Below are 55,392 nucleotides of genomic sequence, written 5' to 3'. Positions count from 1 at the left end.
TGACGGCCTGGGCGGCGGCGTCCAGCCAAGCGTGAACGGCCTGTGGGCCGTCCAGGCGATAGGTCGCGGCGGTGGGGCGCTCGGGGCCGACCAGCACGCCGAAGCCGCCCAGGCGGGCGGCGGCGGCGAAGCCGTCCTCGTCGGTCAGGTCGTCGCCGACGAAGATCGGCGCCGCGCCATGGAAGGCCGGTTCGCGCAGCAGGGCGGCGACCGACGAGCCCTTGTCCTGGCCGGGCGTGCGCAGTTCGGCGACCATGTCGCCCAGTTGCAGCACGAGGCCGGTCTGGCGCGCCAGACGTTCGGCGGCCTCGACAACGGCGTCGGCGGCCGAGGGGGTGTTGCGGTAGTGCAAGGCGAGGCTCAGGTGCTTGTCCTCGAGCAGCAGGCCGCGATCGCAGCGGGCAAGGTCGCCCAGCACGTCGCGGGCTTCGGCCAGGCCCTCGTGGGGCTGCGAGCGCCAGGCGCCGGCGGGGGTACGGCGCTCCAGGCCGTGCACGGCGGCCAGATAGGCCACGCCGTCCTGACCGAGGATGCGCGAAAGATCGTCGAGCGAGCGGCCGCTGACCACGGCCACGCGGTCGTTCAGGGCGGCCCGCAGGCGCGCCAGCAGGGCCGCGCGCGCGGGGTCGGGGCCGACGTCGTCCGGACGCGGCATGATGGGCGCGAGTGTTCCGTCCAGATCGAGGAACAGCGCGGAATTGGCGGGAATATTGATCGGCGGCGTCGGAAGATCCGACGTCGCAAGCCTAGCGGCAGACCCGTACGCGGTCATGCAGTTTGGCCCCTTTCACTATGGAACTAAGCGCCAACAACGCATGCCGTAACGATTTCGATCCCCCGCACGGTCCAGCTGTGCGTCACGTTTCGCTCACCAAAACGTGCAGGGGTTAGGCTTGACCGGTATCAGCGCACCGAAGTCCAGGGCCTGCTCAAGAGCGCCGCGCAGTTGATCAGCCCCACCAGGGAATAGGTCTGCGGGTAGTTGCCCCACAGCTCGCCGTCCTCGAAGCCGATGTCCTCCGACAGCAGGCCGGCGGCCGTGCGGCGGCCCAGCATTTCCTCGAACAGATCCCGCGCCTCCTCGATCCGGCCTTCCAGATAGAGCGCCTCGATCAGCCAGAAGGTGCAGATGTTGAAGGCCGTCTGCGGCGTGCCGAAGTCGTCGGGCAGGGCGTAGCGCAGCAGGTAGGAACCCTTGCGCAGGCCCGCCTCGATGGCCGCCACCGTGGCCTTGTTGCGCGGATCGTCGGCGGCGATGTAGCGCAGGTCCACCAATTGCAGCAGGCTGGCGTCCAGTTCCTCGCCGCCGAAGGTGGCCGCGAACCGGCCCAGGGTCTCGTTCCAGGCCTGGCTGTCGATGGCGCCCCGCACCTTGGCCGCGCGCTCGTTCCAGAAGACGGCGCGGTCGGGCAGGCCCAGCTTCTCAGCGACATTGCCCAGGCGGTCGCAGGCGGCCCAGCACATCACCGACGAATAGGTGTGCACATTGGCCCGGCCGCGGAACTCCCACAGGCTGGCGTCGGGCTGGTCGTGCAGCTGGAAGGCCCGCTCGCCCACCGGCTCCAGGGCCTTGAAGTCGTCGATCGTGGCCGGCCGCAGCAGGCGCTCGTCGAAGAAGGCCTGGGTCGAGGACAGCACGATCTGGCCATAGACGTCGTGCTGCTGGTGCTCGAAGGCCTGGTTGCCGATCCGCACCGGCCCCATGCCGCGATAGCCGGCCAGATCCGGGGCGAAGCGCTCGATCAGCGCCGGCTCGTAGCCCACCCCGAACAGCGGCTGGATATGGCCGCCGGCCGCCCGGTCGACGATGTTGCGCAGATAGGAGAGGTAGTTCTCCAGGATGTCGACCGCGCCCAGCCGGTTCAGGGCCTGGACCACGTAATAGGCGTCGCGCAGCCAGCAGTAGCGATAGTCCCAGTTGCGGCCGCTGTTGGCGTGCTCGGGCACCGAGGTTGTCATGGCCGCGACGATCGCGCCGGTCTCCTCGTGGGTGCAGAGCTTCAGGGTGATGGCCGCGCGGATCACCGCCGACTGCCAGTCCAGCGGCACGGCGAGACCCCGCACCCAGTTCAGCCAATAGTCCTCGGTCTGCTGCAGCATCCGCGCGCAGGTGGCCCCGACGTCGGCGTCGAAGCCCTCGTCGGCGCCCAGGAACATGGCGATCGGCCGCTCGATGCGGAACGTCCGCTCTTCCAGGATGTGCGAGACCGGGCAATCCGTCGTCAGCCGGATCGTCATGTCCGAGCACAGGTAGCGGATGTGGTTGGAGCCGTTGGTGTGCTCGGCCAGGCGCGCGCCCCAGCTGGCGGTCGGGCGCAGGCGGATGGTGGCGCGGCACACCCCGCTCAGCGGCCGCACCAGGCGGATGAAGGCAGTGGGGCGGTAGATGCGGCTGAACTGCTGGAAGCGCGGCGCGAAGTCGATGATCTCCAGGCTCGCCCCATCGGCGTCGGTGATCACCGTGCGCAGGATCGGGGTGTTGCGCAGATAGGCCTGCTCGACGCTCGTCGCGCCGTCCACGACCACGTCCCACAGCCCCTTGCCGCCCTCGAACGGCGGCTCCAGGCCGCTGAGCAGGGTCGAGAACACCGGATCGGAATCCACGCGGGGCATGCAGCCCCAGACGAACCGGCCGTCGCGGTCGATCAGGGCGTTCACGGCGCAGTTGCCGATCGGGAAGAGGTCGAGGTTCTGGGGCATTGGACTTTTCTCTTCTTGTTCTTGGGTAAGCTTGAGGAACTAGCAGCGGGTCAGGATTGGCACCGTCGAGCGCCGGCCGGCCTGCACCGTGACATGGCGGCCGACGTGTTCGAAGGAAAGGTCGGTCAGCTTGTCGCCGACGCCGAGGTTCTCGATCGACAGGCTGTCAATGCCGATCGGCAGGCGCGGTTCGGTGACGCGGATCTCGCCGGCCCAGCCATCGACGGTGATGCCCAGACAGGCTTGCAGCATCATGAAGGCCGAGCCGGCGGCCCAGGCCTGGGGCAGGCAGGCCACGGGATAGGCCACCGGCGGCTCGCCCGGCTGGCGGGGGAAGCCGCAGAACAGCTCCGGCAGCCGCATCTCGTAGTGGGCGGCGGTCTCGAACAGGCCCGAGGTCATCCGCACCACGCCGTCCCTGTGGCCGTAGCGGGCCAGGCCCATGGCGCAGATGGCGGTGTCGTGCGGCCAGACCGAGCCGTTGTGATAGCTCATCGGATTGAAGCGCGGCTCGCCCTCGGCGAGGGTCCGCACCCCGAAGCCGTTGTGGAACACGTTGGACAGCAGGGTCTGCGCCACCTTGGCCGCCCGTTCGGGCGAGGGCAGGCCGCAGAACAGCAGGTGCCCGGGATTGGAGCCGCGCACCCGGCAGGGCTGGCCGTGGCCGTCGATGGCCATGGCGTAGAAGCCCTTGTCCTCCATCCAGAACCGCTCCTCGACCGTCTTGCGCAGATGCTCGGCCTTGGCGGCCCAGCGCTCGGCGTTGTCGGTTTCGCCGCGACGGCGGGCCAGATCGGCCATGCCCCTGAAGGCGGCGAAGGCGTAGCCCTGCACCTCGACCACGGCGATCGGACCGTCGGGGAACTTGCCGTCGGCATGGAACACGCTGTCCTCGCTGTCCTTCCAGTTCTGGTTGGAAAGGCCCGTGTCGGCGCCGCGGGCGTAGTCGATCAACCCGTCGCCGTCGCTGTCGCCGAAGTGCTCGATCCAGGCCACGGCGGCTTGCAAGGCCTCCCACAGCTCGTCGATGAAGGTCAGGTCGCCGGTCCGCTCGGCATAGGCGCAGGCCAAGGCCACGAACAGCGGCGTGGTGTCGACCCCGCCGTAGTAGCGGCCGAAGGGCAGTTCGCCGAGGGCGGTCATCTCGCCCTTGCGGGTCTCGTGCATGATCTTGCCCGGCGCGCTGTCGCGGAAGGCGCTGACCTCCTCGGCCTGGTGCTCGGCCAGATAGGCCAGCACGCCCTTGGCCAGGCGCGGCTCGATCCACAGCACCTGCCAGGCGGTGATGATGGCGTCGCGGCCGAACGGGGTCGAGAACCAGGGGATGCCGGCATAAGGGTAGGGGCCGGTGGCGAACTCGGTGGTCAGCAAGGCCAGGTCCGCCCGCGACTTCTCCAGCCAGTCGTTGAACAGCCGTCCCGAGCTCTTCAGCCGCGCCCCGCGCCGGCGGCGGCCGCGCATGTCCAGCCGCGCCCGGGCGGCGGCGGCGCGCCAGCGCTCGCGGGTCGGCGGATGGTCCGGAACCGGCCCGACCTCGAGATAGAGGTCGAAATGGGTGTCCGGCGTCAGCATGAACATGAACTCGGCCCGCTGCGGCGTCAGCCGTCCGGGTGGTTCGGAGAAGGCGATTACGCTGTCGCGCCGCAGCTCGTCCAGGCCCTGGTAGGCGAAGTGCACCGAGCGGCCGTTCAGTTCGGCCGGCAGCACCCGGCCGCGCGCCTTACGCTTGGAGCCGCGCACCTCGAACATGTCGTGGAAGTCGGCGTCGTACTCCAGGATCACCGGCAGGATGACCATGTCGCGGCTGTAGTTGACGAAGCGCAGCCGCTCATAGAGCCGCTCGGACCACAGGAAGCGCTTGCGCTCGATATGGATCGCGCCGTGCGGCGCCGAGGACCCGCCCAGCGACTGGACGGTCTGGTTGGTGGAGTGCGAGGTGAAGAAGACGTTGTCCTGCGAGACGCTGGCGCTCAGCAGGGCGGGCGGCTTGCCGCCGATCAGCAGCCGCAGGCGCGACAGCAGCCGGGTGTCGTCGTGGAACAGGCCGTCCGCCGCGCCCAGCACGTCGCCGAAGGCGTCGGCCACCAGGAAGGTGTCGCGGTCCTTCAGGGCGAACAGCCGGTAGGGCACGCGAGGTTCGCCGGTTTCGCCCTGCTCGCCGGCGGTCAACGGGGTCGGTGCGAGGTCGTCCATTCGATGCCCCTTAATCCGGAACGCTGGGTCTTAAACGCGATCAGCGGCCGCGCCGGTGAGGGCGCGGTCGCTGAAACTTGAAAACACAATGCGGCCTCAGGCCGGCAGCTTGGCCGTTTGGACTGGGCCGCCGACGGGTCAGGCGCTCTGGGCCAGCGTCAGGCGCGGCGGCTGGGCCGCCTCGTCCAGGCGGCCGTAGAGGTCTTCGTACCGACGGGCCATGGCGTGGGCCGAGAACCGGGTCTCGAACCGCGCGCGCACCGTCTGGCGCGACAGGTCGGGCAGGCGGCGCAGGGCGGCGACGGCCTCGTCCTCGTCGTCGACGATGAAGCCCGTGACGCCTTCCTCGATCACCTCGGGCACCGAGCCCCACTGGTAGGCGATCACCGGCGTGCCGCAGGCCATGGCCTCGATCATCACCAGGCCGAAGGGCTCGGGCCAGGCGATGGGGAAGAGCAGGGCGTCAGCGCCGCCCAGGAAGGCCGACTTCTCGGCGTCGCCGATCTCGCCGACGAACTCGATCAGCGGATGGTCGAGCAGCGGCTCGACGACGGCGTGGAAGTACTCGCGATCGGCGGCGTCCACCTTGGCGGCGATCTTGAGCCGGCGGCCGACCCTTTTGGCGATGGCGATCGCCCGCTCAGGACCCTTCTCCGGCGAGATCCGCCCGAGGAAGGCGAGGTAACCCTCGGATTTCGGGTGATATTCGTAGATCTCGGCGCACATGCCGTGCAGCACCGTGCCGGCCCAGTTGGCGAAGGGCAGGGGCGCGCGCTGGCTGTCTGAGATCGAGACCAGCGGGAATTGCGGCCAGCGGCGATAGACGCCCGGCAGGTCCTTCAGATCGAGCCGCCCGTGCAGGGTGGTCAGGGTCCGCTCCGCCATGCCCTCGAACAGCGGGAAGTGGATCATGTCGGTGTGGAAGTGGATGACGTCGAAGTCGTCGGCCCGGCGGCGCACCTCGGCCAGCATGGCGATGTGGGCGGCGAGGTCGGACTTCAGCGGGGCGGGATCCAGGCGGATCGCCTGGTCGCGGACGACCACCAGGTCGGCCTTGGTGCGGGCTTCGGCGGACGCGAACAGGGTGACCTCGTGGCCCAGGTCGACCAGGGCGTCGGTCAGATGCGCGACCACCCGTTCCGTGCCCCCGTAAAACCGCGGCGGAACGGCTTCGTACAGGGGCGGAACCTGGGCGATTCTCATGTCGGGTAATCCTGGCAAGGACGAATGTGGCGCAAAGGCGCCGACGTCGAAGTGCAAACCGCAAGTGTGGCGTTAAGGTTCCGCAACGTGAGAAAGAACCAAATGGCGACCTTGGCCGTTGCAGTTTCACGATCCTCGCGTTGACGAAGCCGACGCGGAATTGCCATTTGTGAAGCGCGCGGAGGGGCCGCGCGCAATGTGCGTGCGAGACCCGTCACCGGTGAGACAGAGCCTGAAAGTATCGACCGCCCTGCTGGGGGCGGCCCTGTGGATGTCGGCGGCTCCGGCCGTTCATGCTCAAGCTCAAGTCCGGCCTGTCCGGGCGCCGCAACAGGCGCCCACGCCCGTGCCCGCGCCGCCGGCGCTGCGCGCCGACCAGATCGACCTGCTGGCCAAGGCGCTGACCAATGCGCCCTCGCACGGCTTCGAGCCCGGCGCCTTCGCGCCCGACCGCGCCCTGGCCCAGCTGGACTCTCGCAACGGCGCCGATCGCCAGGCGGGTCTGAACCAGCTGATCGCCCTTACCCTGCGCTACGCCAAGGCCGTGCACAGCGGCCGCCTGGCCCCCGCCGACTTTGACAACAACTGGGGCCTGCGCCCGGCCGCCTACGATCCCGCGCCGGGCTTCGCCGCCGCCGTGCAGAACGACCAGCTGGCTAGCTGGCTGGAAGAGCTGTCGCCGCCCTATACCGGCTACCAGACCTTGCAGAAGGGCCTGGTCACCTATCGCGACATCGCCGCCAAGGGCGGCTGGGCGATCATCCCCGAAGGGACGCCGCTGAAACTGGGCGACAAGGCCGATCCGCGCATCGTCCAGCTGGAGGCCCGGCTGGCGGTCGAGGACCCGACCATCGCCGTCGACGGCGTGGCGGTGTTCGACGAAGCCTTGCAGCAGGCCCTGATGCGCGCCCAGAAGCGCTTTGGCCTCAATCCCGACGGCGTGCTGGGCAAGGGCACGCTGGCGGCGCTGAACGTGCCGGTTCAACTGCGCATCGACCAGATCGTCGCCAACATGGAGCGCTGGCGCTGGCTGCCGCAGGAGCTGCCGGCCGACCGCATCCAGGTCAACATCGCCGCCGCCGTCATGAGCGTCTTCCACCACGACGCCCCGACCCTGACCATGCGCGCGGTCACGGGCCGTCCGGGCGACGAGACGCCGATGCTGCAGTCGGCGATCCACTCGATCGTGCTCAATCCGCCCTGGAACGTGCCGTCCTCGATCGCCACCAAGGAGCTGTGGCCCAAGGAGCGGGCCAATCCGGGCTATCTGGCGCGCAACGACTTCATCGTCATCCCGACCGGCGACGGCGGCTCGCGCCTGCAGCAGAAGGCCGGCGACAAGGCCGCCCTGGGTCTGGTGAAGTTCGACTTCAACAACCCCTACGGCGTCTACCTGCACGACACCCCGTCGCGGGCCAAGTTCGCCAGCTACAGTCGCCTGGCCAGCCACGGCTGCGTGCGCCTGGAAAAGCCGATCCCGCTGGCCAAGCAGTTGCTGGCCAGCAATCCGGAATGGCAGGCCGAAGCGGTCGACACGACCATCGCCTCGGGCAAGACCGTCCGCGCCCAGCTGGGCCAGCCGATGGCCGTGTTCCTGCTCTACTGGACCGCCTATGTGACTCCGGACGGACAGGTGAACTTCCGCGACGACCCCTATGGCTGGGATCGCGCGCTGGTGCAGCGTATCGCCGCAGCGAAAGCCGTCTGAGCGTCTCGCCGGGGCGCCCAAGCGAATGTCTTTAAAGCACTTGAAGCGTGGCCGGCGTCAAAGCCGCTCACGCTTTCGGCTGTCATGCCCGTCCCGGCTCCGCTTGACCCGAGCGCCCTCGTCAGGCCTCTTTTGGTGCGTAAGCCTTTCCGATCCGGAAAGTTTATCGTGTTCCAAGTGAGCTTAGGCGGCCTTCGGGCGGCCTGACGCAGTCAGTCGGGAAAGCGTATCCATGATCGAACGACGCAAGCTTCTGGGGCTTGGCCTCGGTGTGCTGGGCGCCAGCGCGGTCGGGCCCATGGCGGCCTTCGCACAGTCCAAGTTCGGCCCCGGGGCCGATCCCATCGCCGACCTGCTGATGAAGCAGGACCTCGGCAATGCGGCCGAAGGCATGTCGGATAACGACCTGCCGCAAGCTTCGGTTCCCGCGCCCCGGCCGACGATCCAGCGTGTCTCGTCCGAACCCCGCTGGGTGAAGCTGCACAACGTGCACACCCAGGAAAAGGTCGAGGCGGTCTATTTCGAGAAGGGCGAATACGTGCCCGACGCCGTCCAGGCCCTCGACAAGGTGCTGCGCGACTATCGGACGGGGGACGTCGCCCCGATGAATCCAGAGCTTTTCGACATCATGGCCGGTCTCGCGGCGCGCACCGAGACCAAGTCCCACTTCCAGATCATTTCCGGCTACCGGTCGCCCAAGACCAACGCGATGTTGCACGCGCGCAGCGGTGAGGTCGCCAAACGCAGCCTGCACATGGACGGCAAGGCGATCGATCTCTATCTGGAGGACGTCTCGCTGGATCGTCTCCGGACCGCGGCCCTCGACTTGAAGCAGGGCGGCGTCGGCTACTACCCGGTGAGCAATTTCGTCCACGTCGACGTCGGCCCTGTCCGGCGTTGGGTCGGCTCCTAGGATCGGAGCCGTCCCTTTAGGGAGCTCCAGATGGCCAAGGCCGAACGTCGCGGCAATCCGTTGGGATGGATCGTCCTGGGTTTCGTCGTTGGCGCCGTCGCGGCCCTCGGCGTGATCCTGGTGGTCAGCGCCGGGGTCGGTTTCGACAACGGCGGCTATCAGGAAGGTCCCGAGGTGCGCACCGCGGCCGATGACGCCGCCAGCGCCGCCGTTACCCGCACGCCCGCCGCCCAAGCCGCGCCGGCGGCCACGCCCGAACCCGAAAAGCCGCCGGTGGTCGAAGCGCCCGCCGCAACGCCCAAGCCCGCCCCCGAAGTCGACCCGCAGATGGCCGACGACGCGGCGGCGGCCGGCATGACCTCGCGGACGCGCCAGTAGAGCCTGGGCTGGCCATGAGGACCGAGCCGCTCAATCTCCCAATTCAACCGGACAAGGTCGAAGGGGTGCGTGCGCTGCTCGTCGAATGCGGCGTGTCGAAGTGGCGGGAGACCGAGATGGGGCCTGCCCGCATCGACCTCGCCATGAAGGTGACGCTCGAACAGCAGCAAAAGATCTTCGAGCGAATATCTGTCGACGCGTTCGCCCTGATCGGGCTCGCGCTCTAGCCAGCCTCGTATCGGACCTCTAGAGCCCGATCCGTCGCGATCCCTCGGCCACCGTCACCACGTCGAAGCCGGCGTTGACCGCGCCGTCGACCAGCCGTTCCAGCGCCTCCACCGTGCAGCCCCAGGCCGACGGCTTTTCCGCCACGTCGTGGGTGTAGAGGATCAGCCACGCCTTGCGGCGGTGGGCGGCGTCCAGCCAGCGCAGGGCGACAGCCTCGCCGTCCTCGCCCTCGATGCCGACGGCCGGGGCCTGGTTGAGGTCGGCCCCGTTGGCGATCAGGCCGTGATGCAAGGCCCGCAGCGTCTTGAAGCGTCCCGCCAGGGCGGTCTTGGCTGGCGCGGCGACATCGCCATAGGGATAGGCGAAGCTGACCGCGCTTCCCACGCCCCAGGCGGCCAGGGCGTCGGTGTTCTGGGCCACGTCGGCCAGGGCGACCTGGGTCGAGGCCTGGCCGCAGTCGAGGTGGCTGAAGGTGTGGCAGCCGATCTCGTGACCGGCGGCGTGCAGGCGGAAGGCGTCCTCGCCCGTGGCGTAGCGGCCCATCGGCCCGTCGCGACCCGTCAGCCCGGCGGCGAAATAGTAGGTGCCGCGAAAGCCCCGGGCCTCCAGCACCCGCGCCCCGGCCTCGCAGGCGGTGGCCGGCGCGTCGTCGAAGCTGAACGACACCATCGGCCGGGTGAGCTTTACCCGCGCCGGGCGGCGGTGCTGCAGGCGGATCAGCCGGCGGCGGACCTTGCCCTTCAGCGAGCGGTCCGGCTCGTAGGCGTCCACCTTCTCGAAGGTTTGTTCGACTGCGGTCATCACACGGCGTCCGAATAGAGGGCGGCCCGGTAGAGCCGCATGGAGAATGCACGAAGAGGCGTCGGCAGCGATTCCGAAAGCGCGATCGCCTTCAGCCACGGCCGCCAGGTCGCGCGCAGGGGAACGCCCTTCAGGGCCTTGGCGACCTTGTAGCTGGGATAGGCGCTGACCACGTCGCGGTGGGCGGCGACCACGCGGGCGAAGTTGGCGGCCGACTGCTCGTACTTGGCGGCCATCACCGGCGCGGGATCGAGGCCCAGATGCGTGGCGGTGTTGTCGATGTGCAGGATCGGGTGGGCGCGGGCCACCCGCATGGCCCATTCGACGTCCTCCCAACCCCAGCCGGCGAAGCCCTCGTCGAAGGCGATGGTCTCGAAGACGTCGCGGCGGACCAGCAGGTTGGAGGTGAAGACGTGCTTTTCGGGCTCGCGCGCCCGTTCGGGGGCGGGCGTGCAGTCGCTCTTCAGCGCCATGGCCCGGTGCAGGGCGTGCTCGGGCCGGATCGGCGTCTGGTCCAGCGTGAAGCCGCCGAAGGCCACGGGGGCGTCGTCGCCCGCCACCGCCAGCCAGCGCGACAGGAAATCGCGCGGGTCAGGCAGCATGTCGCTGTCGAGGAACAGCAGGTGCCGGCCCCGGGCATGGGCGGCCAGGCGGTTGCGGCCCTGGGCGCGGCCGGCGTTGGCCGACAGCCGCACGAAGCGGGCGGGGCGCTTCAGGCCCGCGATGATCTTGCCGATGCGGGCGGCCAGGGCCTCGTCGCCGCCGCCGTCGTCCAGCACCACGATCTCGACCGCGTCATCCCCAATGGCCTTCTTCGAGCCATCCAGGGCGCGGAGCAGGGCGGTCGGGTCGTCGCGGAAGGTCGGGATCAGCACCGACAGGCGTGGTGCGGCGGAGGCCCACGCGGCGTTGTCGGTGACGGTTTCGGTGATCGGGGCGGTCATGCGGGGCGGAACCTGCGGGTGATGACGGCCAGGCGGCCGCGAGCGCCCCCAGCGTCGAGCAGCAGGGCCGCGCCGGCGAAGGTCGCCGCGCCGAGGCCCGCCTTGAGGATCAGTTCGAAGAGGCCGCCGAAGTCGGGCAGGGCCAGGACCAGGGCCGCCATCAGGGCGCTGGACAGGCCGACCTTCGCCAGCGCCTCCCACGGGATGGGCAAGGCGCAGGCCCGGCGGCCCAGCACGCCGGCCGCGATCGCGCCCAGGCCATAGCTGGCGGTGGTGGCCCACAGCGCGCCTTGCAGGCCAAAGCGCGGGATCAGGATCAGGTTCAGCGCCAGGTTGGCGCCGGCAGGGATGGCCATGCAGACGCTCAGCATCGTCGTGCGCCGTCCAAGCGTGAAGGCCTGCAGCAGGTAATAGGTGGTCACGCCCGACAGCCAGCCGCTGGCGGCGATCCACGGCGTCACGCCCGCCGCGCCGTCGCGCAGGGCCGGGCCGATCATCACCTCGGTCAGGGGGCGGGCGACCAGGGCCAGGCCGACGGCGGCCGGCAGGGTCAGCAGCACCATGAAGTCGGCCTGCTCGCGGGCGCTTTCCTCCAGCGCCGGCTGGCCGCCGCGCTCCAGCGCCGCGACCATGGCCGGGCCGCCGGCCATGCCCAGCCAGATGAAGACGACGTCCAGGGTGCGCGAGCCCAGCGAATAGCCGGCGTGGTAGACGCCGACCGCGCTCTCGTCGAGGAAGGCGGCCAGCAGGAAGCGGTCGGTGGTCGACAGCACCAGGGCCAGGATCAGCGAGAAGGCCACCGGCAGGCCGTAGGCGGCGTAGGACTTGGCCAAGGCCTTGTCGAAACGGCCGCCCTTCAGCCGTCCAAGGTCGGCGGGCAGCACGAACACCAGGCACAGCAGCGAGATCGCGCCCATGCCCAGGATCGGGGCTGCGCCGCCCAGGCCTACCAGGGCCAGGATCAGGCCCAGGGCGAAACCGCCCACCGTCTGGATAACGTCGAGCAGGGCCGCGCCCGACACCTCGCCGGCGGCGCGGCGGCGTTCCTGAGACAGCTTGGCGAGACTCTTCACCGCCGCGGCGGCGAAGGCGGCGGCGACGGCGACCTTCAGCGCAGGCGCCATCGGCCAGAAGCGCAGGATCACGGCGGCGGCGACCGGTATTGCCAGGGCCATCAGGATCCAAAGGCGATAGAGGGTGGCGAAGTGGTCGGGCAGGCGGCCGTCTTCCTGCGCCCTCGCATGGAAGCGGGCCATGGCCGCCTCGGTCCAGGTCAGCAGGGCCGTCTGGGTCAGGCTCAGCGCCGAAAAGGCCAGCGCATAGGTCCCGTACTCGGCCGGGGTCAGCACCTGGGTGAACAGCACGATCGTCAGGAGGCCGACGACCCCCTGGGCGATGTTGACCGGCAGGTAGCCGAGGACGCCGCGCCAGAACATGGTCAGCGCACGGCGGTCTTGTCGCCCAGCAGGCAGGGCACGGTCATCAGGATCACGTAGAGGTCCAGCCAGAACGACTGCCGCTCGATGTATTCCACGTCGTAGGCGACGCGCTGGCGCACCAGCTCGGGGGTGTCGACGGCGCCGCGCGAGCCCTTGATCGCCGCCCAGCCGGTGACGCCGGGCTTCATGCGGTGGCGGTGGGCGTAGGTGGCGACCAGCTTGGCGGACTCCACGTCGCCGGTCATCATGCCGATGGCGTGCGGGCGCGGGCCGACGATCGACATCTCACCGGTCAGCACGTTGAACAGCTGCGGCAGCTCGTCGAGGCTGGTCTTGCGGATGAACTTGCCGACCCGGGTGACGCGGTCGTCGTTGGCGCTGATCTGGCGCGCGGCCTTGGCGTCGGCCGCCTCGTGCCGCATCGAGCGGAACTTCCAGATCAGGATCGCCTCGTTGTTGAAGCCGTGGCGGCGCTGGCGGAAGAAGATCGGGCCGGGGCTGTCGAGTTTCACGGCGATCGCCACGATCAACATCACCGGCGCGGCGACGATCAGGCCAAGGCCGGTGACGACCAGATCCTGGGCGCGCTTGACCATGGCCCGGCGGGCGTCGGTGGGCGCGCCCGACAGGTCGGCCAGGCGTCCCATGGCCGCGTCGCGGTCGGCGTCGCCGCCGATGTCGACGATCATGCTGACCGGATTGGGCAGCTCCGACAGCCGCTCGACCAGCTGGCCGACGCGGGCCTGGGCGGTGGACTCGACGGCGATCACCACGCGGTCGACGAAGGGCATGATGCGGTGGTCGACCAGGGCCTTGGTGTCGCCCAGCACCGGCACGCCCATGACGGCCTCCGGGGCGCGGGCGGCGCGGTCGTCGAACACGCCCAGCACATTGACCTCGCCGGTGCGCAGGGCCGCGGCGATCAGTCGTTCGGCGTTGGTCGTGGCGCCGACCAGCACGATGTTGGGGGTCAGGGTGCCGATGCGGCGGCCATGGCGCACCAGCGCCCACCAGCCGGCGTGCACAGCCAGGAACACGGGCAGCGTCAGGGTCAGCCAGCCGCCGACCGGATGCGGGCCGACACTCAGAGGCGTCAGGGCCAGCACCTGGACGGCGAGCGTCGCGGCGCCGACGGCGGCGGCCGTGCGCAGCAGGTGGCGGGTCAGGGGCTCGCGATGGGCGAAGACATAGGCTTCCAGGCCGTGGAGGGCGGCCAGCAGCACGCCGGCCCCGACCAGGGGCGCGGCGAGGGCGCCGTCGCGCGCCAGCCAGAGGGCCAGGCCAAGAGCGAGAATCGAATCGGCGGCGCGAAACCAGCGGGTCAGGTTCCGGATCTGCACCCGGGCGCGGGCCGGGGTGAGACGTTCGGGCCGAAAGGGGCCGCGCCGGCTACGAACATCGTCGGACGCATGACTTGCGTCCGCGGGGCGGGCGAGGGCGGAACTCATGATCGCTCTTGGGCTTCTGCACACGGGAGAACGGGGTTCAACCTAGCGTGGCCGTCTGAGCGTCGCGTTAACGCGATTTTCCTTCGCCACTCGATTGTCATTCGGCGGCGAACAGGCTATCTGACCGCTCCCTCTCAGGAGGAGACGTGGCCGAGAGGCTGAAGGCACCGCTTTGCTAAAGCGGCATACCTCAAAAGGGTATCGAGGGTTCGAATCCCTCCGTCTCCGCCATCCCCCGCAAACTCACTGAAAACACCGCCTTTGGCGGGCCACGCGCGCTTAATCGCGCCGTTTGTCGCCGGTTTCGGTCCAGAACCGGCGCATGCGTGCGACGACCGCTTCGGGCGGCGGGGACTTCCAGCCGGCGGCGCGGGCTTCCGGCGGGGGCCAGGCGCCGGTCAGGGTGAGTCGGCGGGTCTCGCGGGCGTCGGGCGCGCTAGGCAGGCGCCAGCCGTTTTTCTTCAGGGTCTCGATCACGCGCGGACGGGCGGCCTGCTCCTCCGACTCGCCGGGACGCATGGGGCCGGCCAGCACGGTCGCGACCGTCTCGCCGTTGCCGCCGACCGCCCAGGGATCGGCGCCCTCGTCGAGCAGCAGCTGGGCGATGCGGAAGTTCTGCTGCTCGATGGCGATGCGCAGCGGCGTCGCGCCGGTGGGGTCATGGTCGTTCACCCGCGCCCCGTGCTGGAGCAGCAGGCGCACGGCGCCCAGCGAATTGAGCCCGATGGCGGCCTTCAGCGGCCAGTAGGCGTCACGCCGCTGCGGACTGGCGCCGGCGGCCAGCAACTGCGTGGCGAAGACGGGATCCCTGGCGCGTAGGGCCAGGCTTAGCGGGATGGCGTCGGCTTCCCCGTCTGACGGGACGCCCAGGTCCAGCAGCGTCGCGACCATCGGCTTGTCGCAGCGGGCGATGGCCAGGCTGAGGAGGTCGCCGTTGCGGCCGCCGCGCGTCGTCTTCAGGGCCGGATCGGCGCGCAGGCGGCGGGCGGTCTCATCGACATCGCCCTTGATCACCGCCGCCATCAGGTCGCGACCGGCCTGGCCGTGGTCGGCCGCCGCCAGGGCCGCGCGGGCGTCGGGCAGGGCGGTGCCGCCGACGAAGCAGGCAGCAAGAGCAGCGTCCGTCATCATCACCATCGAGGCCGCCAGGGCGGCGATCCGGGTCGAACGGGTCACGGACCTCAGTTGGCCGCCGCGCGATAGGCCGCGTCAAGGCTGGAGGTCAGCCAGGCCTGGCCGTGCAGGTCGAGCAGCGAGGCGTCGTCGGCCGATTGCCCCTCGGGTCCGACCGCCGTCAGGGCGTGGCGCTCGCCATACGCCGGCGGGGCGTCGAGGAACAGGCCGCCCAGGATCGCGCCGGGGATCCCGCCCACCAGGCCGCCCAGGCCCGCGCCCAGCCAGCGGTCGCCGCCGTCCTGCACCCGGCTCAGCGGATCGCCGTCGATATAGTAGGCGTCGACCTGGGGCGCGGACGCGCCGCCGGCCTGGGCCGCCTCCAGGGTGTCCTCGTGCAGGCCCGCGGCGTTGAAGGTGTCGGCCGGCAGGCCCGAGGCCACGGCCGCGGCCGAGGCCAGGCCTCCGCCCAGCGAGTGGCCGGTCAGGGTGACGTCCTCGTCCGCCGTGCGCAGCCGCTCGCCGATCAGCAGGGCCTTGTCGTAGTGGCCGGAGTCCAGTCCCAGCCCCTGCTGCAGGTTGGCCTTCCAGTCGGCGGCGCTCTGGGTGCCCCTGAACGCCACGACGTAGTCGCCGGCCGTATCGACATAGACCCGGGCGCGGAAGTCGGAGCCGGCTTCCTCCAGGTCGGTGGGATCCAGGCCCAGCCGCGCCAGGTCCTCGTCGCCGGCCACGCTCCAGCCGGCCGGCGGGTCGGGGGTGTCGTTGTAGACGTCGGCGGCCAGGGCCATGTGCACCCTGGCCTGAGCCAGCTCGGCCGCCTTGCCGCCGCCGGCCGCGACGGCCGAGACCTTCACGTCCGCCTGGGCCGTGACCGACACCGCCGGCCGCGAGGCTGGGGCGTGCCACTCGGCCGCGACCCGTGCGTCGATCGCGACCTCGGCCTTCGCCCCGACCGTGCTGCGGTCGCTGGTCGCCGTGATCCCCGATCCGCCGTCGATACGCATGACCCTGTCCCTCGATGCGAGCGTAGGGACGGATGCTGCGCGCGGGGCGGGGCCGGGACTAGCTGGGGAATTCCCTAGCGCGGGCGTCGAACCAGCAACCTGTCGGACTGGAATTCACGATCGATATTGGATCCCGTCATTCTCGCCCTTGTGGCGGGGAATGCACCGTTACTGGCAATGTCCGCTTTCGACCCTGATCGGACATTGACCCCTCTCTCTTAGAGAGAGGGAGGGGCCCATCGCGCAGCGATGGGAGGGTGAGTGGTTACATCCTCAGCCGGCGTGCCGGCACATCGCCTGCAAACGCGCCAAGATCGTCCACGGGCTTCGCCTACCCACTCACCCTCCCACGCCTGCGGCGCGGGCCCCTCCCTCTCTCCATGAGAGAGGGTTCGAAGTGCGCTTTCCACCCTTTGCGGACGCTGAGGTGTCCGCTCTCTGGGACTGTGTCGGTAGCGGCGGACGCCCCCGCCACAAGGGCGGGAATGACGAGAGATGAAGTGACCTCAAGCCGCCACCCGGCCCTCGTCGTCGAGCGTCACGCCCAGCCGAGTCTTCAGCTCGCGCGCGCCTTCCGGCGTCAGGCGCACGGCGCGGCCCTTGGGCTCCAGGGCCAGCCAGTCGCGATCGGTCATCGTCGACAGCAGCCTGACCCCCAGCGGGCCGGCTAGGTGATGGCGGCGCTCGGTCCAGTCCAGGCACTGGCGGGCGACGCCGCGCGGGGAGGAGAGGGCCTCGACCGCGATCCCCAGTTCCGCGAACCAGGCCCGGCCGGCGGGCGTGACCTCATAGAGCTTGCCCTCGGCCGGCCTCAGCAGGTCGCCCTCGACCAGGGCCTGGGCCACCTTCACGCCCAGCCGTCCCGCCAGGTGGCCATAGCAGCAGCGGGCCTCGCGCAGGGCGCGGGCCTTGGGCGAGCGCGGGATCTCCAGCGACCGCACCGGCGCGGCGATCGCCGACAGCGCCTCGATGGCGTGGGCCACCTCGGCCGAGGCCAGGCGGTAGTAGCGGTGGCGGCCCTCGCGCTCGACCGCCAGCAGCCCGCCCTCGACCAGCTTGGACAGGTGGTTGCTGGCCGCCTGGGCGCTGACCCCGGCGGCCCAGGCCAGGGCGCCGGCCGGCTGGGCGCGGCCGTCCTGCAGGGCCTGCAGCATGGCGGCGCGGACCGGGTCGCCGATCAGGGCGGCGGGGGGGGCGATGTTGGCGTCCATGGCCCCACTCTAGACCCATCGTCGGCGCGATGGTTCATCGGCGCGTGTAGCATTCCATCGCCGGATCGGCGCATGACCGGGGCCATGAGCGCACAGACCTCACGCCTGCCGTGGATCACGGCCGCCGCCAGCTTCGGCTTCCTGGTCACCCAGCTGGACGTCACCATCGTCAATGTCGCCCTGGATGCGATCGGCGACGCCTTCGACGCGCCGACGGCCCAGCTGCAATGGGTGGTCGACGCCTATGTGCTGGCCCTGGCGGCCATGCTGCTGTCGGCCGGCGCGATCGGCGACCGGATCGGACCTCGGCGCGCCTTCCTGGCCGGGCTGGTGCTGTTCGGCCTGGCCTCGGCCGCCTGCGGGTTCGCCACGAGCCCTCTGGCCCTGATCCTGGCTCGCGTGGCGCAGGGGGCGGCGGGCGCGCTGCTGATCCCGCCGTCCCTGGCCCTGATCGCCCATGCCGCCCATGGCGACGACCGTCGGCGCGCCGCGGCGGTAGGCTGGTGGACGGCGGCCGGCGGCGTCTCGATCGCCGCCGGACCGGTGCTGGGCGGCCTGCTGGTCGAGACCCTCGGCTGGCGCTGGGTGTTCTTCGTCAACCTGCCGCTCTGCGCGGCCGGCGTGGTCCTGACCCTGCTGGTCGCCCCGCCGAGCCCGGCCAAGCCCAGGGTTCCCTTCGACCTGACTGGCCAGGCCCTGGCCGCCGCGGCCGTCACCCTGCTGGTCGGCGGGCTGATCGAGGGCGGACACCGGGGCTGGTGCGGGGCGCCGCTGGCGGCCCTGGTCGCGGGCGTGGTCCTGGCGCTGGCCTTCGTGCTGTTCGAGCGGCGGGCGGCGCATCCGGCCATGCCGCTGAGCGTCTTCCGCCGCCGGCCGGCCTGGAGCGCGGTGGTTGTCGGCTCGGCGCTGAACTTCACCTATTACGGCCTGATCTTCGTCCTGGGGCTCTACATGCTGCGGGCGCTGCACTGGACGCCGGGCAAGGCGGGCCTGGCCTTCCTGCCGCTGACGGCCACCTTCATCGTCTCCAACCTCCTGAGCGGATCCCTGGTCGGACGCTTCGGGGCCAGGGCCGTCACCGGCGGCGGGGTGCTGGTCGCCGCCTGCGGCTACGCCCTGACGGCGCGGCTGGGGCAGGGCAGCGGCCTGCTGGAGATGCTGCCGGGCTTTGCTCTGATCCCCGGCGGCATGGGCCTGGCCATCCCGGCCCTGACCAGCGGCCTGCTGGCCAGCGTCGACCGCCACGACGCCGGCGCGGCCTCGGGCGTGCTCAACGCCTGCCGCCAGGTCGGCGGCGCGGCCGGGGTGGCGATCTTCGGCGCGCTGGCCGGGGCGGGGATCGTCAGCGGGCTCAAGTCCTCGGCGATCGTGGCGGCGGCCATGCTGGTCGTCGCGGCCGGGGTGCTGCTGGCGCCGGCGCGGAAAGTCTAAGCCCTCAAGCCGCCGCGTAGTCGTACTTCAGGTCAAAGGCCCCGTCCGACTTCAGCGAGAACACCGCCTTCGACCACGGCTCGTGGGCGCTGGAGGCGGTGAGGCGGTGCAGGTTGCGCAGCGCCTTCGACACCGAATAGTCCAGCTTGCGCACGTCGAGGTCGGCCACCTCGCCGGCGGCCCGGGTATAGTCGCCGGTCAGGCCCACCGAGCCGTCGATCACGTCGACATGCAGGCGGATCTCCGACCAGGGCTCGGCCACGCTGTCGGCCAGGGCCTGGCCCACATGGCGGTAGATGCCTTCGGGGGTGTCGATGTCGGCCATGGAATCCTCCTAGGCGGCTTTGAAGGCAAATCTAGTCGTTGAAGAAGGTGCGGGTCGAGGGCTTGCCGTCGATGACGTACTCCACCCTGAACGCTTCTGGCCGCTTGGAGTCGCCGTCGAACACCGCCTTGATGTCGACGTCCACCTTCTTGCCGTCCTTCAGGGCGGCGGCCCACTCGTTCTCCATGGTCTTCCAGCCGCTCTTGTTCAGCGTGCCGTCCATGGCGTGGTAGTTGATCTGCTCGCCGGGGCCGTTGAAGATCGCCGCGACCAGGTGGCCGCCCTCGTCGCCGGCCACCCCGTCCTTGATCCCGCCTTCCTGGCCCGCCTTGGTCTGCTGATAGCCGTTGCGATCGGCGTGCTTGAGGTCGAGCGTGCCCGTCACCTGCTCGACCCGGCCCTTGGCGTCGGTGTGATAGGTGTAGCGGCCGCTGACCACGTAGTCGGTGTTGGGCGCCAGTTCGCCGTTCAGCTTGGCGTTCCAGCCGCCCTTGGCGCCTTGCTCCAACTCGACGCGGGGGCGGGCGGCAAGCGCCTCGTCCAGCTTGCGGCTGGCGGTCTCCAGGGTGTTGCGGGCGCTTTCCGGCAGCTTGTCCAGCGGCAGGGCGTCGATCGCGCCCTTCAGCTTTTCCAGCACCGGTTTGGCCGCCGAGGCGAAGGCGCTGTCGACCTTGGCGAGGTCGGCGGCCTTGCTCACCGTCTCGGCCCACTTGCCGAGCTTGCCCAGCTTGGCCGCGTCGCCGATGTACGGGATCATGCTGACGGCCGAGAGGCCCGCGCCGAGAAAGTCGCCCCGGAACAGCGAGATGACGCCGTTGGCGCCGTCCGAGATCGGGGTCGGGTCGATCAGGCCCGCGACGTCCAGCGCCATCTGGCCAAGATCGAGCATCAGCTCCTGCTTCTGGGCGGCGCTGGCCGCGTCCAGGTCGTCGGCCAGCCGCTTCTGGTCGGTCGGCGATAGGTCGGCCTCGATCTCGGCGCGCAGGCTCTGGGCCTTGGCGGGATCGGACTTGGCGATCTCGGAAAGCTGGCCGGCCAGCTCGCTGGTGTTCAGCTGTCCGCCGGTGCGGCTGGCCGCGACCAGGCCTGAGGCCTCGCTTGTGACGGACGTCGCGCTCGATGCGGCGCGGCTGGAGGCTCCCAGAGATTCGGCTGCGTTCAGGGCGGACATGCGGGCCTCCGTTGCGCCTTGGCTGGCCAACGATGGCGACGGGGAGGGGCCTCCGGATAGCTGGGAACGACCCTAGCTAGGGATGTCCCTAGTTATGCGGCGGATGGTGGAGGACTAGCGTCCCCGGCAGGAAAGCGTCCGTACCAGGAGTTGCCGATGACCGCCGTGTCCCTCAACACCCAGTCATCCGTGTCCGGCGCCAGTGGCGGCGGACGTCCTGACGAGCATCTGGTCAAGACCGGCGAGACCCTGTCGGGCATCGCGGAAAAGCACGGCGTCTCGCTGGACGCCTTGATCCGGGCCAATCCGCAGATCACCAATCCCAACGTCATCCGGCCGGGACAGGCCGTGACCCTGCCTACGGGCGCGGCGGCCGAGCCGCGCAGCTACGAGGTGGCGGCCGGCGACAATCTCTCCAGCATCGGCGCCCAGTTCGGGGTCTCCTGGCAGTCGATCGCCCAGGCCAACCACCTGGCCAACCCCAACCTGATCCATGTCGGCCAGGCGCTGCAGATCCCCGGCGGCGGAACGACCACGCGACCGACGCAGACGACGACCGCTCAGCAGACGACGCCTTCGACCACCACGACCACCGGCCAGGCGACCGGCGTCCTGCCCTCGACCGAGGGCCTGAGCCAGGCCCAGAAGTACGACCTCTACGCCGGCTACGTGAACGCCTATGGCGACGCCCAGGCCAAGGCCGATCTGGCGGCCGGCAAGCAGGTGATCCTGGGCCTGCGCACCGAGACCAGCCTGAACGCCAACGGCGGCAAGGGCGCCTATGACGACCGGGTCGTCGTGCTGCAGCAGGGCAAGGTCCAGGAATACGCCGCCAACACCGAGCCCTCGGCCCAGTACGACGGCCGCTACGGCGCCGACTTCAACGGCGACGGCCGCAAGGAGCTGGGCCGCATCGCCGAGGGCACGGTCACCTTCCAGAAGAGCACGAGCTCGAGCCTCGGCAACGTGCTGCGCCCGACCGAGAACCACGCCGTCCAGCGCGACACCAACCACGACGGCCTGATCGATGCGAAAGACGCCAAGGGCGCCGGCGTCAGCACCGACAACTCGTTCCTGTTCCACGCCGGCGGCAATACCAACACCGGCTCGGCGGGCTGCCAGACCCTGAAGCCCGGCGACTTCCAGTCGTTCTGGAACGGCCTGGGCGACCAGAAGAGCTTCAACTACGTGCTGGTCAATGTCGACCGCCAGGGACCGCCCGGCGGGGCGACGACCACGACCCAGGCCTCGGCCTCCAGCGACGCGCGGATCGGCGCCCTGTCGGAGCAGTACGAGACCGGCGGACGCGGTCCCGGCACGGTGTCGAGCGGGGCGGGCGATCCCGGCGGCGTGTCGTACGGCACCTACCAGCTGGCCGGCAATCGCGGCCGGCCGCAGGAGTTCCTCGCCGCCGAGGGCCGCCAGTGGGCCGCCGAGTTCGGCGGCGCCAGCCCCGGCTCGGCCAGCTTCACGGCGACGTGGAAGGCGATCGCCGCCCGCGAGCCCGAAAAGTTCGAGGCCGCACAGCACGACTACATCCAGCGCACGCACTACCAGGTGCAGCTCGACAAGGTGAAGACCGACACGGGCGTGGATCTCTCCACCCGCTCGGCGGCGATCCGCGACGTGGTCTGGTCCACCTCGGTGCAGCACGGGCCCGAGACCGGCGCGGTGGTCAAGGCCATGGCGCGGGTGGAAGGGCAGGGGCTCACCCCGGCCGACGGCCAGACCTACGACCGCGCCCTGATCAACGCCATCTACGACGAGCGCGGCAAGCGCGACGCCAGCGGGGCGCTGGCCTACTTCACCAGCGCCTCGGCCGATGTCCAGGCCTCGGTCGCCAACCGTTTCGCCAGCGAACGCCGGGACGCCCTGGCCATGCTGGGCCGATGAGAACCGCCGCGGCGGGCCGGCGTTCAATCGCCTGACCCGTTCCGGATGACCCCGACGATGAAGCTTGCTCCCCCAACCCTCATCGCCCTCGCGCTGGCCTTCGCCGGTTGTGAGCGACCGGCGGCGGCCGTCCCCCCCCTACCCATGGCCGCCGCCGGCACCGCTGACGCATCAGACGCGTCGGCGGCCGGAACATACGTGATGAGCGGCCAGCGCCGTGGCCGGCTGGTCCTGACGGCCCGGGGCGAGGTCTGGCGGATCAGCCTGTCGGGTGGGGCCACGGCGGATGGCGCGGCCTCGGCGGCCGACTGCCAGCTCGAGGCCGAGGGGCCGTTGAAGGACGGCCGCATCGACGCCCGGGTCGTGCCTTTCGACGGGACCAACACGACCCTCACCGCCGCCGACCTGGCGGCGCGGCCGGCCACGGCGCGCGTGGCGTTGAACGGGGAGGCCGCGACCGTGACCACCGACTTCCAGGGCTGCGGCGCGGGCGCGGATCTCTCCGGCCGCTATGTGCGAAAAGCGGCGAGCGCCATCTCCCAGGGGGCCATATCCCAGGGAGCGAGCGTCTCCGACATGTCGGCGGCGCTGCCTGACGCGCGGCTGACGATCCTCGACGGCTATCCCTGGGCGCGGTTCGCGATCGCGCGGGGCGGCAAGCGCCTGGCGGTCGTGCAGTTCGACGGCGAGAACGAGGAACTGGCCGACGGCCGCAACAGCCAGCAGGCGATTGGCGCCGAAGTGGGCTGGAGCGCGCTGAAGCCCGGTCTGCGGGTGGTCAAGATCGAGGAGGGCGCGTCGTGATCCGCCCCGTAGAGCGCGCCTCGGGAGTCGATCTCTCCTCTTCGACCCCGTCCACCACGGCGGCCCGGGCCGGCGCGGCCCGGCTGGCGCTGGAGGCGATGGCGACCATCGCCGGCGCGGCGGTGGTCGATCCCCTGCGCGGCGGCGATCGCGGCCAGGCCGCCGCCTTCGTCTGGGCCGAGCACGGCCAGCCCGGCGCCGCCAGCGTCGGCGGCGACCTGCGCACCCTGGCGGCCCAGAGCGGCCAGTCGGTGGCCGGGCGCCTCTCGGCCACTTCGCCGATCGACGCCGGTCGCATCGAGCGGGTGCTAGCCGACTTCGCCCGCGAACTGCGCGCCCAGGCCGCCGACCGGCCGCACATGACGCCCTCGGGCCTCGTGGAGCCCCTGATCCGCTCGATCGCCGCCGGCCTGCAGCGCGAACCGGCCCCCGGAATCGCCCGCAGCGACGCCGTCGAACAGTTCGTGCGCATCATCGAGGGCGCGACGGAGAACCTGCGGGCGGCGGGCTAAGGGCTTCGGCTTCAAAAGACTTGTCATCCCGGCCGAAGGATCGCGTAGCGATCCGTAGAGCCGGGATCTCCCACGTCGGCGGCTGCTGAACTGTTGGAGATCCCGGCGCTCCGCTGCGCTGCGGCCGGGATGACAACGCAAGTGGGGGCAAATGGGGATTGGAAATGCCGTCCGGTAAAGATCCGCCGAGCGAGGCCGCTACTAGCGCGGATCCACCCGTACGGCCGGCTGGTCCACCGGACTCGGAAAAGCCGCGGCCCAGTCGATCGGAGCTGGCGGGGCGTTGAGACGGCGGCCGGGCGAGAGCACGGCGTCGAAATGCGACTGGGCCTGGATGCTGCTCATCCGCTGGTCCTGGCCGTTCTCGCGGGCGTCCTCGACCTGGCGTTCGGAGCGGGTCTCGACCGCGCCGTCGGCGGCGACGTCGACCACGCCCACGGCGGTGTCCACCGTCCCGCCCACCAGCGAGCCGGCCGTGTCGCCCACCAGGCCCAGCAGGCCCTTGTCGGCCAGGGCGCCTTCCAGCGCGCCGCGCCGGGCCGGCGGCAGGCGGTCCAGCCGCTGGGCGAAGGCCTCGGCCCCGGCGGCCTGGGCCTCGTCGACCAGGCCCTGCGAGACCTCACCGGTCGCCTCGAAGCGGTCGATCTCGCGGTCCAGCCGGTCGGGGCCGGCGGCGCGGGCGCCCGAGGCTTCGGTGGAGGCGCTGGTCGAGACGGGGGCGATGGTCATCGGAGCAACTCCTCTAGCGCCGCTGCACGAGGCCGCGATCGGTCAGGGTCAGGGTGCGCAGGTCCACGCCCATCTCGTTCTTGAAGCGGGCCACGGCCGCGTCGCCCAGCTGCTGCTGGGCCCGCTGGTCGCCGCGCTTCATGGCGTCGACATAGGCGGCCTGCTGGATCAGGAAGTTCAGCATCAGCACCTCGGAGAACTCCTGGCGCTGGCCCTCGTTGAGGTTGGAATAGGCCGGGTTGGCGGCGATCATCGGCCGGACCTGCTCGCGCACCGCCAGGGTCTGGGCGCGGTTGTTGTCGCCGCGGTTGGCCATCACCCAGTTCAGCACCCAGTAGGCGGCCAGGGCGTCGGCGCTGTCGCCGGGGCGCAGGCCGTCGGAGGCCACCAGCTGGCTCCAGTTGCGGACCGGGTCGGTGCGGCGCATGGCGTCGGCCACCTGACGGCCGCCGTCGGCGCCGGCCTGCCGGGCCATGAATTCGGAGAACTGCTTCTGCACCCGGGCGCTGACGGCCGGCGAGGCGCGATAGGTGGTCGGGGTGGACCCGCGCGTCGCCGGACGGGCGGTCGCCGCCGCGCCGGCCTGCGGGAACAGCGGCCTGGCGCCAGCCGCGACGCCGTTGCGGCCCGGGCTTGCGCCGCCGCGCCCGAAGGCCCGGTCGTTGGACTGCAGGACGTTCTTGAACACCTGGGTGTTGAACTGCGGGGTGACCATGTCGAGCTGGGCGAAGGCGGGACCCTGAAGGCCCAGGCCGGCGGCGGCGACGATGGCGGCGAAAGTGCGAACTCGCATGCTGCGCTTCCTCTTGACCCCTGAAACATGAAGTAGCGGGCGCCGATGACCGGCGCCCGCATGCTCCACAACGCTTGGTCGTATTATTGTTTCCGGGCGATACCCGCGATGGCTTCGCCGATGGTCTTCAGCGAGGTGTTGAGGGCGTTGCTCATGATGTTCGCCTCCTGACCGTAGGCGGTCATCTTGGCGCTCATCTCGGTGACCTTCGACTCGTCCTTGTTGGACTTGGCGTTGTCGATCTCCTTGGCGATGTCGAGCATGTCGTTCATCTTGTTGTCGACCGCCGTGCCCAGCGCGATGGCCAGCTTCACCAGGAAGCTCTCGCCGCCGCCGGCCGCCGCCAGGGCGCTGGCGCCCTTGCCGCGCTTGGAGCCTTCGGCGTCCGAACCGGCCTGCAGTTCTTCCTGGGCGTTCTTCACGATCCAGTCCACCGCGTCGAAGGTGTCGCGCTGGGCCTGGCCGGCCTGGAAGTTGTCGAAGCCGGCGGCGTCGCTGAAGCCCTGGACGGCTTCGCTGACGTTCTGCACCGCGCCGCCCGGATCGCCGGCGGCGCTATGGAAGGCCGCCTGGGCCAGGTCGATGGCGCCTTGCGGCAGGCCCAGCTGTTGGCCCAGCTGCTGCAGGACCTGGTCGCCCACCGCCGTCAGCACGCTCTTCAGAGCCGTGGTGACCAGCAGGGAGGCCCCGCCGGTGGCGACGCCCAGGGCGCCTTGCAGCGCGATGTTGGCGATGCTGCTGAACAGGTTGCCGCCGCCGCCGATACCCAGGAAAGACATGTGATGCTCCTTCGATTTCCGTCTGCTCGGAGGGCCTTGGGAGCGTCGCTCCGTCGCCCGGCAAATCGAGACAACCACCTCGCCGCGGCGGTCAGTAGTCGGGTCGTTCCCTAGCTAGGGTTTTCCCTATCAGCTGGCGCACCGCCGCCGCCGGGCGAGCCGCGCGCAGGCGGGCCTCCTCGCCGGCGCGGGCCTCGGCGGCGATCTCCTCGGGCGTGCGGGCGCGGCGGTCCAGCACGGTGATCTGGCCGGCGGTCACCCCCAGCAGGAACACCTCGTCGCGATAGGCCACCAGGGTCAGCCGCTCGCGCTGGCCCACGGGCAGGGCGCGCAGATAGCGGATCTGGTCGTCGGTGCGCGGCCCCGCCTGCACCTGCTTGAGCAGCTTCAGCGAGAAGAAGGCCAGGCTCAGCACGATGGCCAGGGCCAGGGCGACGGTCAGCAGGTCGAGTACGGCGCTCACGGTTTCTCCAGGCTAGGGCAGGGGCGGGAAGGTCGGACCCGACGGTGCGTCGGGCGGCGGGTTTTCGGCGGCCTGGGCCTGCTCGTCCTTCAGCCGGCGGGCCCAGAGGATCACCTCGGCGACGGCGGCGAACAGGTCCTGCGGGATGATGTCGTCGACGGCGGCCTTGTCGCGCAGGGCGCGGGCCAGCTCGACGTTGCGGATGATCGGCACGCCCTCGGTTTCGGCCGCCTCGCGCATGGCCTGGGCGATCAGGCCCTCGCCCTTGCCCAGCAGCACCGGCACGGCGTGCTCGGCCGGATCGTACGCCAGGGCGCAGGCGATGTGGGTCGGGTTGACCACCAGCACCGAGGCCTCGCGCGCGGCCTGCACCGCGTTCTGCTGCGCCCACTCCTGGTGCAGCTGCCGGCGATGGGCCTTCACGTGCGGATCGCCCTCGGAATCCTTGGCCTCCTGGCGGATGTCGCGTCGGCTCATGCGCATCTTCTTGGTGAAGGAAAAGCGCTGGTAGGCGAGATCCAGCAGCGACACGAAGACGAACAGCACCGCCACGCCCGCCAGCAGTTGGAAGGTCAGGCCGCCATAGGCCGACAGCGCCCCGTCGGCCTCGCTGGCCGGCAGGGCCAGCAGCTTGTCGAACGTCATCGCCACAACGATCCAGGTGAACACGCCCAGCAGCAGGGTCTTGGCCAGCGACTTGGCCACCTCGAACAGGTTGTCGACACTGAACATCCGCTTGAGCCCCTCGCCGGGGTTCATGTGCGACATCTTCGGGCTCATCTTCTCGAAGGTGAAGACCGGCCCGACCTGGCCGAACTCGGCCAGCATGCCCAGGATCGCCACGGGGATGAAGGTGACGGCGGTGAGGGCCACGAACACCTTGCCGCTGGCGGCCGCCGCGATCGGCCAGGCCTCGGCGAACGGCCGGTCCATGACCGCGAACACCTCGTCGAACAGGCCGCCCAGCCGGTCGAAGGCCCAGCCCGCCGTCATCGCTCCCAGCAGCACCCAGGCGCCGAGCACGACGGTCGAGGTCAGGTCCTTGCTCTTGGGAACGTCGCCCTTCTTGCGGGCGTCGGTCAGGCGCTTGGGTGTCGGTTTCTCTGTCTTGTCCCCGCCGTCGTTCTTTTCAGCCATAGCGTGTGTCTGTCGACGATCGTGACGAAACCAACCGGCGCCGAAGGACCGGCAAAGCCGACAAGCGCGCCAAAAATGGCCAAAAAGAGGCGAGCTTAGCCATAGTAGTTCTTAAGCTGAGCCATAGAATATGATGCCTGTAAGGCAGTATACTGAGTATGAAAATTGTTTTAATTCCGTGGTTGACAGGATTGATACACGAAAGCTAGCTTTTGAACGGGTAGTATGCACAGGCGGGGCGCTGCATAGAGGGACAGATTTATGCGCAAGTTCCGCGTAGTGGCGTCGAGCGTGTGTTTAGTCTTATTTTGTTCAAGTCCAGTGTTCGCATATGAATGCGAGACCGCTGACGGCTTGAAATTCAGCAGCGCCGTTCCGATCAACGAAAAGTTTTCCCTGGCGCGCATAGATTGCGTCGCTGAAACACAACCGACAGGGGTGTCGGAACAGCTCCGGCTCTATGACGGACCCCAACTGGCCAGCACCGTGATCTCGGCTGGACGCATCGCGCCGGCGCCGGTCGTCCTGGTCCGGGGCGCCTCGGGGCCCACCCTCTACGCGCCGCTGGTGGCCGCCGCCGGCCGCGACTTCGACATCGATCCCGACCTGCTGCGCGCCGTGATGCACGTGGAATCCCGCGCCAATCCGGGGGCGATCTCGCCCAAGGGCGCCCGGGGGCTGATGCAGATCATGCCGGCCACGGCCAGGCGCTTCGGCGTGCGCGACCCGGCCGTCGAACTGGGCGACCCGATGGTCAACATCCGCACCGGCGCGGCCTATCTGAAGACCCTGCAGGGCCAGTTCGGCAATGACCTGGAGCTGGTGCTGGCGGCCTACAACGCCGGCGAGGGCGCGGTCATGAAGTACGGCCGCAAGATCCCGCCCTATCGCGAGACGCAGGGCTACGTCTCCAGCGTCCTCGACCGTTACCGCGGTCTCGTTTCGGCGCGCGGCGGCTTCTGAGGACAGCCCCATGAGCGTCGAAACCTATCTCAAGCGCCTTCAGGGGCGGCCGCGCCAGGGCGTCGTCGCACGGTTCAGCGACCTGTTCCTGGTGGCCGGCGTCGTCGCCATCGTCGCCCTGATGATCCTGCCGATGCCGGCCCTGGCGCTCGACGCCCTGGTGGCGGTCAACATCTGCTTCGGCGTCATGCTGCTGCTGGTGGCGATCTACATCTCGACCATCGTCGAGTTCTCGGTGTTCCCGAGCCTCTTGCTGATCACCACGCTTTACCGGCTGGCCCTGTCGATCGCCACGACCCGGATGATCCTGATCGAGGGTCACGCCGGGCACATCATCGACACCTTCGGCAACATGGTCGCCGGCGGCAATCTGGTGGTCGGGCTGGTGGTGTTCCTGATCATCACCGTCGTGCAGTTCATCGTCATCGCCAAGGGCGCCGAGCGGGTGGCCGAGGTCGCCGCACGCTTCAGCCTCGACGCCATGCCGGGCAAGCAGCTGTCGATCGACAGCGACCTGCGCTCGGGCATGATCGACAAGGACGAGGCCAAGCGCCGCCGGCGCGTGCTGGAGATGGAAAGCAAGCTCCACGGCAGCCTCGACGGCGCGATGAAGTTCGTCAAAGGCGACGCCATCGCCAGCATCATCATCGTGGTCATCAACCTGCTGGGCGGCCTGGCCATCGGCATGCTGCAGCAGGGCCTCGACTTCGGCTCGGCGATCCACAAGTACTCGATCCTGACCATCGGCGACGGCATGGTCACCCAGATCCCGGCCCTGCTGGGGGCCATGGCCGCCGGCCTGATCGTCACCCGCACCACCGACGAGGACAGCGAGACCCACCTGGGCGACGCCATGCGCCGGCAGTTCGCGGCCAAGCCCCGGGTGTTCCTGGTGGCCGGCGGCATCTGCTGGCTGATGGCCCTGGTGCCCGGCTTCCCGGCGGTGATCTTTCTGCTGCTGGGCGGGGCGGCCATGATCACCGGCGCCCTGGTCGACGTCGACATGCGCGCCCGCCTGACCCGCAAGCTCGCGCCGGCCCGCGCCGCCGCCGACGAGGCCAAGGCCTCGCCCGCCGCGACCCGCACCAAGATCCAGGAAGCCCAGCCGGTCGTGCCGCTGCTGCTGGAACTCGACGGCGACAACGTCCGCCGCCATGAGGGCGCGGTCCTGACCCGGGGCCTGGAGGAGGTGCTGGAGGAGTTCGAGCTGCGCCTGGGCGTTGCCCTGCCGCGCGCCTCGTTCCACTACGGCGAGGGCTCCGGAGCACCGCGCTGGCGGCTGCTGGCCTTCGAGGCCCCGATCGGCGCCGGCGAGCTGGCCCATCCGGCCGACCTCTCCGAGCTTCAGGACGCCGTGCGCCAAGCACTGCGCCGCAACGCCGGCCTGTTCGTCGGCATCCAGGAGGCCAGCAACCTGCTGACCCGCGCCGGCGGCGACTATCCCGAGGTGGTCAAGGAGGCCGCTCGCGCCCTGCCTCTGGCCCGCATCGCCGAGGTCATGCGGCGCCTCGCCGAGGAAGAGGTGCCGCTGCGCAACCAGCGCGACATCCTCGAAGCCCTGGCCGACGCCGGCCAGCGCGAGAAGGACCCGTTCGCCCTCACCGAGTTCGCCCGCGTCGCCCTGCGCCGCCAGATCAGCCACCGCTACGCCCCCGACGGCGCCCTCAGCGCCGTGGTGCTGGAGCCGCCGCTGGAGCAGCACCTGCGCGAGGCCATCCGCACCGGCGCCGGCGCCCAGCAACTGGCCCTCGACCCCGACATGGCCCGCCGCGTCACCGACGCCATCCTGGCCAAGGTGGACGAGAGCGGGGCGGCCGTCGTCCTGGCCGCCATCGATCTGCGCCGGCACGTGCGCAAGCTCGTCGAGGCCCGCCGCTTCGACCTCGGCGTGCTGTCGTTCCACGAACTCCTGCCGACCCTGAAGCTCGACGTGGCCGGCCGCGTGGCCTTCCCGCGCGAGCCCCTGACCATCGTGCCCAACGATCCCGAACCGCCGCCGCCGCCGCCCGCTTCCGCGGCCGCCTGAACCCGGAGACAGAATGTCCCTTCAGAAGGATAGACCCAGCGTTCGCCGCGCCGCCCGGATGGGCGTTGTCGCGGCGGTCGCCGCCGCCCTGGCCGCCACCGCGCCGCAGGTCCGCGCCGGCGAGGTTCCGCTGGGCGGCCGCAACATCGACCTGACCGCCCGCGAACAGCCGATCGCCCAGTTCCTGCAGAACTTCTACAATCAGGTCGGCGTGCCGGTGATCGTCTCCTCGCAGGTGGCCGGCACGATCAACGGCGTCTTCCGCGGCCCGGCCGCCAAGATCGACGCCGACATCTCCAAGGCCTTCGACCTCGTCACCTATTACGACGGCGGGGCGGCCTATGTGTACACCGCCGCCCAGCTCTCCAGCCGCAGCTTCCCGATCTCGGGCTCGGCCTCGCGCCGGGTCGACCGCGCCGCGCGGCAGCTTGGCCTGCTCGACGGCCGCAACACCCTGCGCGCCACCGGCGACATGCTGGTCGCCACCGGCTCGCCGCGCTTCCTCCAGCAGGTGGACGAGCTGGCCCGGGGCGGCGTGCAGGCCGAGGCGGCGTCGCCGACCCTGCAGTACCGGGTGTTCTACCTGCGCTACGGCTGGGCCGACGACGTGAACCTGACGGTGGGCGCCAAGCAGGTGACCATCCCGGGCGTGGCTTCGATCATCCGCTCGCTGGTCAGCTCCGAGACCAATGAGCGCTCCGGCGCGGCCGCCCGCAGCGAAAGCGCCATCCCCGCCGCCGTCCAGGGCCTGCGCGGCCAGGGGCTGGCCACGCTCGGCACGCCCAATGCGGGCGGTTCGTTCTACGGCGCCGAAGGGCAGGGGACCTTGGGCCAGCCGCTCGCCAACGAGCAGACCGGCGTCTACGCCCCGCCCAACCCCGTGCGGGTGCAGGCCGACAGCCGCCTCAACGCCATCATCGTCCGCGACGTCGCCGAGCGCATGTCGGCCTACGAGGAGCTGGTCCGCGCCCTCGATGTCGAGCCGCAGCTGCTCGAGGTCGAGGCGGCGATCATCGACATCGACACCACCAAGGCCCGGGATCTCGGGATCAACTGGCGGTTCGACGACGGCAGCGGCGGCATTCAGTTCGGTCGTGGCCCCAACGCGCCGGCCGGCCTCGAAGACACCAACCTCACCCGTGGAAACACCTCGCCCAAGCCCTACCAGGGCCTGATCGCCTCGACGATCATCGGCAACGGCGACTACTTCGCCGCCCGCCTCAACGCCCTGGAGACCGAGGGTGTCGCCCGCGTGGTCTCGCGGCCGCAGATCGTCACCCTGTCGAACGTCGAGGCGGTGTTCGAGAACAGCCGCGACTTCTACGTCCGCCTGGCTGGCGAGCGCGACGTCGACCTCTTCAACGTCACCGCGGGCACCACCCTGCGCGTCACTCCGCACGTCACCCGCGACGGAACCCAGACCCGCATCCGCATGCTGGTGACCATCGAGGACGGCTCGCTGACCAACGCCAGCGTCGACAACATCCCCGTCGTCCGCCGCGCGGCGCTCAACACCCAGGCCCTGATCGTCGAGGGCCAGAGCCTGCTGCTGGGCGGCATGACCGTGCAGTCCGACACCACCGGCTCGTCGAAGATCCCGGTGCTGGGCTCGATCCCGGTGCTGGGCAACCTCTTCAAGGTGCAGCAGCGCAGCAGCGGCCGCATCGAGCGGATGTTCCTGATTACCCCGCGCCTGGCCTCGATCGGCTCGCGATCGCCGTCGCCGGCGGGGGTGCGCTACGACGCGCCGGCCTCGGGCTTCGAGAACGCCCCGCTGCCCGCCGCGCCGGCCCTGCCGACCGACCGCAAGCCCGCCAAGGGCGCGCGGCGCGGACCCGCCCAGCCGCTGCCGCCGGCGCCGCCCCCCGTGGCGGCGCAGCCCGACGGCACGATGAAACCCATCCCCAATCCGAGCTAGGCCCATGACCCATCAAGCCCTGCCGCCCGAAGACACGACGGAAGAACTGGCGAAGGTCCACGCCGCGACCCTGGTCCTCAAGGTGCTGTCCGGCCGCGTCGCCGGCGCCCTGCTGCCCATGCCGCCGGGCGAGGCCGCCGAGCTCGGCCACGGCTTCGACGCCGACATCGTCCTGCGCGACGCCAGCGCCAAGGGGATCCGCGTGCGGCTGACCGCCGGCGAGGAGGCCGCCGACATCGAGGTGCTGTCGGGCCAGGTCGAGATGCTCGGCCACCGCCTGGAGGCCCCGGCCCGCGCCGTGCTGCCCTGCTACGTGCCGCTGATCGTCGGCGACAACGCCCTGGCCCTGGGCGTCGAGGAAAGCCCCCGCTGGGGCGAGGCCGAGCGCCTGCTGAACGCCGCCGCGCCCGCCGAGACCCCGCCGGCCGAGGAAGAGGAGGGCGGCCTGTTCGAGGACGGCCGCAGCCTGCTGCGGCGCACGTTGGATCGCGGCGTCCGGGTCGTCGGCGCCACGCCGCATCTGGTGCCCGTGCTGGTGTTCGGCGCGGCCCTGGCCTGCGTCACCTACGCCGTCGCCAACGTGCCCCGCTTCGGCGGCCAGGAGGCCAGCCCCTCCAAGGTCCACGCCCTGCTGCGCCAGGAGGGCTACGGCGCCCTGGCCGTGCAGCCCGAGGAGAACGGCAAGCTGGTCATCGCCGGCGTGCTCAGCCGCGACGCCGAGAAGGCCCGCCTGACCCGCCTGGTCAGCAGTCGTGAGCTGCCGGCGAGGGTAGAGGTCGTGACCAGCGAAAGCCTGGCCCAGAACGTCGAGGACGTCTTCCAGGCCAACGGCCTGGCCGCCACCGCCCGTCCCAACGGCCTGGCCCGCGTGCAGGTGCAGGTCACCGGCCCGGCCCAGGACGTGGCCAAGGTCGAGAAGATCGCCCTGCACGACGTCAAGGGCCTGCGCGCCCTCGACGTGGAGCGGGCCGCCGGCGGTGATCGCCTGGGCCAGGTGTTCGACCAGGGTCCCGGCAAGCGGGTGGTGGCGGTGGTCGGCGGCGAGGCCGGCTACGTCGCCACCGCCGACGGCGCCCGCTACTTCGCCGGCTCCATGCTGCCCACCGGCGACCGCATCGTCGGCGTCGAGAGCCAGGCCGTGCTGGTCGAGAAGGGCGGCGAGACCACCCGCCTGATGTTCTGAAAGCAAGCGCCAGAACCCCAAGAATTCCAAGGAGAAGCGACGATGACCGACACGATTTCGAACTACGCGACCATGTCCGTGGCCTCCAGCCTCCAGGGCTCCAACACCAAGAACCGTCCGGGCAGCTGGTTCGAGGCCATGGCCCACGCCTGGGGCCAGGTGCTCGACTCCCAGGCCGTGCGCATCACCGAGCTGTCCGACCAGGTCGGCACGGGCGGCGACGACAAGCCCTCGGTCATGGCCATGCTGACGGCCGAGAGCCTGCGCATGAACTTCATGGCCAATTCGGAAAGCACCTCGGTCGACAGCGTCGGCCGCGCCCTCGAAACCATGGCCCGCAAGAACTAAGCGGCCTCTTCAGCGGAGAGGACGCCCATGTCCTTCGACCCCGTATCGGCGGCCGCCCTGGCCGTCCCCCAGGAAGCATCGCCCCAGGTCACGCAGGTCGGCTACGGCGCCAGCCTGACCGACGCCGTCCAGTTCCAGAACGCCCTGCACACGGCCGGCGCTTCGTCGGTGGGGGCGGTCTCGGGCCTCGGCGGCCCCGAAGCCCTGGCCCCGGCCATGAAGGGGATCTTCAACCAGCTGGAGTTCGTCAACGGCCAGGCCTCGAACCTCGCCGCCCACGCCAAGGCGGCCGAGGCCAAAGGCGCGGCGATCACCCCCGGCGAGATGATCGGCCTGACCGTCCAGTGCCACGAATTCATGTTCAACTGCCAACTGACCTCGAACATCGCCAACCGCACGTCCGACGGCCTGCAGCAGCTCTTCCGGCAGCAGTCCTGAGGGAGGCGACGATGCGCAAGATCCTGCCGGCGTTGCTGGTCGCCACGGCCCTGGGCCTCACCGCCTGCGCGGAGAAGGAGCTCTACGGCGGCCTCTCCGAGCGCGAGGCCAACGAGATGGTCGCCGTGCTCCAGAACGCCAACGTCTCGGCCTCCAAGAGCAGCAAGGACGGCAAGGTCTGGGCGCTGAAGACCCGGGCCGAGCAGTTCTCCTCGGCCGTGGCCGTGCTGCACGACCAGGGCTATCCGCGCGACAAGTTCGAGAGCCTGGGCGAGGTGTTCAAGAAGGAGGGCTTCGTCTCCTCGCCGATGGAGCAGCGGGCCCGGCTGATGTACGGCCTGTCGCAGGAGCTCAGCCAGACCATCTCGTCGATCGACGGCGTGGTGCAGGCCCGGGTGCACATCGCCGTGCCCGAGGCCGACCCGCTGGCCGAGCAGCAGAAGCCGTCCTCGGCCTCGGTGTTCATCCGCCACAACCCCGACGTCGACCTCTCCGGCCAGGTGGGGTCGATCAAGGCCCTGGTCACCAACTCCATCGAGGGCCTGCCCTACGACAAGGTGACGGTGGTGATGTTCCCGGCCAAGCCGGTGATGGCGGCCGCCCCGGTTTCGCCGATCAAGAGCTTCACCATGCCGGCCATCGCCATACTGGCGGCGATCGGCGGGGTGGGGGCCTATGTCGTCAGCCGCACCAGCCGCTTCAAGCCGCGCCGCAAGCTGCGGACCCTGGCCGAGCCGACGGGGCCGGCCGCATGAACGCCCGGGCCGATCGCGAACGGCTGGGCGCCCAGGCTCGGCTGCTGGCGGGCGTCGGCGCGCCGGAAAGCGTGGGTCCGCGCGCGGCGCGTCTGGCCCGTCGCCTGGCGGGGCGACCGGAAGCCGTCCTGGCCTTCGCCGACATCGCCGCCGCGCCCGACTGGGTCGCCTGGCCGGCCGAGCGACGCGCCCGCCTGGCCGACTTCGCGGCGGCGGCGGCCTGCACGGCGGTTCTGCAGCGCTGCATCGACGGCCGGCGCCTGGCGCGGGTCGCGCGGCGGATCGGCGAGGCGGCTCTGGACGTCGTTCTGGCCTCGCCCTCCGGGCTCGTGCCCGCCATCTCGCAGGCCGAGGCGGCCCTGGCCGACGACGGCGCCTTCGCGACCCTCGGCGCGGCCGTCCTGCTCGCCGAGGTCGCCGACCGACCGGCCGCGACCCTGCGTCTGCGCGATCTCTTCGACGTCGTCCCCCTGGCGCTCGATCCCGAGCGCGGACGCAGCGCGGCCCATGTCGCGCGGGGACTTTTCATGGCCTTCGAGGCCGGCGCGCTGGAGGCCGCCGCATGACCTATCTGCTGCTTTCGTCCGGTCCCTCGGCCGCGCTGCTGACCGACCAGCCGGTGATCCGCTGCGAGGACGTCGGCGCCGTGCGCGACGCGGCCGAGCTCACCGCCGCCCTCGACGCCCTGCGCCAGGCCACTCGCGAGGCCGCCCTGCGCGACGGCTTCGCCCAGGGCCACGCCGAGGGAACCGCCGCCGCCGCCCGCGAGACCGCCCAGGTACTGGCCGGCGTCCACGCCGCCCTCCAGCTCGAACGCGACCGCCTGCGGAGCAGCGCCGGCGCCCTGGCCCTCGACATCGTCCGCCGCATCGCCGCCGGTCTGGCGTCCGACGAGGTGCTGGCGGCCCTGGCCGAACAGGCCGCCCGCGACCTTCTGCCCGAAGAGCCGATCCGCGTCCGCGTCGCCCCCGAGGCGGCCGGCACGGTGACCCGCCGCCTGTGGTCGATCGACGCCCGCATCGAGGTGGTGGCCGATGGCGACCTGCCGGCCGGCGACTGCGTGCTCGACACCCCGTCGGGCCGCACCCACGCCGGGCTGGAAACCCAGCTGCGCGCGCTCGAAGCCGTGTTCGCCGCCCCCGCCGGCGAGGCCGCCGCATGAGTCTCGATACGGATACCGACGCCCGCCTGCGCGAGGTCCTGCGCGGCGCCCGCACCGTCGAGCGGCGCGGCCGCGTGGCCCAGGCCTTCGGCACCACCGTCCGCGCCACGGGCCTGGACGTCCGCATCGGCCAGGAGTGCGAGATCGTCGATCGCGCCGGCGGCCACACGGTCAAGGCCCAGGTGGTCGGCCTCGACGGCGGCGCGGCGATCCTCACGCCCCTGGCGCGGCTGGAGGGCGTGGCGGTCGACGCCGAGGTCGTGGCCGGTCCGCGCCGCAGCGAGATCGGGGTCGGCGAGGGCCTGCTGGGCCGCGTGCTGGACGCCCACGGCGAGCCGCTCGACGGTCTGGGTCCCATCACCGGCCTGCTGCGGCCGTTCCCGGTCTATGGCGAGGCCCCCAATCCGCTGGCCCGTCCGCCGATCGCCCAGCCGTTCGCCACCGGCGTGCGCAGCGTCGACGCCTTGCTGACCACGGGCGAGGGCCAGCGCGTGGGCCTGTTCGCCATGGCCGGCGGCGGCAAGTCCACCCTGCTGGGCATGTTCGCCCGCCACGCCCGCAGCGACGTCAACGTCATCGCCCTGATCGGCGAACGCGGCCGGGAAGTGCGCGAGTTCCTCGACGACTGCCTGGGGCCGGAAGGCCTGGCCCGCTCGGTGGTGATCGTCTCCACCTCCGATCGCCCGGCCATGGAGCGCGTCCGCGCCGCCCACGTCGCCACCGCCATCGCCGAAGGGTTCCGGGCCGAGGGGCGGCGCGTGATGTTGCAGATGGACAGCGTCACCCGCTTCGCCCGCGCCCTGCGCGAGATCGGCCTGTCGGTGGGCGAGCCGGCCGTGCGCCGCGGCTTCCCGCCGTCGGTCTTCGCCGAGCTGCCGCGCCTGTTCGAGCGGGCGGGCGCGATCGAGGGCGGGGCGATCACCGCCTTCTACACCGTGCTGATCGAGGACGAGGAGGGCGGCGATCCGGTCGGCGAGGAAGTCCGCTCGATCCTCGACGGCCACATCTACCTGTCCCGAAAGCTCGGCCAGGCTGGCCACTATCCGGCCATCGACGTCGCCGCCAGCCTCAGCCGGGTCTTCCCGCGCGTCACGGGGCCGGAGCAGCAGGCCGCCGCCTCGAAGGTGCGCGGCTGGATGGCCAAGTACGCCGAGATCGAGTTCCTGCTCCAGATCGGCGAGTACAAGCCCGGCGGCGACCCGCTGGCCGACGAGGCCATCGCCCGCCGCGCCGCCATCACCGGCCTGCTGCGCCAGGGCGCGCACGACGCGGTCGCCTTCGAGGATGCGCTCTCGACCCTGATGGAGACGGCCGCATGAGCGCCCGCGTTCAGGTCCAGGCCCTGACCCCGGTCGTCAAGCTGCGCGAGCGCCGCGTGGAGAAGGCGATGCGCGAGGCCGCGCAGGCCCGCCGCAAGGTCGCCGACGCCGTCATGGCGTTGGAGGCCCGCGACCGCTCGATCGCCGCGCACGACCTCGCCAAGGCCAGGCTCGACGACTGGTTCGCCGGCGGCCTGTCGGGCGCGGCCCACCTGATCGAGGCCGCCCTGGCGCGGCGCGAGGCGATCGCCACGGCCCGCGACGCCGACCAGCGCCGGCGCGACCAGGAGGCCGTGGCCCTGGAGCTGGCGCGCGAGGATCTCGCCGTCGCCCTGCGGGACCTGGCCCGCGCCCAGGGCCGCTTCGACGCCATGAGCGGCCGCCTGGATCTCGCCCGCGCCCTGGTCGCCGCCGACCGCGAGGCCCGCGAGCAGCTGGAGATCGAGGACGCCGGCGCCCTGAGGAGAACCCGATGACCGCTATCCGCGACAGCGCTCCGTCCGATCGTTCCACTTCGTCCAGCCAGCGGTCGTCTTCGTCCGACCAGGCGACGCCCTGGCGCGGCGCCGAGTTCCAGGCCGCCCTGCAACAGGCCGCCGACCGCCGCGAGCCCGCCGCCCGCCAGCCCCTCCGCGGCGAGCGCCAGAAGGAGGCCGAGCGCGAGGACAAGGAGGAGGGGGCCACCGTCGACCTTTCCGCCCTGCTGGGGCCGGCCCGCGAGTTCAAGGATACGGCCTCGACTTCGGAACCGGCCGGCGTCGACGCCCTGGCGGCCCTGACCCGACAAGGCGGCGAGGCGGTCGACATCCCCGTGACGGGGCCGGCCACCGCCAGCGCCGCCGAGATCGAGGCCTTCGCCGCCGCCATGGACCAGGCCTGGATCGCCGCCGGCGGCGACCGCAAGGCGCTGGCCCTGGGTCTGGCCGACAAGAACTCCCTGCTGACGGGCCTTGGCCTGGCGCGCGGTCCCGACGGCGCGGTCTCCCTAACCCTGGCGGCCCGGCCGGACGCCACGCCCGAGGTGACCAAGGCCCTGGAAGCCCTGCGCAAGCGGCTGGAGGTGCGCGGCCTGGCCCTCGCCGACCTCTTCGTCGAGGCCGACGACGGCCTGGATCCGGAAGCGCTGATCCGGAGGGTGCGGTGAGCGCACTCCCCCAACTCCCGTCATTCCCGCCCCCCGGGACCAGCCGCAGGCTGGCCCGAGGGCAAGCCAAGTGGCGGGAACCCCTCTTTCAGCCGCAAGGACACTCGGGGCGGCGTGCTCAGCACGCCGCTGGCGCTTCACATGCGAGCGGAACCAGGGGTTCCCGCCACAAGGGCGGGAATGACGGGATCATTTGGGAGGACCAGCCCAGCCTACCTAAACGGCAACCCGAACCGCCCCCGATCGGCCTGCGCCGCGCGGGCCACGGCCCGAGCCACCTCGGCCGGCGGATCCCCCGCCGCCCAACGCTCCGCCAGGATCTCGATCAGCCGGCGGCTCTGGGCGTTGTGCAGGCCTTCGGTCGGATCGGCGGCGTCGGCCCGCAGCTTGTCGATGTAGAGGCTGGCCGCCTTGGGCGAGGCCGAGACGAGGTCCAGCAGATAGGTCGCCGCCGTCTCGAAGGCCTCGGCGTCCAGCGGCGCGTCGGCGATGTCGCGCACCAGCCAGACGCACAGGAACTCCAGCGGACCGACCTTGCGGCTGTTGCTCAGCAACGGCCCGCCCACGCCCAGACTGGAGAAGCCGCCGGCGCCCCAGGCCGGCACCCGCGCGGCCGGCAGGCGGGCGGTCAGCAGGGCCTGGGCCAGCGCATCGGCGACCAGGGCCTTGACGTCGGGCTCGCCGAAATGGGCCACGGCCGCCAGCAGCTTGGCGAAGCCCGGATAGAGCGCGTCGCCCAGGTCGGTGCAGACGCGCTCCAGCACATCGACGCGCCGGTCCAGGCTCGACTGGCCCTGCAGGCCCTCGACCAGGGCCTGGGCGGCGCCGAACCAGTCGGGCTCGGATTTGAGGATGCGGTCGGCGGTCACGCCGGAAGGCTAGAGCATTTTCGAGCGAAGTGGATACCGGTTCGCGTGAAGAAAATGCGCCAAAACAAAGGACTGGAGCGCCGGTCCGATGCAATCGGGCCGGAAATAGCTCCAGCGTCAGACGAAGCCGTTGTCGCGGGCGTCGGTGAGGCGGTCGGCCACGGCGCGGGCGGCGTCGTCCAGGTCGCGCGAGACACCGGAAAGACCGATGCGGCCGTCCTGGCGCGAGAAGCCGGAAAAGTCGCCGAAGGCCTGGGCGCGCGAGGGCTCGCCGGCCGGGGAAATCCCCGAAAGGCCGTGGCTCCAGACGCCGGAAACGGACGGGGCGTCGATGCGGCTGGCGGACATGGCGAACTCCTTCAGTCTTTCGATACGAAGATCAACGCGCCGCCGCCAGTCGGGTTTTCCCTAGCCGGAGGGCCCGTCGGGGTCTCCCGACCAAGGGGGAAGACCGCATGACCGGTCTCGCCACCCTGCTGGCCCACTCGGCCGAGGCCGAGGCCCTGGAGGCGCTCGACCTGGCCGTCGCCGCCTTCGAGGACGCCGCCGCGCCCCGCCTGGCCTGGCGAACGGCGGCCTTCGCGCGGCTGACCCCGGGTCTCGCGCCCGGCCAGGTCCCGGCCGGCGGTCTGCTGGCGGCGGTCGAGGCGGCCCAGCGCGGGGAGGGCGGCCTGCACCCGCTCGACCTCGACGGCCAGGCCTTCGAGGCGCGCACGGTCGCCGGCGACGGCCGCATCCACCTGATCCTCTCCAGCGCCGCCGAGCGCCAGCAGGCCGAGGCCCGGCGCCTGGCCGACCGCGAACGCCTGCTGCTGACCTCGCGCGTCATGTCGGTGGGCGAGATGGCGACCATGATCGCCCACGAACTGAACCAGCCGATCGGCTCGATCGCCAACATCGCCCGCGGGCTCAAGGCCCGGCTGGCGCGCGGGGCGCTGTCGAAGGACGAGGGCGTCGAGGCCCTCGATCGCGCCGCCGAGCAGGCGCTCTACGCCTCCGGCGTCATCCAGCGCATGCGCTCCTTCGTCGAGCAGCGCCAGCCCCAGGTCGAGCCGCTGGACCTGCCCAAACTGGTCCGCGCCACGCTGGACCTGCTCGACTGGGAGATCGCCCGCGACAAGGTCGTCGCCCGCGCGCGCTTCGACGCCCTGCCGCCGGTGCTGGGCGACGCGGTGATGATCCAGCAGGTGCTGGTCAACCTGGCCCGCAACGGCCTGGACGCCATGCGCGGCCGGCCCGGACCTCGCCGCCTGACCATCGCCGCCGGCCCCATGGAAGGCTCCGACCGCATGATCGAGCTGACCGTCGCCGACAGCGGTCCCGGCGTCGACGCGGCCGCCGCCGACCGGATGTTCTCGCCGTTCTTCTCGACCAAGCCCGGCGGCATGGGCGTGGGCTTGGGCATCTGCCGCTCGATCGTCGAACTGCATCGCGGGCGGCTCTGGCACGCCCCGGATCCCGAGGGGGGGACCGTATTCCACATCGCGCTGCCCGCGGCGCGCCAGGAGGAGCCATGACCACCCCCTCTGCATCGACACTGACGCCCGCGCCGGACGTCCCGCCGCCGCCCCTGGGCGCGGTCTGCCTGGTCGACGACCACGGCGAGTTCCGCCAGTCCGCCGCCTGGTGGCTGGAGAGCCTGGGCTACGCCGTCTCCACCTTCGACGGCGCCCGGGCCTTCCTCGACGCCGGCGAGCCGCCGGCCGACGCCTGCCTGCTGCTGGATGTGCGCATGCCCGACATGTCGGGGCTGGAGCTGCTCGACGCCCTGAAGGCCAGGGGCTGCCAGCGGCCGGTGATCTTCATGACCGGCCACGGCGACGTGCCCCTGGCCGTCGAGGCCATGCAGAAGGGCGCCGTCACCTTCCTGGAAAAGCCCTTCCAGGAGGCCGCTCTCGAAGCGGCGCTCGAACGCGCCTTCGCCCAGGTCCGTCCCGTCGTCTCCCCCGGCCAGGACGCCTACGCCCGCCGCGTCGCCGGCCTGACCGACCGCGAGCGTGAGGTCATGGCCCTGGTGGTGGCCGGCAAGGTCAACAAGGTCATCGCCTATGAGCTGGGCATCAGCCCCAAGACCGTCGAGCTGCACCGCTCGCGGATCATGACCAAGATGGAGGCCGCCAGCCTGACCCGGCTGGTGCGCATGGCCGTCACCGGCAGCGTGGACGACGACGCATGAGCGCCTTCCTCGACCTCGAAGCGGGGGAGGGCCCCGCCGCCGACCTCTCCGATCTCGTCGCCCGCAACCGCGCCCTGGCCGTGCTGGCGGCCCTGCGCGCCCCGGGCCTCGTCGCCCGGGTTTCGCTGGATCCCGAGGCCGGTCCCGGACCCTGGATCCTGTTCGAAGCCGGCCAGCGTCTGGCCATCCGCGAACTGGCCGGCGCGGCCTTCACCCCGGCCGACGACGCTGAACTGCTGATCGGTCTCGACCGCGTCGAGCCCGTGGTGGCCGCGATTGAGGCGGCGACTACCGAAGGCCTGTCGCCCCTGGGCGTCGACGCTGCGACGCCCGACGGCCTGCTGGCCCTGTCGATCGAGGCCCTGGCCCAGGACGGCGCGCCCTTCGCCCGGCTGGTCCTGGCCGTCGATCCGCAGGCCGCCAGCGCCTGGCCCGAGCCGATCTTCGATCCCTGGGCCCCCGGCGCGCACCTGGCCGTCCCCGCCGCCGGCCCGCTGGTGCTGGACGGACCGGAGCTGCCGGCGACGACCGCCGCCTCGCTGCGTCCCGGCGACATCGTGCTGACCCCGCTGTCGGCCACGCGCCCGGGCCTCGCCAGCCTGACCCTGTTCGACCGTCGCCTCGTCGGCCGGTTCGACCTTTCCCACCATCGCTTCACGCTCAACGCCATCGAGGAGAGCGCCATGGCTCCGCCGCCGCTCGACATCGCCGTCGTCCACACAGAGGACGTTCCCACCGACGCCGCGCCGGTCGCGCCCGCCGACCTGCCGGTGCCGCTGAAGGTGCTGCTGGGCGAGGCCAGCCTGCCGCTGTCGGAGCTGTCGGGTCTTCGCCCGGGCGCGACCGTCGTCCTGGCCGGCCCGCGCGAGGACGCCCCCGCCGTGCTGCTGGCCGGCGGCCGCCCGATCGCCCGCGGCCGGCTCGTGCCGGTCGGCGAGGCCTGGGGCGTTCTGGTCGAAACCATAGGCGGCGAGGGCTGAGCGCAGATGGATCTCTCGCAGTTCTCGCCCGGCTCGGCCCTCATCACCGTCATCCTGCTGGCGCTGGCGCCGTTCGTGGCGGTGATGGTCACCTCGTTCACCAAGATCGTCGTCACGCTCAGCCTGCTGCGCAATGCGCTGGGCCTGCAGCAGGTGCCGCCCAACATCGTGCTCAACGGCCTGGCTTTGATCCTGACGCTCTACGTCATGTACCCGGTCGGACAGCAGATGGCCGCCGCCAACCAGGGCGTCAAACCGATCGCGGCCGTCAGCAGCGACACCCAGGCCCTGTTCACCTACGCCGACAAGGCCAAGGAGCCGCTGCGCGAGTTCCTGATCAAGCATTCGACGCCCCGCGAGCGCGCCTTCTTCCTGAAGACCGCCCAACGCATCAACGGCCCGGAAACGGCCCGCAAGCTGACCCAGCGCGACTTCATCGTCATCGTCCCGGCCTTCACCGTCTCGGAGCTGGCGGCCGCCTTCCAGATCGGCTTTTTGATCTTCCTGCCGTTCCTGATCATCGACCTGGTCGTATCCAACATCCTCTTGGCCATGGGCATGATGATGCTGTCGCCGACCACGGTGTCGCTGCCGTTTAAGCTGCTGCTGTTCGTGCTGATCGACGGCTGGGTGAAGCTCGCCCACGGCCTCGTGCTGTCCTACACGTAAGGAGGGCCGCGCCATGCTGAACGCCCAGGCGATCGAGCTCGTCAACCAGGCCCTCTGGCTGGTGCTGATCCTGTCGGCCCCGCCGATCGTCGCCGCCTCGCTGGTCGGCCTGCTGGTGGCGGTCATCCAGTCGGCCACCCAGCTGCAGGAGCAGACCCTGCAGTACGCGGCCAAGTTCTTCGCCATCGTGCTGACCATCTTCGTCACCGCCAGCCTGCTGGGCGGCACGCTCTATCGCTTCGGCGACCGGGTGTTCACCGAGTTCCCGGCCATGGTCCGCCGATGAACACGCCCGACTGGCTGGGCGCGATCTTCTCCAACACCATGGTGCTCGCCGTCGGCGCGACCCGGGTGGCGGCGGCCTTCATGTTGCTGCCGCTGCTGTCGCCCGAGACCGTGCCGGCCCTGGTGCGCAACTCGATCTTTCTGGCCTTCGGGATCATCGTCATCACCCTCCAGCCGCAGGTCGCCCAGATGGAGCTGCCGACGGTCCAGTGGATCCTGATCTTCGGCAAGGAGGCGGTGATCGGCCTGGTCATCGGCTTCTTCTTCGGGACCATGCTGTGGGCCCTGGAGGCGGCCGGCCAGATCATCGACGCCAAGGTCGGGGCGACCATGGCCCAGGTCGTCGATCCGCTCAGCGGCCACCAGACCTCGCTGACCGGCGAGTTCCTCGGCCGCCTGGCCAACTTCGTCTTCATGTTCTCGGGCGGGCTCTTGCTGATGGTCGGGGTGATCCTCGACAGCTACGCCATCTGGCCGATCGGCAGCCTGACCCCGATGCTGTCCTTGCGCAGCCTTGGCCTCTTCGAGGGCGAGTTCTCGCGGCTGATGGTGATGGCGGTGATGCTGTCGACCCCGGCCCTGATCGTGCTCTACCTGGTCGACGGCGGCCTTGGCCTGATCAACCGCTACGCCCCGCAGCTCAACGTCTTCTCCCTGGGCCTGGCCATCAAGTCGTGGATCGCCACGGCGGTGGTCCTGGCCATGCTGACGGGCCTAGTCCAACTGCTCCTCAACGAGATCGGCGCGCGGCCCTCGACGATCCTGCAGGTGCTGCGGGCGCTGGATGGGAAGGGGTAGCAAGACCCTCCCCCTGAAGGGGGAGGTGGCCCGGAGGGCCGGAGGGGGAAGTCCCTGCTGACGTCGAGCGGGTTGGCGGCTCACAGGCCACATCCCCCTCCGTCGGCTTTGCCGACACCTCCCCCTTCAGGGGGAGGGTCTGGGCGCTAGGGTTTTCCCTGATGGGGTACGCCCCAGCTATCTCGACGGCCCCGCTCGGCGCCACCTTTCGTCGCAGGCCGCACGGCGGCGATGAGAGAGGGTAGGAGCGATGACCACCATCAACGGGTCGCTGAGCACGGCGATCAACAGCGCGATCCTGACCGGGATCGGGGCCGAGCTCGGCAAGTCGCTGAGCAGCTTCGGCGCCATGCAGTTCACCCTGGGCGCCATCGTCGCCGGCCTGTTCCAGCCCGCGCCCGCCCAGCAGCCGTTCACCGCCACCATGCCCGGCGAGGGCAAGGCCGAGATCGACATCGGCGACGGCTACACCCTGTCGATCAACGAGGCGAGCTCCGAGATCGTCGTGCGCGACGCCGACGGCAACGCCACCCGCGTCTGGGGCGACCCCCACGTCAGCTACAACGGCGAGCACATCGGCGACTTCTGGGGCACGACCACCTTCCAGCTCGAGAACGGCACGAAGATCACGATCAACACCGAGACCTCGAAGTGGAACAACATGACCTACGCCGAGCAGGTGGTGGTCACCCGCGGCGACCAGGCGATCGTCATTGACGGGGTCAGCGAGCAGACCAAGGGCGACTTCTCCGTCACCCTGGGCGGCAACGGCTACGCCCTCGACGCGGCCCATGACGACGGCCTGGTGATCCACGAGGACGACGCCTCGGCCACCGGCTGGACCAGCAGCATCGACGGCGGCGCGGTCGGCCAGGCCGACTTCGACCTCACCAAGCCCGGCGCCGAGGGCCTGCGCGAGACCCTGCAGACCTTCCATGCGGGCCTTGGCCTGCTGCTGACCGGCTGGCTGCTGGGCGCCGGCGCGGGCCTTGGCCTGTCGGCCGACGCCTCGGTCTCCGCCCGGGCCGCCGACCGGTTCCCGCTGCTGAACCTCTAATCGCGACGACCCGACCCGGTCCTTTTCGTCCGCCTTGATTTGCCAAACGCGGCAAATCATCCTCGGTAGGCGGGAAGGATCTGGGGGCGGACGATGCGCGCGAAAAATCGGTTGGTGAGCGGGCTTGCTGTGGCGGCCGGGCTGTTGACGCTCTCGTCCGCCCTGGCTTTCGTCCCGGCGCCCGCCCTGGCGGCGCCGCCGGCCCCCTCGGCCGAGGCGCGCGCATCGGCCGCCTTCGACGCGGCCCTGAAGAACCGCGCCGCCCTGCGCCTCTTCCTCCAGGCCATGCCCAAGGGCGGCGACCTGCACAACCATCTGTCGGGAACGCCCTACGCCGAGGACTTCCTGGCCTGGGCCGACGCCGACGGCCTGTGCGTCACCACCGACGTCCAGCCGGCCCTGGCCGGCGGGCCGTGCGACGCCCCCGGCCGCAAACCGGCCCGGGGCCTCTCCAAGGCCGACTCGGCCCTCTACGCCCGGGCGCTCAACTCGCTGTCGATGCTGAACTACAACCCCGGCGCCGACGGCGCCCAGGCCTCCGGCCACGACCAGTTCTTCTCGACCTTCGGCCGCTTCGGGGCGGTGACCGAGAACAACCTGCCGGCCATGCTGGCGGTGGTCCGCGAATACGCCGCCGGCGACCATGTCGGCTATGTCGAGACCTCGGTGAACCCCGGCGCCATCTACGACCTGGTGAACAAGGTCCGCGGCTCGGCCTGGGACGGCGACTTCGACAAGGCCTTCGCCGCCCTGGAGCCGGGGATCCCCGACCTCGTCGCCAAGGTCCGCGCCGAGATGGACGCCGCCGAGGCCCAGTCCGACCGCCGCCTGGGCTGCCAGACCCAGAAGCCGCGCCAGGGCGCCTGCGCCGTGACGCTGGGCTACCAGGCCTTCGCCGTGCGCATCCTGCCGCCGCAGGTGGTGTTCGCCCAACTGACAGCCGCCTTCGCCCTGGCCGACGGCGACCCGCGCTTCGTCGGGGTCAACATCGTCGCGCCGGAAGACAACCCGACCTCGCTGGCCGACTACCGCCTGCACATGCGGATGCTGGGCTACCTGCACGCCCGCTATCCGAAGGTGAAGCTGTCGCTGCACGCCGGCGAGCTGACCCTGGGCCTGGTGCCGCCGCGCGACCTGTCGTTCCACATCCGCGAGGCGGTCGAGGTGGCCGGCGCCAGCCGCATCGGGCATGGCGTCGACATCGCCCACGAAGCCGGGGCGCGCGATCTGCTCGCGCGGATGGCCCGCGACAAGGTCGCCGTCGAGATCAACCTGACCAGCAACGACGTCATCCTGGGCGTGAAGGGCGCCGACCACCCGCTGCACCTCTACCGCAAGGCCGGCGTGCCGGTGGTGCTGTCGACCGACGACGAGGGCGTCTCGCGCATCGACCTGACCAACGAATACCTGCGCGCCGCCACCGAGCAGGGCCTGACCTACCGCGACCTCAAGGCCCTGGCCCGCAACAGCCTGGAATACGCCTTCGTCCCGGGCAAAAGCCTGCGCGGCGCGGCCGAATGCGCCAAGCCGGGCAAGGCCTGCGAGGCGTTCCTGGGGGCGAACCCGAAGGCGCAGCTGCAGTGGAAGCTGGAACGGGATTTCGAGGCCTTCGAGGCGACCCACTGACCCCTCTCCCCTTGCGGGAGAGGGTGGCCTCGCGGAGCGAGGTCGGGTGAGGGGTCTCTCAGAAATCCAACGCCGCGACAGCCGATCCGCTGTCACGGCGTTTTGCGTTTGTGCGACCCCTCATCCGGCGCTTCGCGCCACCTTCTCCCGCAAGGGGAGAAGGCTCACCGACAGCCCGCCGCCGGCCGCAGCACCAGCGCATCCAGCGCCACGCCGGGATCCAGCTGCGCCACCCGCACCGCCCGCTTGTCGCCGCACAGCGTCAGCCCCGACGACACCCGCACCCGCCCGTCGAGCACGCCCTCGGCCCAGGCCCTGTCGCCGACCTTGCGCGACGCCGCGACCTCCACAGGCGCGCCGCCGTCGACCGACACCGCCAACCGCAGCGCCGTCTGGCCGTTCAGCGGGAAGGTCGGCAAGAGGTCCAGGTCCAGCGACCAGGCGCCGGCTGGCAGGGTCACCGCATAGTCCAGCGCCGGCCCGGCCTGCGCGAGCGTCCGCGACGGCTCGGTCGCGACCCCCGCCACCATCACCGCCCCGCCACGCCCCACGCCGTCCAGCCGCCGCCAGCCGGCGCCGCGCGCCGTCTCGGCCTCGACCACGATCACGTCGGTGTCGGTTGGCGGGAAAGGCGCCAGGCGTGGCGCGGTCGCGTCCGCCGCCGGGGCGACGAACGGCTTCTGCCGGAACGATGTCCACTGTCCGTCGGCCGGCTCCACCGACAGGATCCCGCGCCACTTTCCCCCGGCGATCTCGTCGTTGTAGCGACGGGTGAGGGCGGCGATCTCCGCGTCCGCCGCCCGCGCCTTGTCGGCACGCCGGCGGGCTTCCTCGGAGCGGCTGGCGATCAGTCGGTCGAACGCCTCGGCGTCGAAGAAGCGGTGGTTGGCCGCCGCGGCCGCCCGCACCGGATACTCCACCAGCTCGAACCAGGCGTCGCGCTGGTCGGCCGGGATCTTGGCGGCCTCGCGATCCAGCCGCGCGACCAGGGCGTCGAACCGGGCCAGCCGTGCGTCCGCTTGCGCCACCGACAGCGGGCTCGAGCGCGGGCTCGCGCCCCGGCCCCAGAACCATTGCAGGTGCTCGGGCTTGCGCTCGAAATTCAGCTGGTGGTGCTCGGCCAGGATCCCGGCGATCGCCTCGGCGCGCCCGGCTCCGAACACCTCGCGGGCGAACCGCGCCTCGTAGCCGTGGGCGCCCATGGCGCGCACCCCGTCCACATCCCAGGCCATGTCGAGGAACAGCTGCGTCCCCAGCTCCGCCGGCTTGATGTCGCCGACATTGGCGATCCACAGCCTGCGCGCGCCCAGGTCCCAGGCCCGGCCCATCTCCTCGATCACCAGGGCCGGCGGCGTGGTCGACAGCCACAGGTCCGACAGCGGCGCGCCCAGATAGGACAGGTGATAGTAGACGCCCGATCCGCCCGGCCGCTGGCGCTCCTGCGCGTTCGGCAGCTGGCGGATATAGCCGAAATTGTCGTCCGGCCAGACCAGCGTCACGTCGTCCGGCACCTTCAGCCCCGAGCGATAGACGTCCAGCACCTCCTTGTAGGCGGTGAACACCTGCGGGACGGTCTCGACCTTGGGATCGACATGGTCGCGGATCAGCCCGCGCTGGTCGGCGATGATCTTCTCCAGCAGCGCCCGCTGGCCGTCGATGTCGCCGCCGCCGACCATGCCGGAATCGTGGATGCCCCGCATGCCGAGGGTATAGATGTTCTCGTAGGCGCCGTTGGCCTTCACCCGCTGGCGCCAGTAGTCGAGCACCCCGCCTGGATTGGCCGCGTAGTTGTAGGCCTCCGCGCCCGCCTTCCACTCGCCGACATTGTTGCGCAGCATCGGCTCGGCGTGGGACGAGCCCATGACGATCCCCCAGCGGTCGGCCAGGGCGGCGTTGGCCGGGTCGGCGTTGAACGGCTTGCTGACCTCGTGCATGGCTGGCCACAGGGTGTTGGCCTTCAGCCGCAGCAAGAGCTGGAACACCTTCTCGTAGGTCTTCGGGCCGATGTCGCCATAGGCAGGGTCGAAGGTCTTGGCCGCCCAGGGCTGCAGGCCCCAGTCCTCGTCGTTGATGAAGATGCCGCGGTACTGCACCGACGGCGCCTCGACCCGGCGGGTTCCGGCGGCGACATAGAGCGCCTTGCGCTTCTGGGGTCTGACGTCCGCCCACCAGGTCCAGGGCGAGACGCCGATGGCGCGGCTCAGGTCGTAGACGCCATAGGCCGTCCCCCTTCGGTCGCTTCCCACGATGACCAGGGCGCGGTCGAGACCGGGCGCGGGGTTCTCGACCAAGGTGATCAGGAAGCCCTCCCAGCGGCCGCGCAGGTCGTCGACCTTCAGTTTCCTGTCGCGCACGAGGCCGTCGATCAGCGGGCTCTTGCCCAGCGTGCCGACCAGGATCGCCGTCCGGCCCTGGGGCGCATTCGTCGAGAGGCGAGGGGTCTTGCCGGTGACGGCCGCGAGGTCGTCGCGCAGGTCCCGCGCGGCCAGGCCCACCACCGGGGCGTCGCCTTCCGAATAGAGGATCTCGACCCCGGCGATCTGGAACGCGCCGCGCGAGGCCTTGTCGCTGATCCAGGTGTCCTGCGCCCAGGCGGGCAGAGCCAGGACGACCACCGCCAAGCCGATGACGAGCGACGCCAGCCGCATGAGCTTCCTCCAGATCGCTTCGCTGTCAGGCAGCTAGGTCGAATTGGTCAGACCATAGGGCGATCCGGAGGATTGGATAGTCACTTTGTGAATTTACATCTCATTATATGGGATATTTGGATGGGACTACCTCTTCCCCGTAAAATCCCGCGAAACCTGATCCCTCTCCCGCAAGGGGAGAAGGATCGCTGACCGGGATAGAGCTTGCTCAATCCCCGGCGGCCTCGCCAAAGACCCCAACCAATCCAACCCCTTGCAACTTTCTCAGCGTTCTGGATCAGACGCGCTGAAACCCGCTGCATAATCAGAGCTGTCCCGTCGCAGGGAGAGGGCGCAAGGATCCGGCCCGAAGCGTGCGACGGCGATGCGATCGAGCGGGGCCGCCGGAGCTGCGTGAGCAGGGCCGAACGGCTTAAATGAGGATGGGGGACGTAAACCCATCCATCGGGAGCTTGCCTGTATCGGCTCCCGCCCGTCCGAGGGTCCGCTCCGGCGCCTTCTGTCTGCACGCGATGGCTAGCGAAGCTTACAGCCCGGTTCCGGGGAAGGCATACGCCGAAGGGGGTGAAGGGCGGAAAAGGCCCGCGCGCCCCGGCCTGAGGGCAAGAACGATCGCGCGGGGCGTCAAGGCTTCGTCGAAACGGTATTCAAACTCACAGCTCCGGGCGTGGCCCGGACGCCCCGCGCCCTCTCCATCAACTCGCAGCGAAGGCGCGTGGTCGTAAGGTCGCGCCCAAAGATCCTCCCCCTGAAGGGGGAGGTGGCCCAGAGGGCCGGAGGGGGAAGTGTCCGTCGACGTCGAGACCGCCGCCAGCTCATCAGCAACTTCCCCCTCAGTCGCTCCGCGACAGCTCCCCCTTCAGGGGGAGCATCTTGGACGCCAAGGCCTTCGGAGCGAGAAGTGCCTTGTCAATGAACCGCCTACTTCAACCCCAACGCCCCGGCGATCGCCGACCACGGCACGAGCTTGAAGTTCTGGTGCTCGGGCGGGAAGACGTTGCGGCCGTCCTGGGCGACGAAGGCGCCGCCTTCCAGGCCCGCGCCCAGTGAGGCGCTGGTCACCTCCAGGCCGTCGGTTTCGGAGATCCCGTCGACGCCCTTGGCGCCGTCGGCGACCACCGAGAAGCTGCCGACATAGGCGTTGTCGCCTTCGCGGCGATAGACGGCGTAGCTGTCGTTGCCCTGGCTGGAGACGACGATGAAGCCCTTGCCGCCCGGCTGGGCGTAGATGCCCACGCCCTCCAGGTCGTCCTTCAGGGCCGGGTTGGCGGCCACGCGGTCGACGGCCTTGGGCGCGCGGTTGTCCGACGGCTCGGCGCCCAGCCGCCAAAGGGCGACGTCCTCTTCGGCCACGTAGAGGGCGCCGGTCTCGTCGTCGGCGACGCAGCCCTCGGTCTGGGTGTCGAACTTCACGTCGCGCACCTGCACGGCGCGGACCTTGCCGTTGGCCTGCGCGACCAGCTTCCACTGCCGCACAAGGCCGTCGGGATCGCTGATGAAGACGTAGGTCGCGCCCTTCCTGCCGCGATACATGCAGAGGCCGTAGGGGTCCGAAAGCTCCGTGGCCTGCACGCCGTCGGCGACCGAGGTCAGCTGCCGCGTGGCCGGGTCCAGGGTGTAGATGGCGATCGACTTGTGGGTGCGGTCGCTGGCCGTGACCAGGATCACGTCCTTGCCGGCCAGCTTGAAGCCGGACCTCAGGTCGACATTGTTCATCTTGCCGTCGGCCAGGTACTGCAAGGGCTTGCCGTCGAGGCCATAGACCAGCAGGCCGCCCTTCTTGTCGGTGGCGATGATGGCGCTCTTGGCCGGATCGGCCGGGTTGGCCCAGATGGCCGGATCGTCGGCGGCGTCGCCGTCATGGGCGACCGGCGTGGTCTCCATGGTCGGGCGGACCACGGCGAAGTCGGCCTTGGGCCTGGAGCCCGCCGCATCGCCGGCGGCCAGCTTCAGCCCGGCGGCGACGTCGGCCCACGACACGACCTTCATGTTCGCGCCCGACTTGCGGTCGTCGGCCACCAGCAGGGCGCCGGCCGGCAGGCGATCACCCAGGGGGGCGCGCAGGGCGAACAGGCCCGACGGGTTCTCGACGGCGTTCTGCTGGTCGGCCTGGATGCGGAACAGGCCGGTGAAGGCGTCGTCCTGCGAGCGGTCATAGACGGCGTAGTCGCCGGCCGTGGCGTTGGCGGCGACCAGGAAGCGGGCGTTCTCGCCGCCGTCGACCAAGGCCAGGCCCGCCACCTCGCCGGCGATCTGGCCCAGGCGGTTGGCGTCGATCAGGGTCGGCACGGGATCGGATTCCGGATCGGCCGCGTAGCGCCAGATCCCGACCGCCTCCTGGGCGACATAGAGCGCGCCGGTCACGTCGTCGGCGACGCAGTACTTGGCCTCGGACGACAGGTGCAGGCGGCGCACGATACGGCCGTCCAGCTTGCCGTCGGCGGTGGGGAACAGCAGCCACTGGTCCATCTGGCCGGCCACGCCCAGGGTGAAGGCGTAGAGCGAGCGATCGCGCGACCCGCGCCACAGGCAGACGCCTTCGCCGGCGTAGTCGAGGCTCAGCGGCTTGGCGTCGAGATTGGCGGCCTGGCCGGTGGCGAAATCGTAGGCCGCCAGGCGCAGGCGGCCGCCCTTCCGATCGAGCAGGGCCACCAGCGGCTTGCCCTCGTGTTCGCGCACATCGACGCCATAGACCTCGCCGCCGGGGATCGCGCCCACGCGCTGGCCGTCCAGGCCGTAGAGCTCCAGCCCGCCGCCTTCGCCGGTGGCGGCGATCAGGCTCTTCTCCGGCGCGGCCGGATTGCGCAGCAGGGCCACGCCGTTGGCGCCGCCTTCGGTGGTCGGGGCGGTCGAGATCACGGGCGCGACGGCCGGGGCCTCGGCGAGGGCGGATCCCGCGCCGAGCAGGAAGGCGAGCACGCCGACGGCGGCGCTGGCGCGAAGATGGGTCATTCCGTGGATCCCCCAGGGTCGTTCAGACGGGTTGGCGCGGCCAGCCCCGGCCGGCGGGTGGCTTATGCGACGATTTCAAAACGGATTGATGACGTCGAAGGCCTTTCACCGACACGGGCGTTTCTCCGCGTCGGGGCGGCTATAGTCGTCCCCCGAGTCTGTCGCCGCCCTGGAGCCGCCATGTTCGACGCCCCCATCGAGGCGACACCCGTTTCCGCAACGGCTGTATCGGAAGTCATCGTGACCGGCGCGCGCCTGCCGCCGTCGGCGGGGGAGGGGGCCTTCGCCATCTCGACCCTGGCCGATCCGGCCTGGGCGCGCTCGACCCGGCTCGACGAGCAGCTGGCGCGGGCGCCGGGCGTGTCGCTGTTTCGGCGCACCTCCAGCCTGGCGGCCAATCCGACCACGCAGGGCCTGTCGCTGCGGGCCATCGCGCCGTCCGGGGCCGGGCGGGCGCTGGTCACCCTCGACGGGGTGCCGCAGAACGACCCGTTCGGCGGCTGGGTGATCTGGGGCGGCCTGCCTTCGGAGACCATCCAGGACGTCCGCATCGTCCGTGGGGCCGGCGCACAGGCCTATGGCGCGGGCGCCCTGACCGGCGTCGTCGCCCTGACCGGACGCGACGGCGGCGCCGAGGTGCTGGAGGCCGGAGCCGAGGCCGGCGGACTGGGCTACGGCCGCGCGGCGGTCACCGCCGGGGCCGGCGGCGTCCTGGCCAGCGTCTCGGCCGAGCGCTCCGACGGTTGGACCCCGGTCCGCGAGGGACGCGGCGCGGCCGACGAGGCTCTGGCGATGCAGGCCTGGTCGGCGGCCCTGCGCTACGACACGCGTCTCGCCGCCGGCCCGGCCCTGGCCGCCCGCGTCGCCGCCTATGACGAGAACCGCCGCTCGGGCCTGTTCGGCGCCGACGCCCGCTCACGCGGCGCCCAGGCCAGCCTGACCCTCGCCCAGGCGCCGTCGCCATACCGGAAAGGGTGGCGGCTGCAGGCCTGGACCCTGGTCAGCGACCTGCAGAACCGTTCGGTCGCCGTCGGAACCGGCCGCGCCTCGACCACCCCCGCCAACGACCAGTACGAGACGCCGGCCTACGGTTTTGGCTTCAACGCCGCTCTGCGCGGCGTGCGCGGTCCGATCGAGTGGGAGCTGGGCGCCGACGTCCGCGCCGCCGAGGGCGAGACCCACGAGCGCTTCCGCTACATGTCCGGCCAGTTCACCCGCCTGCGCGAGGCCGGCGGTCGCACCACCACGGCCGGCATCTACGCCGACGCCAGCTGGACCGCCGGACCCTGGCTCGCCACCGGCGACCTGCGCCTCGACCACTGGCGGGCCTTCGACGCCCGCCGCCGCGAGTTCGACGCCCAGACCGGCGCGGCCACGCTCGACGAGACCCCGGCCGGCCGCAGCGCGACCACGCCCACCGGCCGCGTCGGCCTGCGCCGCGATCTCGGACCCGGCTTCCTGCGCGCCGCCGCCTATGCCGGCTTCCGTCCGCCCAGCCTCAACGAGCTGCACCGCCCGTTCCGTGTCGGCAACGACGTCACCGAAGCCAACGCCGCCCTCAAGCCCGAGCGCCTCTACGGCGTCGAGGCCGGCGGCGGCGTGGAGGGAAGGGCAGGGAGCCTCACCGCCACCCTGTTCCTCAACCGGCTCGACGACCCGGTGGCCAACGTCACGATCGGGACGGGGCCGGCCACCTTCCCGACGGCCGGCTTCATCCCGGCCGGCGGCGTGCTGCGCCAGCGCCAGAACGTCGGCCGCATCGACGCCGTCGGGCTGGAACTGGAAGGCCGCGCCAACCTCTCCGAGCGCCTCGCCCTGACCGGCGCGGTGATGGCGACGAGGGCCGAGGTCGACGGCGGCGCCGACGCCCCGCAGTTGACCGGCAAGCGCCCCGCCCAGGCCCCGCGCCTGGCGGCTTCGGCTGGTCTTGAATGGAAGGCGGCCGAGCGCCTGGACCTCTTCCTCGCCGCCCGCCACGAGGGCGCGCGGTTCGACGACGACCTCAACACCCGCCGTCTCCAGGCCGCCACGACCCTGAACCTCTCGGCCCGCTACGCCGTCAACGCTTCGACCCGCCTGGAGCTCGAACTGCGCAACGCCCTCGACGCCGAGGTCGCCACCGGCCGCACCGGCGACGGGACCACCAGCTATGACGCGCCGCGCAGCCTGCGGGTGGGCGTCGTCTACGTTCGCTGAATGGTACCGCTAAAAACAAAAGCAAATTTATTTATTCTATTGACGCGCCCCCGCGGAACGTGATGACTTCGGTCTCAAGCGATCCGGACGCGGCCTCGACGCCGCTCCAGGATCCGGGAGGGAACCATGACTTTCAGGCCTAGCCCTGGCGCGAGCCCGCGCAACCGATCTTCCCGCAGTAACGACTGAGGCCTTCGTCGCCTCGCGGTCCGCCGATCCACCCGCGCCTTTCCCATATTTCCTGCACGCGGGAGCCAAGGGATCGGCGGACCGTCTTCCTTCTTCTCCCCATTTCCGCGTGAGCCCATGAAGCGCCTCGTCTCGACCCTGGCGGCCGCCGCCCTGCTGGCCGCAGCGACGCCGGCCCTGGCCGACGATCCGCCGCCGCCGCTGCCCGACAACGGCCTGGCCCGCACCCCGCCGATGGGCTGGAACAGCTGGAACAAGTTCGGCTGCAACGTCGACGAGACCCTGATCCGGCGCATGGCCGACGCCATGGTCTCGTCGGGCATGAAGGACGCCGGCTACGACTACGTGGTCATCGACGACTGCTGGCA

Annotated in this window: 51 protein-coding genes, 1 tRNA gene and 1 pseudogene (2 of these 53 only partly in view); 31 read left to right on the top strand and 22 right to left on the bottom strand. The window is 70.9% G+C overall.

What is annotated here, in order from left to right:
- From otsB to AC07NS_RS14060, 4 genes are all read right to left on the bottom strand, one after another.
- Nucleotides 1-772, bottom strand: the 5' portion of a protein-coding gene (gene otsB, locus AC07NS_RS14075) for a trehalose-phosphatase (protein ID WP_494604150.1). The gene continues 23 nt to the left of window position 1, outside the view; only the first 772 of its 795 coding nucleotides appear in the window; its start codon is at nucleotides 770-772; its stop codon lies off the left edge, out of view.
- A 131-nt stretch (nucleotides 773-903) separates the two neighbouring features.
- Nucleotides 904-2,700 carry a glycoside hydrolase family 15 protein gene (locus AC07NS_RS14070; RefSeq protein WP_494604148.1) on the bottom strand — a complete coding sequence of 599 codons (1,797 nt, stop codon included), beginning with the start codon at nucleotides 2,698-2,700 and terminating at the stop codon, nucleotides 904-906.
- Nucleotides 2,701-2,739: 39 nt separating this feature from the next.
- Entirely contained in the window at nucleotides 2,740-4,893 is a 2,154-nt protein-coding gene (locus tag AC07NS_RS14065; protein ID WP_494604147.1) for an amylo-alpha-1,6-glucosidase, read from the bottom strand.
- Between the two features lie 138 nt (nucleotides 4,894-5,031).
- Nucleotides 5,032-6,096 carry a glycosyltransferase family 4 protein gene (locus AC07NS_RS14060; RefSeq protein WP_494604146.1) on the bottom strand — a complete coding sequence of 355 codons (1,065 nt, stop codon included), beginning with the start codon at nucleotides 6,094-6,096 and terminating at the stop codon, nucleotides 5,032-5,034.
- Between the two features lie 220 nt (nucleotides 6,097-6,316).
- Here AC07NS_RS14060 and AC07NS_RS14055 point away from each other — a divergent pair, with 220 nt between their 5' ends.
- From AC07NS_RS14055 to AC07NS_RS14040, 4 genes are all read left to right on the top strand, one after another.
- Nucleotides 6,317-7,804 carry a L,D-transpeptidase family protein gene (locus AC07NS_RS14055; RefSeq protein ID WP_494604145.1) on the top strand — a complete coding sequence of 496 codons (1,488 nt, stop codon included), beginning with the start codon at nucleotides 6,317-6,319 and terminating at the stop codon, nucleotides 7,802-7,804.
- Between the two features lie 232 nt (nucleotides 7,805-8,036).
- Nucleotides 8,037-8,717 (top strand): peptidoglycan L,D-endopeptidase MepK, encoded by a 681-nt coding sequence (gene mepK, locus AC07NS_RS14050; RefSeq protein ID WP_494604144.1) that lies wholly within the window; start codon nucleotides 8,037-8,039, stop codon nucleotides 8,715-8,717.
- A 30-nt stretch (nucleotides 8,718-8,747) separates the two neighbouring features.
- Nucleotides 8,748-9,095, top strand: coding sequence for a hypothetical protein (locus AC07NS_RS14045; RefSeq protein WP_494604143.1), 348 nt, complete (start codon nucleotides 8,748-8,750; stop codon nucleotides 9,093-9,095).
- A gap of 14 nt (nucleotides 9,096-9,109) precedes the next feature.
- Nucleotides 9,110-9,322: a hypothetical protein gene (locus AC07NS_RS14040; protein WP_494604142.1), complete on the top strand. Its 213-nt coding sequence runs from the start codon at nucleotides 9,110-9,112 to the stop codon at nucleotides 9,320-9,322.
- 19 nt (nucleotides 9,323-9,341) lie between these two features.
- Here the strand turns inward: AC07NS_RS14040 and hfsH are convergent, their stop codons facing one another.
- Genes hfsH through hfsE form a run of 4 tightly spaced genes read right to left on the bottom strand, consistent with a single transcriptional unit; the run spans nucleotide 9,342 to nucleotide 13,955 of the window.
- Entirely contained in the window at nucleotides 9,342-10,124 is a 783-nt protein-coding gene (hfsH, locus tag AC07NS_RS14035) for an oligosaccharide deacetylase HfsH (RefSeq protein ID WP_494604141.1), read from the bottom strand.
- On the bottom strand, nucleotides 10,124-11,068 hold the full coding sequence (gene hfsG, locus AC07NS_RS14030) for a polysaccharide biosynthesis protein HfsG (RefSeq protein WP_494604140.1): 945 nt from the start codon (nucleotides 11,066-11,068) through the stop codon (nucleotides 10,124-10,126). The genes hfsH and hfsG overlap by 1 nt, the downstream gene beginning before the upstream one ends.
- Nucleotides 11,065-12,504, bottom strand: coding sequence for a polysaccharide biosynthesis protein HfsF (gene hfsF, locus AC07NS_RS14025; protein WP_494604139.1), 1,440 nt, complete (start codon nucleotides 12,502-12,504; stop codon nucleotides 11,065-11,067). The genes hfsG and hfsF overlap by 4 nt, the downstream gene beginning before the upstream one ends.
- Before the next feature lie 2 nt (nucleotides 12,505-12,506).
- A complete protein-coding gene (hfsE, locus tag AC07NS_RS14020; RefSeq protein WP_494604137.1) occupies nucleotides 12,507-13,955 on the bottom strand; it encodes a polysaccharide biosynthesis protein HfsE in 1,449 nt (482 codons plus the stop codon).
- Nucleotides 13,956-14,095: 140 nt separating this feature from the next.
- Between hfsE and AC07NS_RS14015 the strand changes: the two genes are divergently transcribed.
- Nucleotides 14,096-14,186 (top strand) — tRNA-Ser (locus AC07NS_RS14015).
- A gap of 48 nt (nucleotides 14,187-14,234) precedes the next feature.
- On the opposite strand, the gene AC07NS_RS14010 is transcribed toward AC07NS_RS14015, so the two are convergent.
- The 3 genes from AC07NS_RS14010 to AC07NS_RS14000 form a co-directional block, all read right to left on the bottom strand.
- Nucleotides 14,235-15,131, bottom strand: a complete 897-nt coding sequence (locus AC07NS_RS14010; protein WP_494604135.1) for an ankyrin repeat domain-containing protein — start codon at nucleotides 15,129-15,131, stop codon at nucleotides 14,235-14,237.
- A 5-nt stretch (nucleotides 15,132-15,136) separates the two neighbouring features.
- Nucleotides 15,137-16,075 carry a Tle-like phospholipase domain-containing protein gene (locus AC07NS_RS14005; protein WP_494604133.1) on the bottom strand — a complete coding sequence of 313 codons (939 nt, stop codon included), beginning with the start codon at nucleotides 16,073-16,075 and terminating at the stop codon, nucleotides 15,137-15,139.
- Between the two features lie 506 nt (nucleotides 16,076-16,581).
- On the bottom strand, nucleotides 16,582-17,286 hold the full coding sequence (locus AC07NS_RS14000; RefSeq protein WP_494604131.1) for an ArsR/SmtB family transcription factor: 705 nt from the start codon (nucleotides 17,284-17,286) through the stop codon (nucleotides 16,582-16,584).
- 72 nt (nucleotides 17,287-17,358) lie between these two features.
- Between AC07NS_RS14000 and AC07NS_RS13995 the strand changes: the two are divergent.
- Nucleotides 17,359-18,727: pseudogene (locus AC07NS_RS13995) on the top strand (MFS transporter); the annotation flags it as partial.
- Here AC07NS_RS13995 and AC07NS_RS13990 read toward each other — a convergent pair.
- Nucleotides 18,722-19,042: an immunity protein YezG family protein gene (locus AC07NS_RS13990; RefSeq protein ID WP_110119735.1), complete on the bottom strand. Its 321-nt coding sequence runs from the start codon at nucleotides 19,040-19,042 to the stop codon at nucleotides 18,722-18,724. The pseudogene AC07NS_RS13995 and the gene AC07NS_RS13990 sit on opposite strands and share 6 nt — an antisense overlap.
- Before the next feature lie 31 nt (nucleotides 19,043-19,073).
- Nucleotides 19,074-20,213 (bottom strand): DNA/RNA non-specific endonuclease, encoded by a 1,140-nt coding sequence (locus AC07NS_RS13985; RefSeq protein WP_494604129.1) that lies wholly within the window; start codon nucleotides 20,211-20,213, stop codon nucleotides 19,074-19,076.
- A gap of 156 nt (nucleotides 20,214-20,369) precedes the next feature.
- Between AC07NS_RS13985 and AC07NS_RS13980 the strand changes: the two genes are divergently transcribed.
- From AC07NS_RS13980 to AC07NS_RS13970, 3 genes are all read left to right on the top strand, one after another.
- Nucleotides 20,370-22,106, top strand: a complete 1,737-nt coding sequence (locus AC07NS_RS13980; RefSeq protein WP_494604127.1) for a LysM peptidoglycan-binding domain-containing protein — start codon at nucleotides 20,370-20,372, stop codon at nucleotides 22,104-22,106.
- 201 nt (nucleotides 22,107-22,307) lie between these two features.
- Nucleotides 22,308-22,910 carry a hypothetical protein gene (locus tag AC07NS_RS13975; RefSeq protein ID WP_494604125.1) on the top strand — a complete coding sequence of 201 codons (603 nt, stop codon included), beginning with the start codon at nucleotides 22,308-22,310 and terminating at the stop codon, nucleotides 22,908-22,910.
- On the top strand, nucleotides 22,907-23,422 hold the full coding sequence (locus AC07NS_RS13970) for a hypothetical protein (RefSeq protein ID WP_494604123.1): 516 nt from the start codon (nucleotides 22,907-22,909) through the stop codon (nucleotides 23,420-23,422). The genes AC07NS_RS13975 and AC07NS_RS13970 overlap by 4 nt, the downstream gene beginning before the upstream one ends.
- Before the next feature lie 201 nt (nucleotides 23,423-23,623).
- Here the strand turns inward: AC07NS_RS13970 and AC07NS_RS13965 are convergent, their stop codons facing one another.
- From AC07NS_RS13965 to sctU, 5 genes are all read right to left on the bottom strand, one after another.
- The gene (locus AC07NS_RS13965) at nucleotides 23,624-24,151 is read right to left on the bottom strand and encodes a hypothetical protein (protein ID WP_494604121.1); all 528 of its coding nucleotides are present in this window, start codon (nucleotides 24,149-24,151) and stop codon (nucleotides 23,624-23,626) included.
- Between the two features lie 13 nt (nucleotides 24,152-24,164).
- A complete protein-coding gene (locus AC07NS_RS13960) occupies nucleotides 24,165-24,944 on the bottom strand; it encodes a DUF6683 family protein (protein WP_494604119.1) in 780 nt (259 codons plus the stop codon).
- A gap of 83 nt (nucleotides 24,945-25,027) precedes the next feature.
- Nucleotides 25,028-25,723 (bottom strand): hypothetical protein, encoded by a 696-nt coding sequence (locus AC07NS_RS13955; protein ID WP_494604117.1) that lies wholly within the window; start codon nucleotides 25,721-25,723, stop codon nucleotides 25,028-25,030.
- Nucleotides 25,724-25,814: 91 nt separating this feature from the next.
- A complete protein-coding gene (locus AC07NS_RS13950) occupies nucleotides 25,815-26,186 on the bottom strand; it encodes a FliO/MopB family protein (RefSeq protein ID WP_494604115.1) in 372 nt (123 codons plus the stop codon).
- A gap of 12 nt (nucleotides 26,187-26,198) precedes the next feature.
- Nucleotides 26,199-27,323: a type III secretion system export apparatus subunit SctU gene (gene sctU, locus AC07NS_RS13945; protein WP_494604114.1), complete on the bottom strand. Its 1,125-nt coding sequence runs from the start codon at nucleotides 27,321-27,323 to the stop codon at nucleotides 26,199-26,201.
- Between the two features lie 438 nt (nucleotides 27,324-27,761).
- Between sctU and AC07NS_RS13940 the strand changes: the two genes are divergently transcribed.
- The 12 genes from AC07NS_RS13940 to AC07NS_RS13885 are packed head-to-tail and all read left to right on the top strand — an operon-like array spanning nucleotide 27,762 to nucleotide 38,579.
- Entirely contained in the window at nucleotides 27,762-28,286 is a 525-nt protein-coding gene (locus tag AC07NS_RS13940) for a lytic transglycosylase domain-containing protein (RefSeq protein ID WP_494604112.1), read from the top strand.
- Between the two features lie 10 nt (nucleotides 28,287-28,296).
- A complete protein-coding gene (locus AC07NS_RS13935; RefSeq protein ID WP_494604110.1) occupies nucleotides 28,297-30,312 on the top strand; it encodes an FHIPEP family type III secretion protein in 2,016 nt (671 codons plus the stop codon).
- 13 nt (nucleotides 30,313-30,325) lie between these two features.
- Nucleotides 30,326-32,230: a type III secretion system outer membrane ring subunit SctC gene (gene sctC / locus AC07NS_RS13930; protein ID WP_494604108.1), complete on the top strand. Its 1,905-nt coding sequence runs from the start codon at nucleotides 30,326-30,328 to the stop codon at nucleotides 32,228-32,230.
- 4 nt (nucleotides 32,231-32,234) lie between these two features.
- Nucleotides 32,235-33,413: a SctD/MshK family protein gene (locus tag AC07NS_RS13925; RefSeq protein ID WP_494604106.1), complete on the top strand. Its 1,179-nt coding sequence runs from the start codon at nucleotides 32,235-32,237 to the stop codon at nucleotides 33,411-33,413.
- A 42-nt stretch (nucleotides 33,414-33,455) separates the two neighbouring features.
- Nucleotides 33,456-33,761: a hypothetical protein gene (locus AC07NS_RS13920; RefSeq protein WP_492856830.1), complete on the top strand. Its 306-nt coding sequence runs from the start codon at nucleotides 33,456-33,458 to the stop codon at nucleotides 33,759-33,761.
- 27 nt (nucleotides 33,762-33,788) lie between these two features.
- Complete coding sequence (locus AC07NS_RS13915) at nucleotides 33,789-34,199, top strand: hypothetical protein (protein ID WP_494604104.1); 411 nt, start codon at nucleotides 33,789-33,791, stop codon at nucleotides 34,197-34,199.
- An 11-nt stretch (nucleotides 34,200-34,210) separates the two neighbouring features.
- Nucleotides 34,211-34,954 carry a type III secretion system inner membrane ring lipoprotein SctJ gene (gene sctJ / locus AC07NS_RS13910; protein ID WP_494604102.1) on the top strand — a complete coding sequence of 248 codons (744 nt, stop codon included), beginning with the start codon at nucleotides 34,211-34,213 and terminating at the stop codon, nucleotides 34,952-34,954.
- Nucleotides 34,951-35,520, top strand: coding sequence for a hypothetical protein (locus AC07NS_RS13905; protein WP_494604100.1), 570 nt, complete (start codon nucleotides 34,951-34,953; stop codon nucleotides 35,518-35,520). Before sctJ ends, AC07NS_RS13905 begins: the two co-directional genes overlap by 4 nt.
- A complete protein-coding gene (locus tag AC07NS_RS13900; RefSeq protein WP_494604098.1) occupies nucleotides 35,517-36,116 on the top strand; it encodes a FliH/SctL family protein in 600 nt (199 codons plus the stop codon). The genes AC07NS_RS13905 and AC07NS_RS13900 overlap by 4 nt, the downstream gene beginning before the upstream one ends.
- Nucleotides 36,113-37,435, top strand: a complete 1,323-nt coding sequence (locus AC07NS_RS13895; RefSeq protein ID WP_494604096.1) for a FliI/YscN family ATPase — start codon at nucleotides 36,113-36,115, stop codon at nucleotides 37,433-37,435. The genes AC07NS_RS13900 and AC07NS_RS13895 overlap by 4 nt, the downstream gene beginning before the upstream one ends.
- The gene (locus AC07NS_RS13890; protein ID WP_494604095.1) at nucleotides 37,432-37,911 is read left to right on the top strand and encodes a hypothetical protein; all 480 of its coding nucleotides are present in this window, start codon (nucleotides 37,432-37,434) and stop codon (nucleotides 37,909-37,911) included. Before AC07NS_RS13895 ends, AC07NS_RS13890 begins: the two co-directional genes overlap by 4 nt.
- Nucleotides 37,908-38,579, top strand: a complete 672-nt coding sequence (locus AC07NS_RS13885; protein ID WP_494604094.1) for a hypothetical protein — start codon at nucleotides 37,908-37,910, stop codon at nucleotides 38,577-38,579. The genes AC07NS_RS13890 and AC07NS_RS13885 overlap by 4 nt, the downstream gene beginning before the upstream one ends.
- Nucleotides 38,580-38,791: 212 nt before the next feature.
- Here AC07NS_RS13885 and AC07NS_RS13880 read toward each other — a convergent pair whose 3' ends face one another.
- Nucleotides 38,792-39,448, bottom strand: a complete 657-nt coding sequence (locus tag AC07NS_RS13880; protein WP_494604092.1) for a hypothetical protein — start codon at nucleotides 39,446-39,448, stop codon at nucleotides 38,792-38,794.
- Nucleotides 39,449-39,565: 117 nt separating this feature from the next.
- Nucleotides 39,566-39,796, bottom strand: coding sequence for a hypothetical protein (locus AC07NS_RS13875; RefSeq protein WP_494604091.1), 231 nt, complete (start codon nucleotides 39,794-39,796; stop codon nucleotides 39,566-39,568).
- A 107-nt stretch (nucleotides 39,797-39,903) separates the two neighbouring features.
- Here AC07NS_RS13875 and AC07NS_RS13870 point away from each other — a divergent pair, with 107 nt between their 5' ends.
- The 8 genes from AC07NS_RS13870 (at nucleotide 39,904) to AC07NS_RS13835 (ending at nucleotide 47,039) form a co-directional block, all read left to right on the top strand.
- Complete coding sequence (locus tag AC07NS_RS13870; RefSeq protein WP_494604089.1) at nucleotides 39,904-40,965, top strand: sensor histidine kinase; 1,062 nt, start codon at nucleotides 39,904-39,906, stop codon at nucleotides 40,963-40,965.
- Entirely contained in the window at nucleotides 40,962-41,624 is a 663-nt protein-coding gene (locus AC07NS_RS13865; RefSeq protein ID WP_494604088.1) for a response regulator transcription factor, read from the top strand. The genes AC07NS_RS13870 and AC07NS_RS13865 overlap by 4 nt, the downstream gene beginning before the upstream one ends.
- Complete coding sequence (locus tag AC07NS_RS13860; RefSeq protein WP_494604086.1) at nucleotides 41,621-42,604, top strand: FliM/FliN family flagellar motor switch protein; 984 nt, start codon at nucleotides 41,621-41,623, stop codon at nucleotides 42,602-42,604. The genes AC07NS_RS13865 and AC07NS_RS13860 overlap by 4 nt, the downstream gene beginning before the upstream one ends.
- 6 nt (nucleotides 42,605-42,610) lie before the next feature.
- Nucleotides 42,611-43,273, top strand: coding sequence for a type III secretion system export apparatus subunit SctR (gene sctR / locus AC07NS_RS13855; protein ID WP_494604085.1), 663 nt, complete (start codon nucleotides 42,611-42,613; stop codon nucleotides 43,271-43,273).
- Between the two features lie 13 nt (nucleotides 43,274-43,286).
- A complete protein-coding gene (gene sctS, locus AC07NS_RS13850; protein ID WP_110119753.1) occupies nucleotides 43,287-43,559 on the top strand; it encodes a type III secretion system export apparatus subunit SctS in 273 nt (90 codons plus the stop codon).
- Nucleotides 43,556-44,356: a type III secretion system export apparatus subunit SctT gene (gene sctT / locus AC07NS_RS13845; RefSeq protein ID WP_494604083.1), complete on the top strand. Its 801-nt coding sequence runs from the start codon at nucleotides 43,556-43,558 to the stop codon at nucleotides 44,354-44,356. Before sctS ends, sctT begins: the two co-directional genes overlap by 4 nt.
- 250 nt (nucleotides 44,357-44,606) lie before the next feature.
- Entirely contained in the window at nucleotides 44,607-45,413 is an 807-nt protein-coding gene (locus AC07NS_RS13840; RefSeq protein WP_494604081.1) for a DUF1521 domain-containing protein, read from the top strand.
- Nucleotides 45,414-45,557: 144 nt separating this feature from the next.
- Nucleotides 45,558-47,039 carry an adenosine deaminase family protein gene (locus AC07NS_RS13835; protein ID WP_494604080.1) on the top strand — a complete coding sequence of 494 codons (1,482 nt, stop codon included), beginning with the start codon at nucleotides 45,558-45,560 and terminating at the stop codon, nucleotides 47,037-47,039.
- Between the two features lie 164 nt (nucleotides 47,040-47,203).
- Here AC07NS_RS13835 and AC07NS_RS13830 read toward each other — a convergent pair whose 3' ends face one another.
- Nucleotides 47,204-49,687, bottom strand: a complete 2,484-nt coding sequence (locus tag AC07NS_RS13830; RefSeq protein ID WP_494604078.1) for a glycosyl hydrolase 115 family protein — start codon at nucleotides 49,685-49,687, stop codon at nucleotides 47,204-47,206.
- A gap of 921 nt (nucleotides 49,688-50,608) precedes the next feature.
- Nucleotides 50,609-52,639, bottom strand: a complete 2,031-nt coding sequence (locus tag AC07NS_RS13825) for a phytase (protein ID WP_494604077.1) — start codon at nucleotides 52,637-52,639, stop codon at nucleotides 50,609-50,611.
- Nucleotides 52,640-52,819: 180 nt separating this feature from the next.
- Here AC07NS_RS13825 and AC07NS_RS13820 point away from each other — a divergent pair, with 180 nt between their 5' ends.
- Nucleotides 52,820-54,835 carry a TonB-dependent receptor gene (locus AC07NS_RS13820; RefSeq protein WP_494604075.1) on the top strand — a complete coding sequence of 672 codons (2,016 nt, stop codon included), beginning with the start codon at nucleotides 52,820-52,822 and terminating at the stop codon, nucleotides 54,833-54,835.
- A 306-nt stretch (nucleotides 54,836-55,141) separates the two neighbouring features.
- Nucleotides 55,142-55,392, top strand: partial view of a glycoside hydrolase family 27 protein gene (locus AC07NS_RS13815; protein ID WP_494604074.1) — the 5' portion only. 940 nt of this gene lie beyond the right edge of the window; 251 of the gene's 1,191 nt are visible here — the first part of the coding sequence; it begins with the start codon at nucleotides 55,142-55,144; its stop codon lies beyond the right edge, outside the window.

This window comes from Caulobacter sp. GW821-FHT10A10, assembly GCF_059415745.1.
This window is presented reverse-complemented; position numbering and strand designations above follow the sequence as displayed.

What these genes read in the sequence shown, in the direction of transcription:
- sctU (WP_494604114.1), bottom strand. Translation starts at nt 27,323, where the DNA reads ATGGCTGAAAAGAACGACGGCGGGGACAAGACAGAGAAACCGACACCC.
- sctC (WP_494604108.1), top strand. Translation starts at nt 30,326, where the DNA reads ATGTCCCTTCAGAAGGATAGACCCAGCGTTCGCCGCGCCGCCCGGATG.
- hfsE (WP_494604137.1), bottom strand. Translation starts at nt 13,955, where the DNA reads ATGAGTTCCGCCCTCGCCCGCCCCGCGGACGCAAGTCATGCGTCCGAC.
- AC07NS_RS14060 (WP_494604146.1), bottom strand. Translation starts at nt 6,096, where the DNA reads ATGAGAATCGCCCAGGTTCCGCCCCTGTACGAAGCCGTTCCGCCGCGG.
- AC07NS_RS14070 (WP_494604148.1), bottom strand. Translation starts at nt 2,700, where the DNA reads ATGCCCCAGAACCTCGACCTCTTCCCGATCGGCAACTGCGCCGTGAAC.
- AC07NS_RS13985 (WP_494604129.1), bottom strand. Translation starts at nt 20,213, where the DNA reads ATGTCCGCCCTGAACGCAGCCGAATCTCTGGGAGCCTCCAGCCGCGCC.
- AC07NS_RS13975 (WP_494604125.1), top strand. Translation starts at nt 22,308, where the DNA reads ATGAGCGGCCAGCGCCGTGGCCGGCTGGTCCTGACGGCCCGGGGCGAG.
- AC07NS_RS13965 (WP_494604121.1), bottom strand. Translation starts at nt 24,151, where the DNA reads ATGACCATCGCCCCCGTCTCGACCAGCGCCTCCACCGAAGCCTCGGGC.
- AC07NS_RS13830 (WP_494604078.1), bottom strand. Translation starts at nt 49,687, where the DNA reads ATGCGGCTGGCGTCGCTCGTCATCGGCTTGGCGGTGGTCGTCCTGGCT.
- AC07NS_RS13900 (WP_494604098.1), top strand. Translation starts at nt 35,517, where the DNA reads ATGACCTATCTGCTGCTTTCGTCCGGTCCCTCGGCCGCGCTGCTGACC.
- AC07NS_RS13915 (WP_494604104.1), top strand. Translation starts at nt 33,789, where the DNA reads ATGTCCTTCGACCCCGTATCGGCGGCCGCCCTGGCCGTCCCCCAGGAA.
- AC07NS_RS13885 (WP_494604094.1), top strand. Translation starts at nt 37,908, where the DNA reads ATGACCGCTATCCGCGACAGCGCTCCGTCCGATCGTTCCACTTCGTCC.
- AC07NS_RS13865 (WP_494604088.1), top strand. Translation starts at nt 40,962, where the DNA reads ATGACCACCCCCTCTGCATCGACACTGACGCCCGCGCCGGACGTCCCG.
- AC07NS_RS13905 (WP_494604100.1), top strand. Translation starts at nt 34,951, where the DNA reads ATGAACGCCCGGGCCGATCGCGAACGGCTGGGCGCCCAGGCTCGGCTG.
- AC07NS_RS14045 (WP_494604143.1), top strand. Translation starts at nt 8,748, where the DNA reads ATGGCCAAGGCCGAACGTCGCGGCAATCCGTTGGGATGGATCGTCCTG.
- sctJ (WP_494604102.1), top strand. Translation starts at nt 34,211, where the DNA reads ATGCGCAAGATCCTGCCGGCGTTGCTGGTCGCCACGGCCCTGGGCCTC.
- hfsH (WP_494604141.1), bottom strand. Translation starts at nt 10,124, where the DNA reads ATGACCGCAGTCGAACAAACCTTCGAGAAGGTGGACGCCTACGAGCCG.
- AC07NS_RS13895 (WP_494604096.1), top strand. Translation starts at nt 36,113, where the DNA reads ATGAGTCTCGATACGGATACCGACGCCCGCCTGCGCGAGGTCCTGCGC.
- sctR (WP_494604085.1), top strand. Translation starts at nt 42,611, where the DNA reads ATGGATCTCTCGCAGTTCTCGCCCGGCTCGGCCCTCATCACCGTCATC.
- AC07NS_RS14000 (WP_494604131.1), bottom strand. Translation starts at nt 17,286, where the DNA reads ATGGACGCCAACATCGCCCCCCCCGCCGCCCTGATCGGCGACCCGGTC.
- AC07NS_RS14065 (WP_494604147.1), bottom strand. Translation starts at nt 4,893, where the DNA reads ATGGACGACCTCGCACCGACCCCGTTGACCGCCGGCGAGCAGGGCGAA.
- AC07NS_RS13935 (WP_494604110.1), top strand. Translation starts at nt 28,297, where the DNA reads ATGAGCGTCGAAACCTATCTCAAGCGCCTTCAGGGGCGGCCGCGCCAG.
- AC07NS_RS14040 (WP_494604142.1), top strand. Translation starts at nt 9,110, where the DNA reads ATGAGGACCGAGCCGCTCAATCTCCCAATTCAACCGGACAAGGTCGAA.
- mepK (WP_494604144.1), top strand. Translation starts at nt 8,037, where the DNA reads ATGATCGAACGACGCAAGCTTCTGGGGCTTGGCCTCGGTGTGCTGGGC.
- AC07NS_RS13825 (WP_494604077.1), bottom strand. Translation starts at nt 52,639, where the DNA reads ATGACCCATCTTCGCGCCAGCGCCGCCGTCGGCGTGCTCGCCTTCCTG.
- AC07NS_RS13980 (WP_494604127.1), top strand. Translation starts at nt 20,370, where the DNA reads ATGACCGCCGTGTCCCTCAACACCCAGTCATCCGTGTCCGGCGCCAGT.
- AC07NS_RS13925 (WP_494604106.1), top strand. Translation starts at nt 32,235, where the DNA reads ATGACCCATCAAGCCCTGCCGCCCGAAGACACGACGGAAGAACTGGCG.
- AC07NS_RS13960 (WP_494604119.1), bottom strand. Translation starts at nt 24,944, where the DNA reads ATGCGAGTTCGCACTTTCGCCGCCATCGTCGCCGCCGCCGGCCTGGGC.
- AC07NS_RS13875 (WP_494604091.1), bottom strand. Translation starts at nt 39,796, where the DNA reads ATGTCCGCCAGCCGCATCGACGCCCCGTCCGTTTCCGGCGTCTGGAGC.
- sctT (WP_494604083.1), top strand. Translation starts at nt 43,556, where the DNA reads ATGAACACGCCCGACTGGCTGGGCGCGATCTTCTCCAACACCATGGTG.
- AC07NS_RS13920 (WP_492856830.1), top strand. Translation starts at nt 33,456, where the DNA reads ATGACCGACACGATTTCGAACTACGCGACCATGTCCGTGGCCTCCAGC.
- AC07NS_RS13890 (WP_494604095.1), top strand. Translation starts at nt 37,432, where the DNA reads ATGAGCGCCCGCGTTCAGGTCCAGGCCCTGACCCCGGTCGTCAAGCTG.
- hfsF (WP_494604139.1), bottom strand. Translation starts at nt 12,504, where the DNA reads ATGTTCTGGCGCGGCGTCCTCGGCTACCTGCCGGTCAACATCGCCCAG.
- hfsG (WP_494604140.1), bottom strand. Translation starts at nt 11,068, where the DNA reads ATGACCGCCCCGATCACCGAAACCGTCACCGACAACGCCGCGTGGGCC.
- AC07NS_RS13870 (WP_494604089.1), top strand. Translation starts at nt 39,904, where the DNA reads ATGACCGGTCTCGCCACCCTGCTGGCCCACTCGGCCGAGGCCGAGGCC.
- AC07NS_RS13840 (WP_494604081.1), top strand. Translation starts at nt 44,607, where the DNA reads ATGACCACCATCAACGGGTCGCTGAGCACGGCGATCAACAGCGCGATC.
- AC07NS_RS14005 (WP_494604133.1), bottom strand. Translation starts at nt 16,075, where the DNA reads ATGCGTATCGACGGCGGATCGGGGATCACGGCGACCAGCGACCGCAGC.
- AC07NS_RS13990 (WP_110119735.1), bottom strand. Translation starts at nt 19,042, where the DNA reads ATGGCCGACATCGACACCCCCGAAGGCATCTACCGCCATGTGGGCCAG.
- AC07NS_RS13860 (WP_494604086.1), top strand. Translation starts at nt 41,621, where the DNA reads ATGAGCGCCTTCCTCGACCTCGAAGCGGGGGAGGGCCCCGCCGCCGAC.
- AC07NS_RS13820 (WP_494604075.1), top strand. Translation starts at nt 52,820, where the DNA reads ATGTTCGACGCCCCCATCGAGGCGACACCCGTTTCCGCAACGGCTGTA.
- sctS (WP_110119753.1), top strand. Translation starts at nt 43,287, where the DNA reads ATGCTGAACGCCCAGGCGATCGAGCTCGTCAACCAGGCCCTCTGGCTG.
- AC07NS_RS13955 (WP_494604117.1), bottom strand. Translation starts at nt 25,723, where the DNA reads ATGTCTTTCCTGGGTATCGGCGGCGGCGGCAACCTGTTCAGCAGCATC.